51 protein-coding genes and 1 pseudogene (2 of these 52 cut by a window edge) are annotated in these 57,123 nt (G+C 60.4%); 24 read left to right on the top strand and 28 right to left on the bottom strand.

Annotation, left to right across the window (positions count from 1 at the left end; translation table 11 throughout):
* A protein-coding gene (locus AB4N53_RS26130; protein ID WP_460124780.1) for a TPM domain-containing protein crosses the window boundary here: on the bottom strand, window positions 1–602 show its 5' portion. Its footprint begins 151 nt before the window's first position; only the first 602 of its 753 coding nucleotides appear in the window; it begins with the start codon at window positions 600–602; the stop codon falls past the left edge of the window.
* A 13-nt stretch (window positions 603–615) separates the two neighbouring features.
* Window positions 616–1,224 (bottom strand): LemA family protein, encoded by a 609-nt coding sequence (locus AB4N53_RS26125; RefSeq protein WP_460124777.1) that lies wholly within the window; start codon window positions 1,222–1,224, stop codon window positions 616–618.
* A gap of 257 nt (window positions 1,225–1,481) precedes the next feature.
* On the opposite strand from AB4N53_RS26125, the gene bglX reads away from it, so the two are divergent.
* Window positions 1,482–3,773, top strand: a complete 2,292-nt coding sequence (bglX, locus tag AB4N53_RS26120; RefSeq protein WP_460124774.1) for a beta-glucosidase BglX — start codon at window positions 1,482–1,484, stop codon at window positions 3,771–3,773.
* A gap of 140 nt (window positions 3,774–3,913) precedes the next feature.
* Here the strand turns inward: bglX and AB4N53_RS26115 are convergent, their stop codons facing one another.
* The 5 genes from AB4N53_RS26115 to AB4N53_RS26095 all read right to left on the bottom strand — a co-directional run bounded on the left by AB4N53_RS26115 (window position 3,914) and on the right by AB4N53_RS26095 (window position 8,224).
* Window positions 3,914–5,071 carry a phospholipase D-like domain-containing protein gene (locus tag AB4N53_RS26115; protein ID WP_460124771.1) on the bottom strand — a complete coding sequence of 386 codons (1,158 nt, stop codon included), beginning with the start codon at window positions 5,069–5,071 and terminating at the stop codon, window positions 3,914–3,916.
* A gap of 1 nt (window position 5,072) precedes the next feature.
* Window positions 5,073–5,663 carry a YceI family protein gene (locus tag AB4N53_RS26110; RefSeq protein WP_460124768.1) on the bottom strand — a complete coding sequence of 197 codons (591 nt, stop codon included), beginning with the start codon at window positions 5,661–5,663 and terminating at the stop codon, window positions 5,073–5,075.
* A gap of 144 nt (window positions 5,664–5,807) precedes the next feature.
* Entirely contained in the window at window positions 5,808–6,104 is a 297-nt protein-coding gene (locus AB4N53_RS26105) for an amidase (protein ID WP_460124765.1), read from the bottom strand.
* Window positions 6,101–7,180 (bottom strand): serine hydrolase domain-containing protein, encoded by a 1,080-nt coding sequence (locus AB4N53_RS26100; protein WP_460124762.1) that lies wholly within the window; start codon window positions 7,178–7,180, stop codon window positions 6,101–6,103. Before AB4N53_RS26100 ends, AB4N53_RS26105 begins: the two co-directional genes overlap by 4 nt.
* A gap of 165 nt (window positions 7,181–7,345) precedes the next feature.
* Entirely contained in the window at window positions 7,346–8,224 is an 879-nt protein-coding gene (locus tag AB4N53_RS26095) for an acyl-CoA dehydrogenase family protein (RefSeq protein WP_460124759.1), read from the bottom strand.
* 153 nt (window positions 8,225–8,377) lie between these two features.
* On the opposite strand from AB4N53_RS26095, the gene olsB reads away from it, so the two are divergent.
* Window positions 8,378–9,133 (top strand): L-ornithine N(alpha)-acyltransferase, encoded by a 756-nt coding sequence (olsB, locus tag AB4N53_RS26090; protein ID WP_016771324.1) that lies wholly within the window; start codon window positions 8,378–8,380, stop codon window positions 9,131–9,133.
* Window positions 9,133–9,927: a lysophospholipid acyltransferase family protein gene (locus tag AB4N53_RS26085; RefSeq protein ID WP_460124756.1), complete on the top strand. Its 795-nt coding sequence runs from the start codon at window positions 9,133–9,135 to the stop codon at window positions 9,925–9,927. Before olsB ends, AB4N53_RS26085 begins: the two co-directional genes overlap by 1 nt.
* A gap of 107 nt (window positions 9,928–10,034) precedes the next feature.
* Here the strand turns inward: AB4N53_RS26085 and AB4N53_RS26080 are convergent, their stop codons facing one another.
* A complete protein-coding gene (locus AB4N53_RS26080) occupies window positions 10,035–10,619 on the bottom strand; it encodes an acyl carrier protein phosphodiesterase (RefSeq protein WP_460124753.1) in 585 nt (194 codons plus the stop codon).
* A 168-nt stretch (window positions 10,620–10,787) separates the two neighbouring features.
* Between AB4N53_RS26080 and AB4N53_RS26075 the strand changes: the two genes are divergently transcribed.
* From AB4N53_RS26075 to AB4N53_RS26065, 3 genes are read left to right on the top strand one after another with little or no spacing between them, the layout of a single operon-like run.
* The gene (locus AB4N53_RS26075; RefSeq protein WP_016771327.1) at window positions 10,788–11,090 is read left to right on the top strand and encodes an ArsR/SmtB family transcription factor; all 303 of its coding nucleotides are present in this window, start codon (window positions 10,788–10,790) and stop codon (window positions 11,088–11,090) included.
* A gap of 34 nt (window positions 11,091–11,124) precedes the next feature.
* Complete coding sequence (locus AB4N53_RS26070) at window positions 11,125–12,291, top strand: MFS transporter (protein WP_056783415.1); 1,167 nt, start codon at window positions 11,125–11,127, stop codon at window positions 12,289–12,291.
* 33 nt (window positions 12,292–12,324) lie between these two features.
* Window positions 12,325–13,374, top strand: a complete 1,050-nt coding sequence (locus AB4N53_RS26065; RefSeq protein ID WP_016771329.1) for an alkene reductase — start codon at window positions 12,325–12,327, stop codon at window positions 13,372–13,374.
* A gap of 211 nt (window positions 13,375–13,585) precedes the next feature.
* On the opposite strand, the gene emhR is transcribed toward AB4N53_RS26065, so the two are convergent.
* Window positions 13,586–14,218, bottom strand: a complete 633-nt coding sequence (gene emhR / locus AB4N53_RS26060; protein WP_016771330.1) for an efflux system transcriptional repressor EmhR — start codon at window positions 14,216–14,218, stop codon at window positions 13,586–13,588.
* A gap of 266 nt (window positions 14,219–14,484) precedes the next feature.
* Between emhR and emhA the strand changes: the two genes are divergently transcribed.
* Genes emhA through emhC form a run of 3 tightly spaced genes read left to right on the top strand, consistent with a single transcriptional unit; the run spans window position 14,485 to window position 20,267 of the window.
* A complete protein-coding gene (gene emhA / locus AB4N53_RS26055; RefSeq protein WP_039762673.1) occupies window positions 14,485–15,642 on the top strand; it encodes an efflux RND transporter periplasmic adaptor subunit EmhA in 1,158 nt (385 codons plus the stop codon).
* A 3-nt stretch (window positions 15,643–15,645) separates the two neighbouring features.
* Window positions 15,646–18,810, top strand: a complete 3,165-nt coding sequence (gene emhB / locus AB4N53_RS26050) for an efflux RND transporter permease subunit EmhB (RefSeq protein ID WP_039762672.1) — start codon at window positions 15,646–15,648, stop codon at window positions 18,808–18,810.
* The gene (gene emhC / locus AB4N53_RS26045) at window positions 18,807–20,267 is read left to right on the top strand and encodes an efflux RND transporter outer membrane subunit EmhC (protein ID WP_460124748.1); all 1,461 of its coding nucleotides are present in this window, start codon (window positions 18,807–18,809) and stop codon (window positions 20,265–20,267) included. The genes emhB and emhC overlap by 4 nt, the downstream gene beginning before the upstream one ends.
* On the opposite strand, the gene AB4N53_RS26040 is transcribed toward emhC, so the two are convergent.
* A complete protein-coding gene (locus tag AB4N53_RS26040; RefSeq protein ID WP_460124745.1) occupies window positions 20,173–20,757 on the bottom strand; it encodes a hypothetical protein in 585 nt (194 codons plus the stop codon). The two genes, emhC and AB4N53_RS26040, sit on opposite strands and share 95 nt — an antisense overlap.
* Window positions 20,758–21,104: 347 nt before the next feature.
* Between AB4N53_RS26040 and AB4N53_RS26035 the strand changes: the two are divergent.
* Window positions 21,105–21,269, top strand: a pseudogene (locus tag AB4N53_RS26035) (multidrug transporter); the annotation flags it as partial.
* Window positions 21,270–21,386: 117 nt separating this feature from the next.
* Here the strand turns inward: AB4N53_RS26035 and AB4N53_RS26030 are convergent.
* Complete coding sequence (locus AB4N53_RS26030; protein WP_460124742.1) at window positions 21,387–21,869, bottom strand: hypothetical protein; 483 nt, start codon at window positions 21,867–21,869, stop codon at window positions 21,387–21,389.
* Window positions 21,870–22,319: 450 nt separating this feature from the next.
* On the opposite strand from AB4N53_RS26030, the gene AB4N53_RS26025 reads away from it, so the two are divergent.
* On the top strand, window positions 22,320–23,579 hold the full coding sequence (locus tag AB4N53_RS26025; RefSeq protein ID WP_252875722.1) for an OprD family porin: 1,260 nt from the start codon (window positions 22,320–22,322) through the stop codon (window positions 23,577–23,579).
* 157 nt (window positions 23,580–23,736) lie between these two features.
* Here AB4N53_RS26025 and pcaC read toward each other — a convergent pair whose 3' ends face one another.
* The 11 genes from pcaC to pcaR form a co-directional block, all read right to left on the bottom strand.
* Window positions 23,737–24,129, bottom strand: coding sequence for a 4-carboxymuconolactone decarboxylase (gene pcaC, locus AB4N53_RS26020; RefSeq protein WP_460124739.1), 393 nt, complete (start codon window positions 24,127–24,129; stop codon window positions 23,737–23,739).
* Window positions 24,130–24,139: 10 nt separating this feature from the next.
* Window positions 24,140–24,931: a 3-oxoadipate enol-lactonase gene (pcaD, locus tag AB4N53_RS26015; protein ID WP_460124736.1), complete on the bottom strand. Its 792-nt coding sequence runs from the start codon at window positions 24,929–24,931 to the stop codon at window positions 24,140–24,142.
* 11 nt (window positions 24,932–24,942) lie between these two features.
* Window positions 24,943–26,307 carry a 3-carboxy-cis,cis-muconate cycloisomerase gene (locus AB4N53_RS26010; RefSeq protein WP_460124733.1) on the bottom strand — a complete coding sequence of 455 codons (1,365 nt, stop codon included), beginning with the start codon at window positions 26,305–26,307 and terminating at the stop codon, window positions 24,943–24,945.
* 45 nt (window positions 26,308–26,352) lie between these two features.
* Window positions 26,353–27,648, bottom strand: a complete 1,296-nt coding sequence (locus tag AB4N53_RS26005) for an MFS family transporter (RefSeq protein WP_460124730.1) — start codon at window positions 27,646–27,648, stop codon at window positions 26,353–26,355.
* A 157-nt stretch (window positions 27,649–27,805) separates the two neighbouring features.
* Complete coding sequence (pcaG, locus tag AB4N53_RS26000; RefSeq protein ID WP_460124727.1) at window positions 27,806–28,372, bottom strand: protocatechuate 3,4-dioxygenase subunit alpha; 567 nt, start codon at window positions 28,370–28,372, stop codon at window positions 27,806–27,808.
* Between the two features lies 1 nt (window position 28,373).
* Window positions 28,374–29,078: a protocatechuate 3,4-dioxygenase subunit beta gene (pcaH, locus tag AB4N53_RS25995; RefSeq protein ID WP_460124724.1), complete on the bottom strand. Its 705-nt coding sequence runs from the start codon at window positions 29,076–29,078 to the stop codon at window positions 28,374–28,376.
* A gap of 36 nt (window positions 29,079–29,114) precedes the next feature.
* A complete protein-coding gene (gene pcaF, locus AB4N53_RS25990) occupies window positions 29,115–30,320 on the bottom strand; it encodes a 3-oxoadipyl-CoA thiolase (RefSeq protein WP_460124721.1) in 1,206 nt (401 codons plus the stop codon).
* Entirely contained in the window at window positions 30,317–31,096 is a 780-nt protein-coding gene (locus AB4N53_RS25985) for a CoA-transferase subunit beta (protein ID WP_016771341.1), read from the bottom strand. The genes pcaF and AB4N53_RS25985 overlap by 4 nt, the downstream gene beginning before the upstream one ends.
* Window positions 31,096–31,953 (bottom strand): CoA transferase subunit A, encoded by an 858-nt coding sequence (locus AB4N53_RS25980; RefSeq protein WP_024011937.1) that lies wholly within the window; start codon window positions 31,951–31,953, stop codon window positions 31,096–31,098. Before AB4N53_RS25980 ends, AB4N53_RS25985 begins: the two co-directional genes overlap by 1 nt.
* A 265-nt stretch (window positions 31,954–32,218) precedes the next feature.
* Window positions 32,219–33,565, bottom strand: coding sequence for an aromatic acid/H+ symport family MFS transporter (locus tag AB4N53_RS25975; RefSeq protein ID WP_460124718.1), 1,347 nt, complete (start codon window positions 33,563–33,565; stop codon window positions 32,219–32,221).
* 292 nt (window positions 33,566–33,857) lie between these two features.
* Window positions 33,858–34,700 (bottom strand): pca regulon transcriptional regulator PcaR, encoded by an 843-nt coding sequence (pcaR, locus tag AB4N53_RS25970; RefSeq protein WP_016771343.1) that lies wholly within the window; start codon window positions 34,698–34,700, stop codon window positions 33,858–33,860.
* A 632-nt stretch (window positions 34,701–35,332) separates the two neighbouring features.
* Between pcaR and AB4N53_RS25965 the strand changes: the two genes are divergently transcribed.
* Entirely contained in the window at window positions 35,333–35,533 is a 201-nt protein-coding gene (locus tag AB4N53_RS25965) for a hypothetical protein (protein ID WP_008080067.1), read from the top strand.
* Window positions 35,534–35,904: 371 nt separating this feature from the next.
* Window positions 35,905–37,380 (top strand): inorganic phosphate transporter, encoded by a 1,476-nt coding sequence (locus AB4N53_RS25960; RefSeq protein ID WP_016771345.1) that lies wholly within the window; start codon window positions 35,905–35,907, stop codon window positions 37,378–37,380.
* A 948-nt stretch (window positions 37,381–38,328) separates the two neighbouring features.
* On the opposite strand, the gene ccoM is transcribed toward AB4N53_RS25960, so the two are convergent.
* From ccoM to AB4N53_RS25945, 3 genes are all read right to left on the bottom strand, one after another.
* Window positions 38,329–38,442, bottom strand: a complete 114-nt coding sequence (gene ccoM / locus AB4N53_RS25955) for a cytochrome c oxidase subunit CcoM (RefSeq protein WP_016771346.1) — start codon at window positions 38,440–38,442, stop codon at window positions 38,329–38,331.
* Between the two features lie 184 nt (window positions 38,443–38,626).
* The gene (locus AB4N53_RS25950) at window positions 38,627–38,788 is read right to left on the bottom strand and encodes a hypothetical protein (RefSeq protein ID WP_460124715.1); all 162 of its coding nucleotides are present in this window, start codon (window positions 38,786–38,788) and stop codon (window positions 38,627–38,629) included.
* Window positions 38,789–38,882: 94 nt separating this feature from the next.
* Window positions 38,883–39,224, bottom strand: coding sequence for an aspartate-semialdehyde dehydrogenase (locus AB4N53_RS25945; RefSeq protein ID WP_460124712.1), 342 nt, complete (start codon window positions 39,222–39,224; stop codon window positions 38,883–38,885).
* 251 nt (window positions 39,225–39,475) lie between these two features.
* On the opposite strand from AB4N53_RS25945, the gene rapA reads away from it, so the two are divergent.
* Window positions 39,476–42,322, top strand: a complete 2,847-nt coding sequence (gene rapA, locus AB4N53_RS25940; protein ID WP_460124709.1) for an RNA polymerase-associated protein RapA — start codon at window positions 39,476–39,478, stop codon at window positions 42,320–42,322.
* Window positions 42,323–42,475: 153 nt separating this feature from the next.
* Here rapA and AB4N53_RS25935 read toward each other — a convergent pair whose 3' ends face one another.
* A complete protein-coding gene (locus AB4N53_RS25935; protein WP_460124706.1) occupies window positions 42,476–43,825 on the bottom strand; it encodes a spinster family MFS transporter in 1,350 nt (449 codons plus the stop codon).
* A gap of 301 nt (window positions 43,826–44,126) precedes the next feature.
* Between AB4N53_RS25935 and AB4N53_RS25930 the strand changes: the two genes are divergently transcribed.
* Both AB4N53_RS25930 and AB4N53_RS25925 read left to right on the top strand, forming a co-directional pair.
* A complete protein-coding gene (locus AB4N53_RS25930; protein WP_024011928.1) occupies window positions 44,127–44,495 on the top strand; it encodes a YkgJ family cysteine cluster protein in 369 nt (122 codons plus the stop codon).
* A 150-nt stretch (window positions 44,496–44,645) separates the two neighbouring features.
* The gene (locus tag AB4N53_RS25925) at window positions 44,646–46,928 is read left to right on the top strand and encodes a putative bifunctional diguanylate cyclase/phosphodiesterase (protein ID WP_460124702.1); all 2,283 of its coding nucleotides are present in this window, start codon (window positions 44,646–44,648) and stop codon (window positions 46,926–46,928) included.
* Here the strand turns inward: AB4N53_RS25925 and AB4N53_RS25920 are convergent.
* Window positions 46,819–47,715 (bottom strand): NAD(P)-dependent oxidoreductase, encoded by an 897-nt coding sequence (locus AB4N53_RS25920; RefSeq protein WP_460124699.1) that lies wholly within the window; start codon window positions 47,713–47,715, stop codon window positions 46,819–46,821. The two genes, AB4N53_RS25925 and AB4N53_RS25920, sit on opposite strands and share 110 nt — an antisense overlap.
* Window positions 47,716–47,911: 196 nt before the next feature.
* Here AB4N53_RS25920 and AB4N53_RS25915 point away from each other — a divergent pair, with 196 nt between their 5' ends.
* Window positions 47,912–50,110 carry a hypothetical protein gene (locus tag AB4N53_RS25915; protein ID WP_460124696.1) on the top strand — a complete coding sequence of 733 codons (2,199 nt, stop codon included), beginning with the start codon at window positions 47,912–47,914 and terminating at the stop codon, window positions 50,108–50,110.
* Between the two features lie 283 nt (window positions 50,111–50,393).
* Here AB4N53_RS25915 and AB4N53_RS25910 read toward each other — a convergent pair whose 3' ends face one another.
* Window positions 50,394–50,699, bottom strand: coding sequence for a DUF2288 domain-containing protein (locus AB4N53_RS25910; RefSeq protein WP_415763443.1), 306 nt, complete (start codon window positions 50,697–50,699; stop codon window positions 50,394–50,396).
* A gap of 350 nt (window positions 50,700–51,049) precedes the next feature.
* Between AB4N53_RS25910 and AB4N53_RS25905 the strand changes: the two genes are divergently transcribed.
* From AB4N53_RS25905 to bufB, 7 genes are all read left to right on the top strand, one after another.
* Entirely contained in the window at window positions 51,050–52,177 is a 1,128-nt protein-coding gene (locus tag AB4N53_RS25905) for a branched-chain amino acid ABC transporter substrate-binding protein (RefSeq protein WP_016771354.1), read from the top strand.
* Between the two features lie 229 nt (window positions 52,178–52,406).
* Window positions 52,407–53,330 (top strand): high-affinity branched-chain amino acid ABC transporter permease LivH, encoded by a 924-nt coding sequence (livH, locus tag AB4N53_RS25900; RefSeq protein ID WP_016771355.1) that lies wholly within the window; start codon window positions 52,407–52,409, stop codon window positions 53,328–53,330.
* On the top strand, window positions 53,327–54,583 hold the full coding sequence (locus tag AB4N53_RS25895; protein WP_016771356.1) for a high-affinity branched-chain amino acid ABC transporter permease LivM: 1,257 nt from the start codon (window positions 53,327–53,329) through the stop codon (window positions 54,581–54,583). Before livH ends, AB4N53_RS25895 begins: the two co-directional genes overlap by 4 nt.
* The gene (livG, locus tag AB4N53_RS25890; protein WP_186534383.1) at window positions 54,580–55,347 is read left to right on the top strand and encodes a high-affinity branched-chain amino acid ABC transporter ATP-binding protein LivG; all 768 of its coding nucleotides are present in this window, start codon (window positions 54,580–54,582) and stop codon (window positions 55,345–55,347) included. Before AB4N53_RS25895 ends, livG begins: the two co-directional genes overlap by 4 nt.
* Window positions 55,348–56,049, top strand: coding sequence for an ABC transporter ATP-binding protein (locus tag AB4N53_RS25885; protein WP_003222380.1), 702 nt, complete (start codon window positions 55,348–55,350; stop codon window positions 56,047–56,049).
* 298 nt (window positions 56,050–56,347) lie between these two features.
* Window positions 56,348–56,653 (top strand): BufA1 family periplasmic bufferin-type metallophore, encoded by a 306-nt coding sequence (locus AB4N53_RS25880; RefSeq protein ID WP_460124692.1) that lies wholly within the window; start codon window positions 56,348–56,350, stop codon window positions 56,651–56,653.
* A gap of 25 nt (window positions 56,654–56,678) precedes the next feature.
* Window positions 56,679–57,123 carry the 5' portion of an MNIO family bufferin maturase gene (gene bufB, locus AB4N53_RS25875; protein WP_460124689.1) on the top strand. It continues 443 nt past the right edge of the window, so 445 of the gene's 888 nt are visible here — the first part of the coding sequence; it begins with the start codon at window positions 56,679–56,681; its stop codon lies beyond the right edge, outside the window.

The following is a 57,123-nucleotide window of genomic DNA, read 5'->3' as shown; positions in this document are numbered from 1 at the left end:
CAGACAAACACCGTCAGGATGAACAACATCACCAGAAACATGAACAGCGTCGGGTGCCGCGAGATGAAATCATCCGCCGGGTCGCCGCTGGATTCGTACACGGTGGACGGTTCGTCCAGCGGATTGCCACCGAGCACTACCAGCATCGCCGCGACGCCGTCGCTGATGCCTTTGCTGAAGTTGCCGGCCTTGAACGCCGGCGTAATGACCTGATGAATGATCACCGACGACTGCGCATCGGTCAGGCGATCTTCCAGGCCATAGCCGACTTCGATGCGCAGTTTGCGCTCGTCACGGGCGACGATCAGCAAGGCGCCGTTGTTCTTGTCCTTCTGACCGATGCCCCAGTGCCGACCGAGCTGAACGCCGAAATCCTCGATGGTGGTGCCCTGCAGATCCGGCAGCGTGACCACCACCAACTGCTCGCCGGTGGCCTGTTCATGGGCCTGCAATTGCTGGCTCAGTTGCGCGCGAATCGATGGCTCGAGCATCTGCGCCTGATCGACCACGCGCCCGCTCAGCGGCGGAAACGACAGTTCGGCCCGGGCGCTTACGGCGAACAGCCACAGCATCAGCACCAGGCCCAGTTTCAACACACGCATGGACGACCTCGAGTCAGAATTTCACTTCCGGGGCTTTTTCCGCGCCGGGCGTGGTGGCTTCGAAGGTCTCGCGCATCGGCAGATCGCTGTACATCACGCTGTGCCACAGGCGACCGGGGAAGGTACGGATCTCGGTGTTGTACTTTTGCACCGCCAGAATGAAATCGCGACGGGCCACGGCAATGCGGTTTTCCGTGCCTTCGAGTTGCGATTGCAGAGCGAGGAAGTTCTGGTTGGCCTTCAGATCCGGGTAGCGCTCGGAGACCACCATCAAACGGCTCAACGCGCCGGTCAGTTGATCCTGCGCCTGCTGGAACTGCTTGAGCTTCGCGGGATTGTCGAGGGTGCTGGCATCGACCTGAATCGAGGTCGCCTTGGCTCGCGCCTCAATCACTGCGGTCAGGGTTTCCTGTTCGTGGGCCGCGTAGCCCTTCACGGTTTCCACCAGATTGGGGATCAGGTCAGCACGGCGCTGGTACTGGTTCTGCACCTGGCCCCAGGCGGCTTTGGCCTGTTCGTCGAGGGTCGGGATATTGTTGATGCCGCACGCGGTCAACAGCGTGGCGAACACCAGCAACGTGGCGATCTGTAGCCGTGAACGGGAGGTTGAGCTGATATTCATTGCAGTGATGCTCCATGACACATTTGATTTAAAAACCGAGCGCTGGGCATTCCCGGCCAGCGGTTGGGGCATAATCGGCGCCGCCACTGGCATGCGACGGGTTAATCGGCTAAAAAGTGCCCTTCGCGTTCACGTTGCCGATGTCGGCTGCGGTTTTCCGGCTCAGGTTTTGCGCCGGCACCCGAACAACAATAGTCGCTCCCTACATTTTGGCTGGCCGGTGTTGCATCACCGTTTGGGCCCTTGAGAAAAAATTCATGAAGAAGCTGTGTTTGCTGGGTCTGCTCGTCAGCCTGGCCAGTCATCAGGTACTGGCCGCCACGACCCCGGTACCTCTGGAGAACAAGGACGCTTTCATCAGCAACCTGATGAAACAAATGACCCTCGACGAGAAGATCGGCCAGTTGCGCCTGATCAGCATCGGCCCGGAAATGCCCCGCGAGCTGATCCGCAAGGAAATCGCCGGCGGCAACATCGGCGGCACGTTCAACTCGATCACCCGCGCGGAAAACCGTCCGATGCAGGACGCTGCGATGCGCAGTCGCCTGAAGATTCCGATGTTTTTCGCGTACGACGTGATCCACGGTCACCGTACGATTTTCCCGATTCCGCTGGCCCTCGCGTCGAGCTGGGACATGGACGCCATCGGCCAGTCCGGGCGCGTTGCGGCTAAAGAAGCCGCTGCCGACAGCCTCGACATCACCTTCGCGCCAATGGTGGATATTTCCCGCGATCCACGCTGGGGCCGTAGCTCCGAAGGCTTCGGTGAAGATACCTACCTGACCTCGCGCATCGCCAAAGTCATGGTCAAGGCCTATCAGGGCGAGACTCCGAGCGCCGCCGACAGCATCATGGCCAGCGTCAAGCACTTCGCCCTGTACGGTGCGGTCGAGGGCGGTCGCGACTACAACACCGTCGACATGAGCCCGGTGAAGATGTACCAGGATTACCTGCCGCCCTACCGCGCCGCGATCGATGCCGGCGCTGGCGGTGTGATGGTGGCGTTGAACTCGATCAACGGCATTCCGGCCACGGCCAACACCTGGTTGATGAATGATCTGCTGCGCAAGGACTGGGGCTTCAAAGGCCTGGCAGTCAGCGATCACGGCGCGATTTTCGAACTGATCAAGCACGGCGTCGCCCGCGACGGTCGCGAAGCGGCGAAGCTGGCGATCAAGGCCGGCATCGACATGAGCATGAACGACACCCTCTACGGCAAAGAGCTGCCGGGGCTGCTCAAGTCCGGCGAGATCGAGCAGAAAGACATCGATAACGCCGTGCGCGAAGTGCTCGCAGCCAAGTACGACATGGGCCTGTTCAAGGACCCGTACCTGCGCATCGGCAAGGCCGAGGATGACCCGGCCGACACCTACGCCGAGAGCCGCCTGCACCGTGCCGAGGCCCGCGAAGTGGCGCGGCGCAGTCTGGTGCTGCTGAAGAACCACAACGAAACCCTGCCGCTGAACAAAGACGCGAAAATTGCGCTGGTCGGCCCGCTGGCCAAGGCGCCGATCGACATGATGGGCAGTTGGGCCGCCGCCGGGCGCCCGGCACAATCGGTCACCCTGTTCGACGGCATGAGTTCGGTAATCGGCGACAAGGCCAACCTGATCTACGCCCGTGGCGCCAACATCACGGGCGACAAGAAGGTCCTCGACTACCTGAACTTCCTTAACTTCGATGCTCCGGAAGTGGTCGATGACCCGCGCCCGGCCAGCGTGCTGATCGACGAAGCGGTGAAAGCGGCGAAGGATGCAGATGTGATCGTCGCGGCTGTCGGCGAGTCCCGTGGCATGTCCCACGAATCCTCTAGCCGCACTGACCTGAACATCCCGGAAACCCAGCGCGAATTGATCCGTGCGCTGAAAGCCACCGGCAAGCCGTTGGTGCTGGTGTTGATGAACGGCCGTCCGCTGACGATTCTCGAAGAGAACCAGTCGGCCGATGCGATCCTGGAAACCTGGTTCAGCGGCACCGAGGGCGGCAACGCCATCGCCGACGTGCTGTTCGGTGACTACAACCCGTCGGGCAAACTGCCGGTGACTTTCCCGCGTTCCGTGGGCCAGATCCCGACCTACTACAACCACCTGAGCATCGGCCGGCCGTTCACGCCGGGCAAACCGGGCAACTACACCTCGCAGTATTTCGATGACACCACCGGCCCGCTGTTTCCGTTCGGTTATGGCCTGAGCTACACCACCTTCGCCCTGAGCGATATGGCGCTGTCATCGACCACCCTGAACGCCAGCGGCAAGCTCGACGCCAGTGTCATGGTCAAGAACACCGGCAAGCGTGACGGCGAAACCGTGGTGCAGTTGTACATCCAGGACGTCACCGGTTCGATGATCCGCCCGGTGAAAGAGCTGAAGAACTTCCAGAAGATCATGCTCAAGGCCGGCGAACAGAAAGTCGTGCACTTCACCATCACCGAGGAAGACCTGAAGTTCTACAACGCCCAGCTCAAATACGCAGCCGAGCCTGGCAAATTCAACGTGCAGATCGGCCTGGATTCGCAGGCGGTGACGCAGCAGAGCTTTGAACTGCTGTAACAGCAGCAACACTGCAAAACACTGTGGGAGCGAGCCTGCTCGCGAAAGCGATCATTCAGACAAAAAATTGCTGAATGACACACCGCTTTCGCGAGCAGGCTCGCTCCCACATTGGATTCAGGGTGTATTCAAAATCGTGGTTATCCGCGTCGATCGAGAATATTCACCACCAACCGGTCCACCCAGCCCCACACCCGCTGCTTGACCCGCCGCCACAAAGGCCGGCGCTGCCATTCCTCCAGACTCACCAGTTGACTCAAGCCGAAATCCTTCACAAAACTCGCCTCCACCGCTGCCGTCAACGTCGGGTCCAGCGCTTCCAGATTCGCCTCCAGATTGAAACGCAGATTCCAGTGATCGAAGTTGCACGAACCGATGCTTACCCATTCGTCGACCAGAACCATTTTCAGGTGCAGGAAGCACGGCTGGTATTCGAAGATCTGCACGCCGGCCTTGAGCAGGCGCGGGTAGTAGCGATGCCCGGCGTAGCGCACTGACGGGTGATCGGTGCGCGGCCCGGTCAGCAGCAGCCGCACATCGACCCCGCGTGCGGCGGCTTTGCGCAGCGAGCGGCGGATTTGCCAGGTGGGCAGAAAGTACGGCGTGGCCATCCAGATGCGTTGCTGGCCGCTGCTCAAGGCGCGGAACAGTGACTGCAGAATGTCACGGTGCTGGCGGGCGTCGGCGTAAGCCACGCGGCCCATGCCCTCGCCCTTGTCTGGTACGCGGGGCAGACGCGGCAAACCGAAATGCGCGGCCGGGCGCCAGGCGCGGCGGTAACGGTTGGCGATCCACTGGCGATCAAACAGCAATTGCCAATCGATCACCAATGGGCCGGTGATCTCGACCATCACCTCGTGCCACTCGCTGACATCATGGCCCGGCGTCCAGAATTCATCGGTCACGCCGGTGCCGCCGACCACTGCCAGGCATTGGTCGACCAGCAGCAATTTACGGTGGTCGCGATAGAAGTTGCCGACCCAGCGCCGCCAGCTCAGGCGATTGTAGAAACGCAGCTCGACCCCGGCCTGCGTCAGGCGCTGGCGCAGATGCAGCGTGAACGCGAGGCTGCCGTAATCATCGAACAGGCAACGCACGCGCACGCCGCGCTCGGCTGCCGCGACCAGCGCCTGGACGATGGCTTCGGCGCAGGCGCCGGCCTCGACCAGATACAGCTCCAGTTCGATTTGCTCTTTTGCCCCGGCAATGTGCTCGAGCATGCGCGGAAAGAACTGCGGGCCGTCGATCAACAGTTCGAAACGGTTGCCGTCACGCCAGGGGAACACCGCACCGCGCATGTCAGCGCGCCGTGAAAATCAGCACCGCACCCACCGGCACCGACAGACTGATCGCCGACAGATCGGCGAGTTTGCGCAGGCTTTCCAGACCCGGCGCCAGATCGAAATCCTCGGCATTGATCACCAGCGGTTCCAGCGTGACCACTTGAAAGCGCCGATCATCCAGACGCGTGGCGAGCAACTCGGCCGGGTATTCGTGCTGCTTGCCGTGCAGGCTGACGGTCAGCGGCAGGCGCAATTCCAACTGCGCGCCGGGCGCCAGATCGTTGATCGGGCGCAAGTCGATCTGGGTGGTGATGGTCGCTGCAGGGAATTGCTCGATCTGGAACAGCTCCTTGCGCATGCGCTCATCACGCAGCGGAATGCCGCTGTTGATCGATTCGAGCTCGACTTCAACTTCGGCACGACCGTTGGGATCGACTTTGCCGTGCAGTACCAGAAAGCGCTGCACTTCCGAAACGCTGGCATTTTTGGTGCTGACAAACGACAGCCGCGACGACTCGCCGTCCAGATACCAATTGGCCTGGGCCGGCAGTGCAGCGGCGGTCAACAGCAGACTGACGAAGGTTGTATAGAGGGAGCGGTTGAACATTGAACACTCATGGGGGCGATAAACCTGCACGAACCTTAACCGCCCTTGGGTTTATTGCAACATCAAGATCAAAAGATCGCAGCCTTCGGCAGCTCCTACAGGGGAACGCATTCCAAAGTAGGAGCTGCCGAAGGCTGCGATCTTTCAAGGCTGTAAGCGACAGCCTTGGCGTTCGCTCAACCATCGCGCACTGTTACTGCGGCCCATGCCGCTGACGGTGATGGTTTTGCTCGATGGATCATCGGTAAAACCGCTGGTTGGCAGCCATTGTTTCACATAGCCACGGCAATACCCGGCGTCGTTGTTCATCACATAACGGCACGAGCAATATTCCTTGGCGGTGTAGGCGCTGATGATGTCCGGGAAAGCCCAGAGATTCTCGCGTTCATACCAACCCCAGCCGAGCAGCACGATCAGCAGCAACAATAGAAAGCGCTTCATGGCCGCACCGCCTGCAACACGCGCTTGAGCAATTCGTTGTGCTTATAGCTGCCATCGCGATCATCGGCGTAACGCACGATCACCAGTTTTTCACTGGGCATCACGTACAACGCCTGGCCCCAGTGGCCGAGGGCGGCGAAGGTGTCGGGTGGGACGTCGGGCCAGGGTGATGGTGCGCCATCGACAGGGCGATTGAGCCACCAATGTCCGCCGGGCATGGCTTCGTCCTGCTGCGCCTTGTAGCCGGCAAAGGGCTTGAGATTGAATGCCACCCAATCCTCGGGCAGCAACTGTCGATCGTTCCAGCGCCCGCCGCGCGCCATCAGCAGACCGACCCGCGCCAGATCTCGCGCAGTGAGATAGGCATAGGACGAGGCGACGAAAGTGCCGCTGGCATCGCTTTCCCACACGGCGTGGCGAATGCCCAACGGCTCGAGCAATGCTGTCCACGGATAATCGGCATAACGCTCTGCACCGACCATGGTTTTCAGGGCGGCGGCGAGCAGATTGCTGTCACCGCTGGAATAGCGGAATGCCTGACCCGCTGCGGCGTAGGCGTCGTGGTCTGCAGTGAACGCGGCCATGTCGCGATGGCCCCGCGTGTAGAGCATCGCCACCACCGAAGATTTCAGCGGCGCGTATTCGTAGTCCTCCTGCCAATCGAGACCGGAGGCCCAGTTGAGCAGATGGCCGAGGGTGATTGCCGGGTGTTTGTCCAGCGCCGGGTAGAACTTCAGCGCCGGATCGTCGAGTTTGAACCGGCCTTCGCCGTAGGCCACGCCGAGGAGCGTGGCCAGCAGACTTTTGCTGATCGACCAGGTCAGGTGCGGAGTCTGTGCAGTGGTCGGAGCGGCGTAGCGTTCGTAGACAATCTGGCCGTCGCGGATGATCAGCAAGGCGTCGGTGCGGATGCCTTCGCGGTTCGTGTCGTTGCGGGGCGCGAAGGCGTAGTTTTCCAGTGCTTCGACAGCCGGGCCGGTGATCTGCGGGGCGATGGGCCATTGCTCGCCGGGCCATTGTTCGGCGTGGGCGGTGAGGCTGATCAGCAGCAGGAACAGGGACAGGCCTTTGAACATGGTGGGGGCTCTGGGAATGAACCTGTCGAGACTAGTCGGGGTTTATGACAGATGTATGGTGATTTTGAGGCCGCCTTCGCGAGCAGGCTCGCTCCCACAGTTTGATCGCATTTCAATTGAAGAATACCGTCCCTGTGGGAGCGAGCCTGCTCGCGAAGGGGCCGCTCAGGTCACCGCCAAAGCCTTGGCCAACCGCTTGGCCCTCGCCCCTGCCGCCAACTGCATCACGCCCTTGTCCCGCTGCCACATCTGCGCCCACTCCGCCGGGCCATTGCCCAGCGCCTCATCAACTTCCCGCGCCAGCGCTTCAAACTGCGCAAACAACCCGCCCAGCAGCACATGCCCCGCCGGATTGTTCGGCGCTTGCCGGCTGGCCTCGGCACACCCGGCCAACAGCGCCAGCAAACGCAATTGCAAGGTCTGCGGCCAGTCGCTTTCCTGGCCGACGCCGTACAACCACGCGGTCATGGCGCTGAGCACGTAGACATCTTCAAGACTGCGAAACGGTTTGACATAGGCGTCCCAGCCGTCACCGGCGAGCAGTTCGCACAGGGCGCCGTCGAGGTGCAGGCGGCCGTGGCTGATGTCCGGCATCAGCGGCAACGCCGGCAGCTTTTCCACCTTCACCCCGGGCTCGCCGGGATAAACCACCGCCAGACTCAGGCGCGGTGTTGCGCCGGGCTCCTCACTGCGCGCAGCCACCAGCAGCCAATCCGCCGCGTCGCCGGCGGTGACGAAATCCTTGCGCCCGTTCAAGCGCAAATCGCTCAGCCGCGTGTGCATGTCGGCGGGGCGCAGGCTGCGCTGTTCCGTCGCGCATAAGGCGCCGAGGCTCAGCGGCGCGCTCGGCCACAACATGCGCAGCGCCGCCTGATAACCGACCAGAAACGCCAGCCCCGGCGTCGCCATCCGCCGCCCGCCGGCCACCGCCAATTCGAACGGCGTGACGTTGCCCAGCGCCTGCAACAACGTTGCAAAACCCTCGGCCAGATCAGCAGCGACGGGCAAGCGTTCACGGTGGTGCAGCAGATCTGGCCAGGGCATGGGCGCCTCCTTGTGGGCTGTCATATAAGCATCACCGAACGTTCATGGCGATGACACCGGGGCTACATAGCCTGACTTTGCCCAACACTGCTGCATAAAGAAAGTCGATCGGCTGCAACCCACGACGGGTTAAAGGCCCGTACGGAGATTCACATGACGCAAATCGCCCGCATCAGCGACACCGGCAATGAACGCCGCCTGCAAGCCGAACGCCTGATCGGCGCCGAAGCCTTGCAGCAAGCCCAGGCCCTGCGCTTCGCCGTCTTCAGCGGCGAATTCAACGCCAAACTCAAAGGCGCGGAACTGGGTCTGGACATGGATGATTATGATGTTCACTGCAGCCATATCGGCGTGCGTGATCTGAACACCGGGCGCCTGGTCGCCACCACGCGTCTGCTCGATCACACCGCTGCCAGCAGCCTCGGCAAGTTCTACAGCGAAGAAGAATTCAGCTTGCATGGTTTGGCGCATCTGCAAGGCCCGATCCTGGAAATCGGCCGCACCTGCGTCGATCCGGCGTACCGCAATGGCGGCACCATCGCCGTGCTCTGGGGCGAATTGGCCGAAGTGCTCAATCAGGGCGGCTACAGCTACCTGATGGGTTGCGCGAGCATCCCGATGCAGGACGGCGGCATTCAGGCCCACGCGATCATGCAGCGTTTGCGCGAACGTTATCTGTGCACCGAACACTTGCGCGCCGAGCCGAAAAACCCGTTGCCGACGCTGGATATCCCGTCCAACGTCATCGCCGAAATGCCACCGCTGCTCAAGGCCTACATGCGCCTCGGTGCGAAAATCTGCGGCGAGCCGTGCTGGGACGAAGACTTCCAGGTCGCCGACGTGTTCATCCTGCTCAAGCGCGACGAACTCTGCCCGCGCTACGCCAAGCACTTCAAGGCGGCCGTGTAATGAGCCGGTTGCGGGTGTACGCGCGAATCGCGCGAGTGCTGCTGGTGGTGACGCTGGGGCTGACCATGGCCAGCGTCTTCGGCGTGTTCGAACGCCTCGGTCTGGCCCACTCGATGGAGCGGCGCCAGCGCTGGTCGCGCTTCTTCATGGCGCGGCTGAGCAATGCCCTGCCCTTTCGCGTGAGCGTCCATGGCGAGCTGCCGAAACAGCCGATGCTGTGGGTCAGCAATCACGTGTCGTGGACCGATATTCCGTTGCTGGGCATGCTCACGCCGCTGTCGTTTCTGTCCAAGGCCGAAGTGCGCACCTGGCCGGTGGCCGGCTGGCTCGCAGCCAAGGCCGGCAGCCTGTTCATCCGCCGTGGGTCGGGCGATAGCCAGTTGATCCGCAAACAGATGACCCGTCATCTGCAAACCGAACATGCGCTATTGATGTTCCCCGAAGGCACCACCACCGATGGCCGTTCGCTGCGCACCTTCCATGGTCGGCTGCTGTCGGCGGCGATCGATTCCGAGGTGATGCTGCAACCGGTGGCGATCCGTTATCTGCGTGACGGCGAAATCGACACGCTCGCACCGTTCATTGGCGACGATGATTTGCTCTCGCACCTGATGCGCCTGTTCAGCCATGACTGCGGCGACGTCGAAGTGCATCTGCTCAAGCCGATCGCCTGTCAGGGCCGCGAGCGCGCGGCGCTGGCGTTCGAAGCGCAGCAGGCGGTGCAGAAGGTGTTGTTTGGCGAGGTCGCAAAACCTGCAGAACCGCGCCGCACAGGCAACCTGATAGCCGCCTGAACCAATACAGATCCCCTGTGGGAGCGAGCCTGCTCGCGAAGGCGGCATGTCATTCAGCATCTATATTGGCTGATACACCGCATTCGCGAGCAGGCTCGCTCCCACATTCAGATCTTCATGGGTTCGGAGTTTTGGGCAAAATCCTGCAATTGCGGGTAGAACAGGCTGAAGTCTTCACTCAACGGTTCATACAAACGTCGCAACTCCCGCATCGCTCCCGCCAATTCCTCAGGCCTGGTCAGCCGTCGTGAGATCCCGCGCAACACCTGCTCCAGCACCTCAAACTCGCGATACGAGCCCAGCCAGTCGTTGGCGACCATGTGCGGGGCGATCTTCGCCAGCCGTTCCGGCAATTGCCGTTCGCGGGACAGCACCTGATAGACGTCTGCGGTGAACTGCTCCAGCGGTCGGTCGGCATACAGCGTCCAGTCCCGCGCCAGGCAGTGATCGAAAAACACATCGAGGACGATTCCGGCATACCGTCGCCGCGTTTCGCTGAAGCGCCCCAAAGCAATGTCGACCAGTGGATGGCGATCGGTGAAGGCGTCGATCCGCCGATGCAGCGTAATCGCCGCCTCCACTTCCGGGTCGAACTGGCCTTGCAGCCGACCTTTGACGAAGTCGCCATACAGGCTGCCGAGTAACTGACCGGGGCGCTGGCCGCCGAGATGCAAATGCGCGAGATAGTTCATGGGCGCAGCTTAGCACTGCGGCGACTGATCCATCACGCTCATATCGTTATAACCCGATAGAGCGATTTATGCGCTCGTCAGACCGAATTCATATTGGTATATCGCGATCCAACGATTTAAAGTTCGCTCCATCGCGATATATCGCCACTGCCCCCACGAGCCCAAGCCATGAACCTCGACCTCGACGAAATAATAAAAGCCCTGGCGCACCCAGTACGGCGAGACATCCTCAACTGGCTGAAAGACCCGAAAGGCGAATTCCCCGAGCAGTTGCACAACCACGAATATGGTATTTGCGCCGGGCAGATCGATCAGCGTTGCGGCCTGTCGCAATCGACCGTGTCGGCGCACCTGGCGACGTTGCAACGGGCCGGGCTGATCAGCAGCCAGAAGGCCGGGCAGTGGCATTTTTTCAAACGTAACGAGGACGTCATCCAGGCGTTTCTCAGCACCCTCAGTAAAGAGCTCTGACCCTTAACGTCAGCCAGCCGACAAGGAAACCTGCATGCCCCTTTCGCTCCTCATTCTCGCCCTGAGCGCCTTCGCCATCGGCACCACCGAGTTCGTCATCATGGGCCTGCTGCCCGACGTGGCGGCGGATCTCGGTGTGTCGATTCCCGGCGCCGGCTGGCTGGTCACCGGGTACGCCCTGGGCGTGGCCATCGGTGCACCGTTCATGGCGCTGGCCACCGCCAGGTTGCCGCGCAAGGCAGCGCTGGTGGCGTTGATGGGCATCTTCATTGTCGGCAACCTGCTCTGCGCCATCGCCAGCGACTACAACGTGCTGATGTTTGCCCGGGTGGTCACCGCACTGTGTCACGGTGCGTTCTTCGGCATTGGTTCGGTGGTGGCGGCCAATCTGGTCGCGCCAAACAAACGTGCCTCGGCGGTCGCCTTGATGTTCACCGGTCTGACTCTGGCCAACGTTCTGGGCGTGCCGCTGGGCACCGCATTGGGTCAGGAAGCCGGCTGGCGTTCGACCTTCTGGGCGGTGACCGTAATTGGTGTGATTGCGCTGATCGGCCTGATCCGCTTCCTGCCGGCCAAGCGTGACGAAGAGAAACTCGACATGCGCGCCGAACTGGCCGCGCTCAAAGGCGCCGGCATCTGGCTGTCGCTGAGCATGACCGCGCTGTTCGCCGCCTCGGTCTTCACCCTGTTCACCTACGTCGCCCCACTGCTTGGCGAAGTCACCGGTGTGTCGCCACGTGGCGTGACCTGGACGCTGATGCTCATCGGTCTGGGTCTGACTGTCGGCAACATCATCGGCGGCAAACTCGCCGACAAAGGCATGGCCGCCACGCTGATCGGCGTGTTCATCGCCATGGCCGTGGTGTCCACGGTGTTGAGCTGGACCAGCGTTGCGCTGATCCCGACTGAAATCACCCTGTTCCTCTGGGCCACCGCGTGTTTCGCCGCTGTGCCCGCGCTGCAAGTCAACGTGGTGACCTTCGGCAAGGCTGCACCGAACCTGGTTTCGACCCTGAACATCGGCGCCTTCAACGTTGGCAACGCCCTCGGCGCCTGGGTCGGCGGCAGCGTCATCGCCCACGGCTACGGCCTGACCAGCGTGCCTCTGGCCGCCGCCGCGCTGGCTGTGCTCGCCCTGCTGGTGACCCTGATTACTTTCCGCCAGAACGGCAATGCCGAGCTGGCGCCTGCTTCCAACTGATCAACTTCCTTAATTAAAGAGAGGCTTTTAGACATGGCGACTATTTTCGACCCGATCAAACTCGGCGACATCGAGCTGAACAACCGCATCATCATGGCTCCGCTGACTCGCTGCCGCGCCGACGAAGGCCGTGTGCCGAACGCGCTGATGGCCGAGTACTACGTACAACGCGCCTCGGCCGGCCTGATCCTCAGCGAAGCCACTTCGGTAACGCCGATGGGCGTCGGCTACCCGGACACCCCGGGCATCTGGTCCAACGATCAAGTGCGTGGCTGGGCCAACGTAACCAAGGCGATTCACGGCGCTGGCGGCAAGATCTTCCTGCAACTGTGGCACGTTGGCCGCATTTCTCACCCTTCGTACCTGAACGGTGAAGCACCGGTCGCGCCAAGCGCCATCCAGCCAAAGGGCCACGTCAGCCTGGTGCGCCCACTGGCCGACTACCCAACGCCGCGCGCTCTGGAAACCGCTGAAATCGCCGACATCGTCGACGCCTACCGCACCGGTGCCGAGAACGCCAAAGCCGCCGGTTTCGACGGCGTGGAAATCCACGGCGCCAACGGTTACCTGCTCGACCAGTTCCTGCAAAGCAGCACCAACCAGCGCACTGATCAGTACGGTGGCTCGCTGGAAAACCGTGCGCGCCTGCTGCTGGAAGTGACCGATGCCGCAATCGAAGTCTGGGGCGCTGGTCGCGTCGGTGTGCACCTGGCACCGCGTGCCGATTCCCACGACATGGGCGATGACAACCTCGCCGAAACCTTCACCTACGTCGCCCGTGAGCTGGGCAAGCGTGGCATCGCGTTCATCTGCTCGCGTGAAAAAGAAGGTGCCGACAGCCTTGGCCCGCAATTGAAAGAAGCCTTCGGTGGCCCGTACATTGCCAACGAGAAATTCACCAAGGAAAGTGCCAACGAATGGCTGGCCAGCGGTAAGGCAGACGCCGTAGCGTTCGGCGTGCCGTTCATTGCCAACCCGGATCTGCCGGCACGTTTGCAGGCTGATGCGCCGTTGAACGAGCCGCATCCGGAGACGTTCTACGGCAAGGGTCCGGTGGGTTACATCGACTATCCGACCTTGTAATCACGCTGTAGCGCAGAAACAAGAAAGCCCCTGACTCGTGAGAGTCAGGGGCTTTTTGCTATTGGCGCAGGACAAGCGCAAGCAAACACCGTTTAACAACAGCGACACAATTTCCCTACAAAATCCGCGACTGGCTACGTTTAAACTCTCCGCCGCGATGATCAGCCATGAGGGCTGATTGACATCTCACCAGGCAATTGCGCATTTTGTTTCATTTGCGCAGGCTCGGGCTCAGGCGCAGCATGTCCAGCCCGGTGTCGACCCAGCGTTCAGCCTCGGCGTGCAGTTCGAAGCTGTCCGGGGCCAGCAGCCAGCCGTACAGCAGGCCGTCAATGTAGGCATGAATGCTGATCGCCGCACGGGCAGTGTCGAGATCTTCCGGCAACTGGCCGCGGTTCACTGCGTTACGCAAGGTCAGTCCGATGCGCAGGTTGCAATCTAGACTGGCCGTCCGGCGCTGCTGGCGCAGATCGCACATTTCATCGGTGAACTCGCACTTATGAAACAGAATTTCGTTGATGCGCCGGGTTTTCGGGTCCAGTGCAACTTGATGAAACAAATGAATCAGCAACTGCCGCATGCAGCCCAGCGGGTCAGGTTCGTCCTCGCTTTCGCTGGCCTTGGCCAGTTCATCCAGCGGTTCGTGCAGGCTGTCGAGCATCGCCTGGACCAGATCAGCCTTGTTGCTGAAATGCCAGTAGATGGCGCCACGCGTCACGCCGGCGAGGGTCGCGATGTCCGCCAGGGTGGTGCGGGCAACCCCCCTTTCATAGAAGGCTTTCTCGGCCGCTTCCAGGATCTGGCTGCGGGTTTCCTGAGCTTCCTCTTTGGTACGACGGACCATGGCAGTAAAACCTCAAACAGGATGTTTCAGGGATGGCTGAATATCCGCTGAATAAAGAGGGGGCGATCTCTCGTGAATCGGCTCCCCGGCCTACAATTTCAAACCTTGCGACGACTTTTGTATCAGGGTGGGTACGCGGCGCAGGTGTTTACAAACAACCATGAACGTAAGTATATTACTTAGCAAGCTACTTATCCACCCGGTGCCCGATTTTTACTCTTTCACACTTCTTGTGCGCTTCTTGCGCGCCTGACCCGAGGATCTTCATGCAATTCAAGCCAGCTGTTACCGCTCTGGTCACTGCCGTCGCCCTGGCATCGCTGCTCAGCGGATGTAAAAAGGAAGAAGCGGCCCCTGCCGCTCCGCCTCCTCAGGTCGGCGTCGTCACCCTGCAACCACAAGCCTTTACCCTCACCTCCGAGCTGCCGGGTCGCACCAGTGCGTTCCGCATCGCTGAAGTTCGCCCGCAGGTCAACGGCATCATCCTCAAGCGTCTGTTCAAGGAAGGCGCCGACGTCAAAGCCGGCCAGCAGCTGTATCAGATCGATCCGTCGGTCTACGAAGCGACCTTGAAAAGCGCCGAAGCCAACCTGCGTTCGACCAAGTCGATCTCCGACCGCTACAAGCAACTGGTTGATGAGCAAGCGGTGAGCCGTCAGGAATACGACACCGCGCTGGCCAACCGTCTGCAATCGGAAGCGTCGCTGCAGACTGCGCAGATCAACGTGCGTTACACCAAGGTCTACGCGCCGATCTCAGGCCGTATTGGCCGTTCTTCGGTCACCGAAGGCGCTCTGGTCAGCAATGGTCAGGCCGATGCGATGGCCGTGATTCAGCAGCTCGACCCGATCTACGTCGACGTCACCCAGTCGTCGGTGGAACTGCTGGAACTGCGCCGTGAACTGGAAAGCGGCCGTCTGCAGAAGGCTGGCGACAACGCCGCAGCGGTCAAGCTGACCCTGGAAGACGGCAGCCAGTACAAGCTCGACGGCAAGCTGGAATTCTCCGAAGTCTCGGTTGACCAGACCACTGGCTCGGTGACCCTGCGCGCGGTGTTCCCGAACCCCGATCACACCCTGCTGCCAGGCATGTTCGTCCACGCCCAGCTGCAGGCCGGCGTCAACAGCGCAGCAATTCTCGCACCGCAGCAAGGCGTGACCCGCGACCTCAAAGGCACCCCGACCGCACTGGTGGTCGGCGCCGACAACAAAGTCGAGCTGCGTCAGCTCAAGGCCAGCCGCACCGTCGGTAGCCAATGGCTGATCGAAGACGGCCTGAAAGCCGGCGATCGTCTGATCACCGAAGGGCTGCAGTACGTCAAACCGGGCGTCGAGGTCAAAGCGACCGAAGCGACTAACGTCGGCACCAAGAACCCGGCCCCCGCACAGGCAGCTGACAAAGCCGCCGGCGGCAAAGGGGAGTAACCCATGTCAAAATTCTTCATCGACCGTCCGATTTTCGCCTGGGTAATCGCCCTGGTGATCATGCTGGTCGGGGCACTTTCGATCCTGAAATTGCCGATCAACCAATACCCGAGCATTGCGCCACCGGCCATTGCGATCCAGGTGACCTACCCAGGTGCCTCCGCACAAACCGTGCAGGACACCGTGGTTCAGGTCATCGAGCAACAGCTCAACGGTATCGACAACCTGCGTTATGTGTCGTCGGAAAGTAACTCCGACGGCAGCATGACCATCACCGCGACCTTCGAGCAAGGCACCAACTCCGACACCGCGCAGGTCCAGGTCCAGAACAAGCTGAACCTGGCCACCCCGCTGCTGCCGCAGGAAGTGCAGCAACAGGGTATCCGCGTGACCAAGGCAGTGAAGAACTTCCTGCTGGTGATCGGCGTGGTGTCGCGTGACGGCAGCATGACCAAGGACGACCTGTCCAACTACATCGTGTCGAACATGCAGGACCCGATCTCGCGGACCGCCGGTGTCGGTGACTTCCAGGTCTTCGGTGCGCAGTACGCGATGCGTATCTGGCTTGACCCGGCCAAGTTGAACAACTTCAACCTGACCCCGGTCGACGTGAAAAACGCCATTGCTGCGCAGAACGTCCAGGTGTCGTCCGGTCAGCTCGGTGGCCTGCCTGCCGTCCAGGGCCAGCAACTGAACGCGACAATCATCGGCAAGACCCGTCTGCAGACCGCCGAGCAGTTCAAGGAAATCCTCCTCAAGGTCAACAAGGACGGTTCGCAGGTGCGCCTCAAAGACGTGGCTGAAGTCGGCCTCGGCGGTGAGAACTACGCGATCAGCGCCCAGTTCAACGGCAGCCCGGCGTCCGGTCTGGCAGTGAAACTGGCCAACGGCGCCAACGCCCTCGATACCGCCAAAGCGCTGCGCAACACCATCGACAGCCTCAAGCCGTTCTTCCCGCAAGGCATGGAAGTGGTGTTCCCGTATGACACCACCCCAGTGGTGACCGAGTCGATCAAAGGCGTGGTGCACACCCTGGTCGAAGCGATCGCGCTGGTGTTCCTGGTGATGTTCCTGTTCCTGCAGAACTTCCGCGCCACCGTCATCACCACGATGACCGTGCCGGTGGTACTGCTCGGTACGTTCGGCATCCTCGCCGCCGCCGGCTTCAGCATCAACACCCTGACCATGTTCGGCATGGTGCTGGCCATCGGTCTGCTGGTGGACGACGCCATCGTCGTGGTGGAAAACGTCGAGCGGGTGATGAGCGAAGAAGGCTTGTCACCGAAGGAAGCGACGAAGAAATCCATGGGCCAGATCCAGGGTGCACTGGTCGGTATCGCCCTCGTGCTCTCGGCGGTACTGCTGCCGATGGCGTTCTTCAGTGGCTCCACCGGTGTGATCTACAAGCAATTCTCGATCACCATCGTGTCGGCCATGGCCCTGTCGGTACTGGTTGCCCTGATCTTCACCCCGGCGCTGTGCGCGACCATGCTCAAGCCGATTCCGAAAGGCGAGCACGGTACCCCGAAGAAAGGTTTCTTCGGCTGGTTCAACCGTAACTTCGACCGTGGCGTACGCAGCTACGAGCGCGGCGTCGGCAACATGCTGACCCGCAAGGCGCCGTACCTGCTGGCGTATCTGCTGATCGTCGTGGGCATGATCTGGCTGTTCACCCGCATCCCGACCGCGTTCCTCCCGGAAGAAGACCAGGGCGTTCTGTTCGCCCAGGTGCAGACCCCGGCCGGTTCCAGTGCCCAGCGTACGCAAGTGGTCGTGGATGAAATGCGTGAGTACCTGCTGCGTCCGAACAAGGACGGCGGTGAGGCGGACGCGGTGGCTTCGGTGTTCACCGTGACCGGTTTCAACTTCGCTGGCCGTGGGCAGAGCTCGGGTATGGCGTTCATCATGCTCAAGCCGTGGGGCGAACGTAACGCCGACAACAGCGTGTTCAACCTCGCTGCGCGTGCCCAGCAACACTTCTTCAGCTTCCGCGACGCGATGGTATTCGCCTTCGCCCCGCCAGCGGTTCTGGAATTGGGTAACGCCACCGGTTTCGACGTGTTCCTGCAGGACCGTGCCGGCATCGGTCACGAAAAACTGATGGAAGCGCGTAACCAGTTCCTCGGCATGGCGGCGCAAAGCAAGGTGCTGACCCAGGTGCGTCCGAACGGCCTGAACGATGAGCCGCAGTTCCAGCTGGAAATCGATGACGAGAAGGCCAGTGCCCTCGGCATCACCATCAGCGACATCAACAACACCCTGTCGATCGCGCTGGGCAGTAGCTACGTCAACGACTTCATCGACCGTGGTCGGGTGAAGAAAGTCTACGTGCAGGGCCAGCCGGACTCGCGCATGAGCCCGGAAGACCTGAAGAAGTGGTACGTGCGTAACGCCGAAGGCACCATGGTTCCGTTCTCGGCATTTGCCAAAGGCGAGTGGGTCTACGGTTCGCCGAAACTGGCGCGCTACAACGGTGTGGAAGCGGTCGAGGTCCTCGGGGCTCCGGCGCCTGGCTACTCCACCGGTGAAGCGATGGCCGAAGTCGAAGCGATTGCCAAGAAACTGCCGTCCGGTGTCGGTATCTCCTGGACCGGTCTGTCCTACGAGGAGCGTCTTTCTGGCTCGCAAGCGCCAGCGCTGTACGCCCTGTCGCTGCTGATGGTGTTCCTGTGTCTGGCGGCGCTGTATGAAAGCTGGTCGATTCCGATCGCGGTCATGCTCGTGGTACCGCTGGGGATCATCGGTGCACTGATGGCGACCAGTCTGCGCGGTCTGTCCAACGACGTGTACTTCCAGGTAGGCCTGTTGACGACCATCGGTCTGGCGGCTAAAAACGCCATTCTGATCGTCGAATTCGCCAAGGAACTGCATGAACAGGGACGCACCCTGCGTGAAGCGGCAATCGAAGCCTGCCGCATGCGTCTGCGCCCGATCATCATGACCTCGCTGGCCTTCGTCCTCGGTGTGGTACCGCTGGCGATCTCCACCGGCGCCGGTTCAGGCAGTCAACATGCGATCGGTACCGGCGTGATTGGCGGTATGCTCACGGCCACGATCCTGGCGATCTTCTGGGTCCCACTGTTCTTCGTTACTGTGTCGTCGATCGGTCAGCGCAAAAAGACCGACGCGGATGAGACTACTGAAACTCCTAAAGAGGCTGGCCAATGAGCAAGTCGCTACTCTCCATCGCAGTCGCCGCCTTCGTGCTGAGCGGTTGCTCGTTGATACCTGACTATCAGCAGCCTGAGGCTCCGGTCGCAGGCCAGTACCCGCAGGGGCCGGCATATTCGCCGGCCCAGGCTCCGGCGCAAGCCGCTGCCGAACAGGGCTGGAAGCAGTTTTTCCATGATCCTGCCCTGCAACAGCTGATCCAGGTCGCCCTGGAAAACAACCGCGACCTGCGGGTCGCGGCGCTGAACATCGACGCTTATGCAGCGCAATACCGCATCCAGCGCGCCGATCTGTTCCCGGCGGTGTCGGCCAACGCCGCCGGCAGCCGTCAGCGGGTTCCGGCCCGTGCCTCGCAGACTGGCGAGTCGGGGATCACCAGCTCCTACTCGGCGACCGTCGGCGTCAGCGCCTACGAACTCGACCTGTTCGGTCGGGTGCGCAGCCTGAGCGAGCAAGCGTTGCAACAGTACTTCGCTACCGAAGAAGCACGCCGCAGCACACAGATCAGTCTGGTGGCCAACGTCGCCAATGCCTACCTGACCTGGCAAGCGGACAAGGAACTGCTCAAGCTAACTCAGGACACCCTCGGTGCCTTCGAAGAAAGCTACAAACTGACCAGCCGCAGCAACGAAGTCGGTGTGGCTTCGGCGCTGGACCTGGCGCAGTCGCGCACTTCCGTGGAAAACGCCCGGGCACAACTGGCGCGTTACACCCGCCAGGTCGCGCAGGACGAAAACAGTCTGACCCTGCTGCTTGGCACCGGTATTCCGGCCAATCTGCAAGCGGCCAAACCGCTGGCCGACGACCTGCTCAGCGACGTGCCCGCCGGTCTGCCTTCGGATCTGCTGCAACGTCGTCCGGACATTCTGCAGGCCGAGTACAACCTGAAGGCGGCCAACGCCAACATCGGCGCGGCCCGTGCAGCGTTTTTCCCGAGCATCAGCCTGACCGCCAACGCGGGCAGCCTGAGCCCGGATCTGTCCGGCTTGTTCAAGGGCGGTTCGGGGACGTGGCTGTTCCAGCCGCAGATCAACCTGCCGATCTTCAATGCCGGCAGCCTGCGCGCCAGCCTCGACTACGCCAAGATCCAGAAAGACATTGGCGTGGCGAACTACGAGAAGTCCATTCAAACAGCCTTCCAGGAAGTCGCCGACGGCCTCGCTGCCCGCCAGACCTACACCGAGCAGTTGCAAGCGCAGCGTGACTTCGTTCAGGCCAACCAGGATTACTACCGCCTGGCCGAACGTCGCTACCGCATCGGCGTCGACAGCAACCTGACCTTCCTCGATGCCCAGCGTCAGCTGTTCAGCGCGCAACAGGCACTGATCACCGACCGCCTCGCGCAGCTGAACAGCGCGGTCAACCTGTACAAGGCACTGGGCGGTGGATGGAATGCGCAAACTGCGCAGAACGAACCGCTGAAAGAAGAAGCGCCGAAGATGAAGTTGTTCTGATCATCGGCTGAAAGCCCACCAATTGGTGGGCTTCTTTTGGCATCAAACTACTTCTCGATGATTTTTGCGCTGAACTCTTTAACCACGACCCTGGTTTTACCAGGACTGCCGTATTCTTTGAATTCAAACCAGCAATTTCCCGACACAAAAAAAGATTTGGTTCAACACTGGTAATCTCATTCAGCGTCATCTCTCCTGTTCCTTGTTCGTGGAACCCGCCCCCTCCAATTGTTCCTTCTCCCATAGAAGCACTGGTGACAGTTTCGCTAGGGCCCGGTGCTATCTCATACTCCCCCGCCTTATGTGACTTCATAAAAGAAAGTGCAATTATCGGACCTTTAACACCCGGCTCTCCGAAATGAGCGCCGACAAACCAAAGATCACTGGACTCTTGATGGCTAATGCTTACTTCGTTGGTTTCCAAAGTGGAAACGCTTCCGCCTTTATAAACTTCCAGACTAAAAAAACCTTTTACTATTTCGCTGTTCATCTTGACTCTCCAATACGTTAAGAAAGCAGACCTGCATCACCAGACTATTACACAGCTGAAAAGCTGCATACTGTCAAACCTGACAGGTGTAATCTGCTCAAAGATAAATTATAAAGGTGATTTAATAGCGCGCAGAGATCACCAACCCTTAGTAAAAAAAAATTTCTCGCAGATTCCAATCTTGAGAACATGATTATTTATATGGATCGCATAGTTGAACATAACGAAGCTCCCGTATGAAACTTGCTGCCTGTCAGCCCGAAAAGAGACGAAAACAGTCTGACCCTGCTGCTTGGCACCGGTATTCCGGCCAATCTGCAAGCGGCCAAACCGCTGGCCGACGACCTGCTCAGCGTCAGCTGTTCAGCGCGCAACAGGCACTGATCACCGACCGCCTCGCGCAGCTGAACAGCGCGGCCAACCTGTACAAGGCACTGGGCGGTGGATGGAATGCGCAGACCGCGCAGAACGAAGCTCTGAAAGAAGAAGCGCCGAAGATGAAGTTGTTCTGATCATCGTTCGAAATGAAAAGCCCACCATTGACTACCAATTGGTGGGCTTTTTAACTGCCAGTTTTTTCGCAAAAAATATAAGCACGCGCGGCACGCACTCACCTTCAAAAAGTTTGTTCATCCAACATTTTTCGCCCAAAAAGCCACGCCTTTAACATTAACTGCAAGACCATAACGATCAATATAATGAAAATCAAATGAACCTCGGATCGACTTAGAAGTCGGCGAGTAAAAGAACTCATCTACTACAAACTCTCCCTCGCCAAACGCGTCTCCTCCAATACCATTTGGACGGCCGAAGCCATATATCGCCTTAAACTCACCCGAGGATTGAATCGGGTACTTACCGACTCCAAGTCCACGCATAGTAATAAAAACCGACGGAACGTTCTGTCCTGTGTCCTCTCCAAACAACGCCTGAATACTCCCTTTAATATATTGGTCATTCTCAGAACAACCAAAAATAACCCAGTTAGTTTTTAATCCTGAAACAAGCCCGGCTCTTGTGACTTCGAGTTCAACTTCCCCCGAACTGGTCCCGGCGACAAAATCTCTTTTCGGCAGAATATCAGCCGTAGAAAGCTCAATTTCATGCTTCATCTTAAACACCTCTTTCACTTGAGATTTATTAAACTTCCGATGAAACACTAGCCGCAAAACAAAACCTAGTACACTGTCAGGTCTGACAGTGGACAGACCTTCCTTTATTATTCAAGAATGGTAAGTTTTCATCAGCTTTTTCCAAGCAATCCTCCCCCATTAAACGGATCCGACCTGCTCGCGTACATGTTCAATCTTCATCACAAAACGCAGCTACATCTAGCGTTCGATAACCGCCCAAAACCCGCTACGACCAATTGAATCCAACCATTGCGCCCCGCACCATTCGCCTCAGAAAACCAATAACAACAAGGTTCGACACCATGCTCCAGCGCCCTGCTCCCCCCGGCTGACCGCCACCGTTCCATCTCAAACCTGCACTTCCCGCCTGCGCCGCACCCGCCGCGACAGCGCAGCCGTTCGCCTTACAAAAACAAGAGAGACCCAGTCATGACAGTTTTCCCTGTGCCCTACGCATTGCCCGGTGTGATCGCCCTGGCCGTCGCCGGTCTGGCCCTGCCAGCCAGCGCCGAAGAAGGTGGCTTCGTTGAAGGCGCCAAGGTCAACCTCAACCTGCGCAACTTTTACATCAACCGCAATTTCACCAATCCGACCAAGGCCCAGGGCAAGGCTGAAGAGTGGACGCAGAGTTTCATCCTCGACGCGAAATCCGGCTTCACCCAAGGCACCGTCGGTTTCGGCATGGACGTGCTCGGGCTGTATTCGGTCAAGCTCGATGGCGGTAAGGGCACGGGCGGTACGCAGTTGTTGCCGCTGGACCATGACGGTCGCCCGGCGGACAACTTCGGTCGCACCAACGTCGCGTTCAAGGCCAGACTTTCGCAGACCGAAGTCAAGGTCGGTGAGTGGATGCCGGTGCTGCCGATTCTGCGTTCGGACGACGGGCGTTCGCTGCCGCAGACCTTCCGTGGCGGCCAGATCACTTCGAAGGAAATCGCTGGCCTGACCCTCTATGGCGGCCAGTTCCGCGCCAACAGCCCGCGCGATGACAGCAGCATGAGCGACATGTCGATGACCGGCAAAGCCGCGTTCACCTCGGATCGTTTCAACTTCCAGGGCGGCGAATACCTGTTCAACGACAAGCGCACGCAGATCGGCCTGTGGAACGCGCAGCTCAAGGACATCTACAGCCAGCAGTACCTCAACGTGCTGCACAGCCAGCCGCTCGGCGACTGGACGCTGGGCGCCAACCTCGGTTTTTTCTATGGCAAGGAAGATGGCAGCGCGCGTGCCGGCGATCTGGACAACAAGACCTGGTACGGCATGTTTTCGGCCAAGTACGGCGGCAACACGTTCTACGTCGGCCTGCAGAAACTCACCGGCGACAGCGCCTGGATGCGCGTCAACGGCACCAGTGGCGGGACTCTGGCCAACGACAGCTACAACGCCAGTTATGACAACGCTCAGGAACGCTCGTGGCAGTTGCGCCACGACTACAACTTCGCCGCCATGGGCATCCCTGGCCTGACCCTGATGAACCGCTACATCAGCGGCGACAACGTGCACACCGGGACGATCACCGACGGCAAGGAATGGGGTCGCGAATCGGAACTCGGTTACACGGTGCAGAGCGGCACGTTGAAGGATTTGAACGTCAGATGGCGCAACTCGACCATGCGCCGGGATTTCAGCAATAACGAGTTTGATGAGAACCGCTTGATCGTCAGCTACCCGATCAGCCTCCTGTAACCACCGATTACGTGTAGGAGCTGCCGAAGGCTGCGATCTTTTGATTTTGATTTTTTAAAAACAAGATCAAAAGATCGCAGCCTTCGGCTGCTCCTACACAGGAATACATTCCAAGGTGGCAGCGAGCCTGCTCGCGAAGGCGATGGCTCAGGCAACATCAATCGCGGGATTCGATACCCAATTCATCCCACACCGATTCCGCCAGATGAAACGTCGCATTCGCCGCCGGGATGCCGCAGTAGATTGCGCTCTGCATGATCACTTCCTTGATCTCGCCACGGCTCACGCCGTTGTTGGCCGCCGCGCGCAGGTGCAGTTTCAGTTCGCCCTCGCGGTTCATGCCGATCAGCATGGCGATGGTGATCAGGCTGCGGGTGTGCCGAGGCAGACCCGGGCGGGTCCAGATGTCGCCCCAGGCGTGGCGGGTGATCATCTCTTGGAATTCCGAGTTGAACTCGGTCAGCGTGGTCAGACTGCGATCGACGTGGGCATCGCCCAGCACCGCGCGGCGCACTTGCATGCCTTCGTCGTAACGTTGTTTCTCGTCCACAAATTCTTCCTCACTGAGCCTGCAGAAACGTCAGCACCCGATCACTGAAATCGGCGCCAGCCTGCACGTTGGACAAATGCGCCGCATGGAACTCGGCGTACTCGGCGCCGCGCACATGGTCGCGAATGAAGTGCCCGCCGGACGGCGGCGTTACCGCATCTTCGCTGCCGGCAATCACCAGCAACGGCACGTTGATCGAAGCCAGTTGGTCACGGAAATCGGCATCGCGCACGGCTGCGCAGTTGGCCGCATAGCCTTGTGGATTGGTCGCGGCGAGCATGTCGGTAATCTTCTTCGCCGCGTCCGGGTGCGCCGCCGAAAAATCCGGGGTGAACCAGCGCGCGATCGAGGCATCACGCAGCGCGACCATCGCCGCCGGGCCGTCGCGCAATACGGTTTCGATGCGTGGATTCCACACCGACGGATCACCGATCTTCGCCGCTGTGTTGCAGACGATCAGTTTGTGCAGACGCTGCCCGGCATTGATCCCCAGCCACTGTCCGATCAGCCCGCCCATCGACAGTCCGCAAAAATGCGCGCGCTCGATGTGCAGCGCATCGAGCAGACCGAGCACGTCGCGACCGAGTTGTTCGATGCTGTACGGCCCTTCGGTAACCAGCGATTGCCCATGGCCGCGCGTGTCGAAACGCAGCACGCGAAAGTGCTCGGTGAACGCCGGCATCTGCGCGTCCCACATGTGCAGGTCGGTGCCCAGCGAGTTGGACAGCACCAGCACCGACGCATCGGCCGGGCCTTCTATTTCATAGTGCAGTTCGCCATCGGCGAGTTGAACGAAAGCCACAGCTCTCTCCTTCAGACAGTCAAAGCGTTGTGATCGGCCACCGCGCGCTCGACCCAGACTTGCGCCTGACCAAGGTAATGCGCGGGGTTCAGAAGATCATCGAGTTCCGCGCCACTGAGTTCGGCGGTGACTTGCGGCTCGTCAGCCAGCACCGCACGCAAATGGCGTTGCTCGGCCACCGCGCGTTTGCAGCACTGCTCGAGCAGATGATGCGCGGTGTCGCGACCGACGCGTTGGGCGAGGACGATGCTCACCGCTTCGGCCAGCACCAGGCCTTGGGTCAGTTCGAGGTTGCGGGCCATGCGCGCCGCGTCGACTTCCAGACCGTCGGCCAGCAAGCGCGCCTGTTGCAGCGAACCGGACACCAGGCAGCAGATCTCCGGCAGGGTTTCCCATTCGGCGTGCCACAAACCGAGGCTGCGCTCGTGTTCCTGGGGCATGGCGCTAAACAGTGTCGACACCAGCCCCGGCACCCGCGTTGCCGCGCCGATCAGCACCGCCGCGCCGACCGGGTTGCGTTTGTGCGGCATGGTCGACGAGCCGCCCTTGCCCGGTGCCGCAGGCTCGAAAACCTCCGCTGCTTCGGTCTGCATCAACAGGCTAATGTCGCGGCCGAATTTGCCGAGGCTGCCGGCGATCAGGCCCAACACAGCGCCGAACTCGACAATGCGATCGCGCTGGGTGTGCCACGGTTGCTCGGGCAGGCTCAGTTGCAGTTCCTCGGCCAGCGCTTGAGCAATCGGCAACGCCTGCTCGCCCAGCGCCGCGAGCGTGCCCGACGCGCCACCGAATTGCAGCACCAGCAGCCGTGGCTTGAGTTCTCGCAGACGCTGGCGGCTGCGCGTCACAGCGCCCAGCCAACCGGCGATCTTCATGCCCAGCGTCACTGGCGTCGCGTGTTGCAGCCAGGTGCGCCCGGCCAGTGGCGTGGTGGCGAAACGTTGTGCCTGAGTGGCGAGCGAGTCGGCCAGTTGTGCCAGTTGGTTTTCGATCAGCGCCAGCGCCTGGCGCAATTGCACGACCAGTCCGGAATCCATCACGTCCTGACTGGTCGCGCCCAGATGCACATAGCGCTCGGCTTCGGCGTCGGTCGAGGCGATCTGCTTGCCCAACGCCTTGACCAGTGGAATCGCCGAATTGCCGGCCGTGGCAATCGCCTCGCCCAGCGCCGCGAAGTCATACAGGCCCGCGTCGCACGCTGCGGCAATCGGTGCCACGGCCGATGAAGGAATCAGCCCGACCCGCGCTTCGGCCCGGGCCAGCGCCGCTTCGAAATCGAGCATCGCCTGCACCCGGCCCTGATCGCAGAACACTTCGCGCATATCGCGGGCGGTGAAGTAGGCATCGAACAATTGATTGCCCGGTCGCTGAGTCATAAACAGTCCTTGCCGGCGCGGGCCTCGCAGCCCGCGCACATGGGTTTACAGATCGTGGTGCAGATACTTCGCCTGCTTGGGCAAACGCAGACTGAACAGGAAGGCCACCGCCATCATCGCCGTGACGTACCAGTAGAAGGCGTTTTCCATGCCGCCGGCCTTGAGGCTCAGGGCAACAAATTCCGCCGAACCGCCGAAGATCGCGTTGGCCACCGCGTAGGCCAGGCCGACACCGAGGGCGCGGACTTCCGGCGGGAACATCTCGGCTTTCACCAGACCGCTGATCGAGGTGTAGAAGCTCACAATCGCCAGCGCCAGGGTGATCAACACGAACGCGAGGAACGGGCTGCTGATGCTTTTCAGGCTGAGCAGAATCGGCACGGTGAACAGCGTGCCGAGGGCGCCGAACCAGAGCATCGAGTTACGCCGGCCGATCTTGTCGGCGAGCATGCCGAACAACGGCTGCATGCACATATACAGGAACAGCGCGCCGGTCATGATGTAGCTGGCAGTCTTGGCGTGCATGCCGGCGGTGTTCACCAGGTATTTCTGCATGTAGGTGGTGAAGGTGTAGAAAATCAGCGAGCCGCCAGCGGTGTAGCCGAGCACGGTGATGAACGCCGCTTTGTGATCGCGGAACAGTGCGGTGATGCTACCGGCGTCTTTGTGCGCGCGGGTTTGCTCGTTGGTGGTTTCCTTCAGCGATCGACGCAGGAACAGCGAAATCAGCGCCGCCACCGCACCGACCACAAACGGAATGCGCCAGCCGTAGGCACGCAGATCTTCTTCTGTGAGGAACTGTTGCAGCACCACCACCAGCGACACCGCCAGCAGCTGTCCGCCGATCAGCGTCACGTACTGGAACGAGGCGAAGAAACCGCGCTGGCCCTTGAGCGCGACTTCGCTCATGTAGGTCGCGGTGGTGCCGTATTCGCCGCCCACCGACAGACCTTGCAGCAGACGCGCGAACAGCAACAGCAGTGGCGCCCAGACGCCGATGTCCTTGTAGGTCGGCAAACAGGCAATCAACAGCGAGCCGAAGCACATCATCAGAATCGAGATGAGCATCGAGTTCTTGCGCCCGTGCTTGTCAGCGACGCGGCCAAAGATCCAGCCACCAATCGGGCGCATCAGGAACCCGGCAGCGAACACGCCAGCGGTGTTGACCAGTTGCACAGTCGGGTTATCGGAGGGGAAAAACGCCGGGGCGAAATAGATCGCGCAGAAGGCGTAGACGTAGAAGTCGAACCATTCGACGAGGTTGCCGGACGAAGCGCCGACGATGGCGAAGATGCGCTTGCTGCGCTCTTCGCCGGTGTAGTGGGAGGTGGTGGTTGTCATTGTTTTTTCACTCGATAGGGACAGTCACAGTCTAGACATACTTTGCAACAGTCCCGTTCCACAAGGCGAAACATCAAAAGATCGCAGCCTTCGGCAGCTCCTACATTGGGATGGAGTACACCGTGTAGGAGCTGCCGGAGGCTGCGATCTTTTGATCTTAATAATCGAAGAATACCGTCTCGGCATCGGTGCCCTGCAGAACGACATTCCACTGGTACACACCCGACGCATCCGCCTTGGCCAGCAACGTCTGACGACGCTCCGCCGGCACACACTCGAGCAACGGATCAGCAACGTTCGCCGGTTCGCCTTCAAAATAAATCCGCGTCAGCAAGTGCTTGACCAGACCGCGAGCAAACACCAGCACCACCAGATGCGGCGCCTGGGTCGAGCCCTTCAAGCCTTGCACGGTCCCCGGTTTGATCGTGGTGAAACGAAACCGCCCTTCGGCATCCACCGGCACCCGGCCGAAGCCTTCGAAATTCGGGTCGAGCGGTTTGTCCTGCTGATCTTCCGGGTGGTCGTACTTGCCGGCGGCGTTGGCCTGCCAGACTTCGAGCATGGCGTCGTTGACGACATCGCCGTTGCCGTCCACCACCTGGCCGGTGATTGCCACGCGCTCGCCAAGGGTCAGCTCGTTGGCCAGGGTTTCGCGGTTCAGCCAGGTCAGGCCGATGTGGTAATACGGCCCGACGGTGTGGGACGTGGTCGCATAGAGCGTCATCTTATTTCTCCATCGGCGTGGCTTCACGGCCGCGCAGCACGATGTCCCAGCGGTAACCGAGGGCGTAGGACGGAATGGTTTTTTCCAGATCGAAAGCAGCGATCAGGCGTTCCTTGGCCGAAGTGTCCGGCACGCAGTTGTAGATCGGGTCATACGCCAGCAACGGGTCGCCGGGGAAGTACATTTGCGTGACCAGTCGGGTGAGGATGCTCGGCCCGAACAGGGAAAAGTGGATGTGCGCCGGGCGCCAGGCGTTGTGGTGGTTGCCCCACGGATAGGCGCCGGGCTTGATGGTCTGGAACTGATACCAGCCATCGGCATCGGTGACGGTGCGGCCGGTGCCGGTGAAGTTCGGGTCCAGCGGCGCGTCGTGCAGGTCGCGGGCATGGTTGTAGCGGCCGGCGGCGTTGGCCTGCCAGATCTCCACCAGAATCCCCGGTACCGGCAGACCGTCCTCGTCGAGCACACGGCCGTGAATGATGATGCGCTCGCCCAACGGCTCGCCGTCGTGCTGCGCGGTCAGGTCATTATCCTTCTCGGCAACATGCTCGGCACCGATGGTCGGCCCGGTGATTTCCGAGAGTGAATGGGGCAGGTACACCAAAGGCTTGGACGGCGAGCGCAGGTTGGTGGATTGATACGTCGGGTGCAGGTATTCAGGCTGAGTGCCTGCCTGTGGGCGACGGTAACCAGGCTTGTCAGTCATTTCGCTTTCCTCAGTTCTTGTAAGTGCCGCAGCGCGTCAGACGCGTTCGATGGCCAAGGCCAGACCCTGGCCGACACCGACGCACATGGTCGCCAGACCTTTCTTGCCAGCGGTCTTTTCCAGATGATGCAACGCGGTCAACACCAGCCGCGCACCGCTCATGCCCAACGGGTGACCGAGAGCGATCGCGCCGCCATTCGGGTTGACCTGCGGCGCGTCATCCGCCAGCCCCAGTTCACGCAGTACCGCCAGACCCTGGCTGGCAAACGCTTCGTTGAGTTCGATCACGTCGAAATCGCTGACCGCTACGCCAAGGCGCTCGGTGAGTTTGCGCACCGCTGGCACCGGGCCGATGCCCATCACCCGAGGTGCGACACCGGCGCTAGCCATGCCGAGCACTTTTGCGCGAGCGGTGAGGCCGTGTTTTTTCACCGCTTCGGCTGACGCCAGAATCAGCGCAGCAGCACCATCGTTGACCCCGGAGGCATTGCCGGCAGTAACGGTTTTGTCAGCGCCGTTGACCGGTTTCAGCTTGGCCAGTGCCTGGATCGTGGTGTCGGCGCGCGGATGTTCGTCCTGGCTGACCACGGTTTCGCCCTTTTTGTGGGCGATGCGCACTTCGACGATTTCTTCAGCGAAGTAACCGGCAGCCTGCGCGGCGGCGGTACGTTGCTGACTGCGCAGAGCAAAGGCGTCCTGATCTTCGCGCGAGACTTTGTAGTCGTCGGCAACGTTGTCAGCAGTCTGCGGCATGGCATCGACGCCGTACTGCGCCTTCATCAGCGGGTTGATGAAACGCCAGCCGATGGTGGTGTCTTCCAGTTTCATGTTGCGCGAGAACGCCGCGTCGGCCTTGCCCATCACGAACGGTGCGCGGGACATCGACTCGACGCCGCCGGCAATCGCCAGCTCCATCTCGCCGCTGGCAATCGCACGGAATGCGGTGCCGATCGCATCCATGCCCGAAGCGCAGAGGCGGTTGAGCGTGACGCCGGGCACGCTGTCCGGCAGACCGGCGAGCAGCAATGCCATGCGCGCGACGTTGCGGTTGTCTTCGCCGGCCTGGTTGGCGCAGCCGAGGAACACTTCATCGACGGCATTCCAGTCCACCGAAGGATTGCGCTCCATCAGGGCCTTGATCGGCACGGCGGCCAGGTCGTCGGCGCGCACGGCAGACAATGCGCCACCGAAGCGGCCGATGGGGGTGCGAATCGCGTCGCAGATATACACGTCACGCATCATGCTTCTCCCGGCGCCTGACCATGGGCGGCAGCGGTGCGCGCTTCAAGATCACGCAGCGCCGTCAGCTCGACTTCGGTCGGCTCAGCGGTGGTTTCAACAGAGTCGGCAAAACGAATCGCCCAACCGGTGGCGGCGACCACTTGCTCGCGGGTCACGCCCGGATGCAACGCGGTAACCACGAACTCGTGAGTGCCCTCCTCCGGTTCCATGATGCACAGGTCGGTGATGATCCCCACCGGCCCGGCGCCCGGCAGACCCAGGCGTTTACGCGAATCACCGCCCTCGCCGTGACCGACGGAGGTGATGAAATCGAGTTTGTCGACAAACGACCGCGCCGACTGTTTAAGGATGATCAACACGCTTTTCGCCGAACCGGCAATCTCCGGCGCGCCACCGGCACCCGGCAGGCGCACTTTCGGCGCGTGGTAGTCGCCGACCACGGTGGTGTTGATGTTGCCGAAACGGTCGACCTGCGCGGCGCCGAGGAAACCGACGTCGATGCGCCCGCCTTGCAGCCAGTAGCGAAAAATCTCACCGGTCGGTACCACCGTGTCGGCGGTCTCGGCCAACTCGCCGTCACCGATGGACAGTGGCAGCACGCTCGGCTTGGCGCCAATCGGGCCGGATTCGTAGATCAATACCACGTCTGGCGATGAAGTCAGGCGCGCGAGGTTGGCGGCTTTCGACGGCAGGCCGATACCGACGAAACATACCGAGCCGTTCTTCAGGCGCCGGGCCGCAGCGACGGTCATCATTTCATTGGTGGTGTAAGTCATTACTTGGCCTCCGAAGCAGCGGCCAATTTGGCCTGGAATTCGCTGAAGTCAGCGCAGCCATGGATGTATTCGTTGATCCACGCGGTAAACGTCTCACGGTCGCGAGCGATCGGGTCCCACGCCTGATAGAAACGATTATCACGCTCGGTGTAACCGTGGGCGTAGGACGGATGCGCGCCACCTGGCACATGGCAGACCGCACTCAAGGCCCAGGTCGGCAGTACGCAAGCGTTCATCGGTGCATTGAGGTCGTCGACGATTTCTTCTACGGTGACGATGCAACGCTTGGCGGCCAGCGCGGCTTCTTTCTGCACACCGAGAATGCCCCAGAGCAACACGTTGCCCTTGCGGTCGGCTTTCTGCGCGTGAATCACGGTAACGTCAGGACGCACCGATGGCACTGCCGCCAACACTTCGCCGGTGAACGGGCAGGTCACGGTTTTGATCAGCGGATTGACCTTCGGCAGGTCGGAGCCGGCGTAGGCACGCAGCACCGCGAACGGCAGGCCGGACGCGCCGGCGACGTAAGCGTTGGCGAGGTCGGCGTGGCTGTGCTCTTCGATTTCCAGCGCGTGCGGCCATTGTTTCTCGACCGCGTCACGCAAGCGGTGCAGCGAGCCCACGCCCGGGTTACCGCCCCAGGAGAAAATCAGTTTGCGCGCGCAACCGGCGCCGATCAGTTGGTCGTAGATCAGGTCAGGCGTCATCCGCACCAGCGTCAGATCTTTCTTGCCTTGACGAATGATTTCATGACCCGCTGCCGTAGGGATCAGGTGCGTGAAGCCTTCGAGGGCGACGGTGTCGCCGTCGTTGACGAATTGCTTCACCGCGTCGTGCAGCGAAAGGATCTCAGCCATGGAGCGGGCTCCTGTTCTTGTAAGGAATCGCCAGTGATAAAAAGGCGCGAGGTTCAGCGCCGGAGTCACTGAAGATTAAGCTCGGGAAATTCGCCAAACAATCCGATAATCGACTGAGTGTTCGTTTATCGAACGGATTGTTGTTCACCTAACAATCAGATCAAAAGCTTCGCGAGCAGGCTCGCTCCCACAGGGAAATGCATTCCAGAGTGGGAGCGAGCCTGCTCGCGAAGAGGCGGCATGTTCAATAAAGATTCATGCCCGGTCAGGTCGCATCCGCATGACTGACCATGCCCTTGATCAGCACCGCCGCCGTCGCCAACCCTGCCGGGATCACCAGTGCAGTCAGCACCTGCTCGAAATTCCAGCCCAGGCCAAGCAAGGTTGCGCCCATCCACGCGCCGAGAATCGCGCCAAAGCGGCCGATGCCGAGCATCCACGACACCCCGGTCGCGCGGCCTTGGGTCGGGTAGAAGCGTGCTGCCAGTGATGGCATCGCCGATTGCGCGCCGTTGACGCACATGCCCGCCACCAGTACCAGCGTTGCCAGCAAGGTGATGTTGCCCAGGCTCTGCCCTACCGCGTAGGCAAACACCCCGGCAAGCAGGTAGAAAATGCCGATGACCTTGTGCGGATTGAAGCGATCCATCGCCCAGCCCACCCCGACCGCGCTCAACACGCCGCCAAACTGGAACAACGCGCCGATGAACGCGGCCTGCTCCATGCTCGCACCGCTGTCGCGCATCAGCGTCGGCAGCCAACTGGTCAGCAGGTACACAATCACCAGGCCCATGAAATAGGTCAGCCACAGCAGCAAGGTGCCGGTGCTGTATGTGCCGGAGAAAATCACCGCAAAGACATTGCGCGCCTTGACGGTTTTCTGTTCCGGCACGCTGAAGCTCGAAGCCTGGGCGACGGTGACAGGATCGATCGGCGCGAGGGTCTTGCGTACTTTGTCGGTGCCACGATTGCGTACCACCAGGTAGCGCGCCGACTCCGGCAACCAGAACAGCAGCACTACCGCGAGGATCAGTGGCAGGATCCCACCGATCATCAGCAAGGCGTGCCAGCCGAACGCCGGAATCAGTTTTGCAGAGATGAAGCCGCCGCCGGCCATGCCAAGGTTGAAGCCACAGAACATGCTGGTCACCAGCAGCGACTTCTTGCGCTCCGGGGTGTATTCCGAGAGCAGCGTCGTGGCGTTGGGCATCCCTGCGCCGAGACCGAGGCCTGTGAGGAAGCGCAGCACCAGCAGCTGTTCGACGTTGGTGCTGTACGCCGAGGCCAGGCTGAAGCCGCCGAACAGAATCACCGCACCGACGAGGACGACTTTGCGCCCGAAGCGGTCAGCCAGAGGGCCGGAGCCGAGTGCACCGAAGACCATGCCGATCAGCGCGGCACTCATTACCGGGCCGAGGCTCGCGCGGTCGATACCCCAGTCTTGCGACAGCGCCGGGGCGATGAAGCCCATGGCGGCGGTGTCGAGGCCGTCGAGAAATACGATCAGGAAACACAGGATCACCACCCGCCATTGATAGCGCGAGATCGGTTGGGCGTTGATGAAGGTCTGCACATCAAGGCAGTTACCCACAGCGGACTGAGGCTGGTTCATTATTTTTATTCCACGCAAAAAACGCAGTCGAACGGCGGCCGGCCAAAGCACGGCACGGTCAAGAATAGAAGGTTGTAATCAGGCGTTGCGGTGAACCCGGCAACAACGGGTGAAACATGGACAGACGGGGAGCGGGCGCATGGTGAGTTGCCTCTTGTCATTATTATCGAGGTCGACAATCCGGCGGGCTCATTCACTTCAGCGCCGGATGACGCTGCCGCGACATTAATGATCCGAGGGATTTAGCGTCAATTCGATAAACGCAACACTGTGCGTTTATCGAACAGCTTCCTCAGGCGAACAACTGCGCACTGAGGTCGCGACTGGCGCTGAGCAGGCCCGGTAAAAAGCGTTGCTCCAGTTCGGCACGGCTGACCCGGCCAGCGTGAGTGCTGACATTCAGCGCCGCGACCACTTGGCCGGAGGCGTCGTACACCGGCACGGCAATCGAACGCAGCCCCTGTTCCAGTTCCTGATCGACAATGCACCAGCCCTGCTGACGCACCTGCTGCAAACATTCGAGCAAAGCGTCGGGGGTATGAATGGTGCGGCTGGTCTTGGCCACCAGTTCGGCGTGGTCGAGGTATTCGCCCAGGGATGTGTCGTCCAGCGCCGCCAACAGAATCCGCCCCATCGACGTGCAATATGCCGGCAGCCTTCCACCCACCGAAAGGTCTACCGAGATCAATCGTTGAGTGGTCGCCGAACGAGCGATGTAGAGAATGTCGTCGCCCTCCAGCGTCGCCATGTTGCAGGCTTCGTGCAGTTGCTCGCTCATCCGGTCCAGATACGGCTGGGCGGAAACCGCCAGCGGTGTCGAGGAAAGATAGGCATGGCCGAGGGTCAGCACTTTCGGCAGCAACGAATAGGTGCGGCCATCGGTGGTGGCGTAGCCGAGCTTGATCAAGGTGTGCAGGCAACGGCGCACGGCGGCGCGAGGGATTTCCGTGCGGTGGCTGATCTGCGCGATGGTCAGGTGGCGTTTGCGTTCCTGAAAAGCCTGCACCACCGCCAGGCCTCGAGCCAGCGAAGTCATGAAATCCGGATCACCGGTCAGCGCCTGAATGCGTTTGGCCGGCGATGCGACGATGGGCGGCGCCACCGACGTGAAGGAGTTGCGCATTTGATCGTTCATTTCTTGTCCTTGTCCGGCACGCATCGATGCCTAGTCAAACGGCTCGCCGCGCGATGCACAAGCACCGGGGCGCCAACATTGGGCGATTATCGAACCGCCGACCGATTATCGCAATCGAGACCATTTTTCCTCCTCTTCATCCCTGAGGCGGCTTTATCGATTCTGCTCGCAACTTAGTTATTCCACTTAATGGCGCCAAAAACACAACGCCTGTTTTATAACGCTGTCTTTACACTTAACTAGCGGCAAAAGTTGCCGGCAACAAAACCATCACACATTCAGAACCGTTTTTAACTTGGCAAAGATAGTCATTCCCGAATCGACCGCTATAATGCACCCTAGTCGCGGCGCTTTAATCAAAAGCCCGCGACTTGCTGAAACGAGGTCCTTCGTCTCAGCTCCGGCCAGCGCCCGGCGCCCATCACACATGCAACGCCAGCGCTCGCTGAAACAGGAAACTGATGCTGCGTCAGTTTTTATCTGGTGCCGTAGCCGCCTGTAACACGGAAGTCTTGATCGCCTCTCCAATGCCACCCGGCCTGATCGGGCCGTGGATGACTGGCGGGGGCGCGCAATTGACTCGTTGCAGTGTGTTTCACCGGATATTCAATTCAACTCATACAGGTAGCACCGTGACGAAAGACGAACTGCGCGCGGAACTAGAGCGCCAGGAACAACGTTACAAGGAAGTTTACGGCGGGGAAGTCACCACCTACGCCGCTCAGCCGGAACCGGAACGCAAGGCATGGCGCAAGCGCCCTACCGTTCAGGATCAGGTGTTCAAGCAGGAAATCGAAAAGATCGAAAAGGAACTCAAAGCCGAAGAGCCATGAGCCACGGCGGTTGAGCATTCGAAAGTCGGCGTCCACCTCGACCACAGCGCGGTGGCAAGACGACACCTCGCGCGCCCGCTATCCGCGGGCAGCGGCTGCATCGCTGTTCTGCGGCTTATGAACGAGCGTCCCACAGGTTTCAGAGATATTTCAGACAAACGTTTGAGCCTATGCGGCATCGGAAAAATCGCCGCAAAAATCCTGTTTCTTAAATAAAATCAAACAGTTGAAAAACCCTGCGCACCGCTTGGTTTTCACGCCCTGCAACAAATTAGATCGCAGATGTCTGTGACCAGTGAGCAGACGGGGCATCGATTTCCTGTCTTTTCTGGCATAATCGCGCCCCCTTACGACCGGGTCAGAAAACCTTCATGATCGATTTATTCAGCGGACTGGATGCTTGGGTGCTTGTGAGCCTCTTGCTCGCCCTGACGTTTGTCCTCGCCTTCGAGTTCATCAATGGATTTCATGACACCGCTAACGCGGTAGCCACTGTTATCTACACCAAAGCCATGCCGCCGCACCTGGCGGTGTTCTTTTCCGGTGTGTTCAATTTCCTCGGCGTGCTGCTGGGCGGCGTTGGCGTGGCGTATGCCATCGTCCACTTGCTGCCGGTAGAGCTGCTGATCAATGTGAACACCGGCCATGGCCTGGCGATGGTGTTCTCGTTGCTCGCCGCGGCCATCGCCTGGAATTTGGGCACCTGGTACTTCGGTATCCCGGCCTCAAGCTCGCACACCCTGATCGGCTCGATCCTCGGTGTCGGCCTGGCCAACGCGTTGATCAACGACATCCCGTTGAGAGATGGCGTGAACTGGCAGAAAGCGATCGACATCGGCGCCTCGCTGGTGTTCTCGCCGATGGCCGGCTTCCTCATCGCCGCGCTGGTGCTGATCGGCCTGAAATGGTGGCGGCCGCTGTCGAAGATGCACAAGACGCCGGAACAGCGCCGCAAGATCGACGACAAAAAGCACCCTCCATTCTGGAACCGTCTGGTTCTGGTGATCTCGGCCATGGCCGTGAGCTTCGTGCACGGCTCCAACGATGGCCAGAAAGGCATCGGCCTGATCATGCTGGTGCTGATCGGCATCGTCCCGGCGCAGTTCGTGCTCGACCTGAACAGCACCACCTACCAGATCGAACGCACCCGCGACGCGACGCTGCACCTGAGCCAGTTCTACCAGCGCAACGCCGATTCGCTGGGTGAATTCCTGGCCCTGGGCAAGAGCGTGGAAGGCGACCTGCCGGAGAAATTCCGCTGCAACCCGCAGCAGACCGAACCGACCATCACCGCCTTGCTGCATACGCTTAAAGGCGTAGCGGACTACCATTCGCTGTCGTCGGACAGCCGCATCGAAGTGCGTCGCTACCTGCTCTGCCTGGACGACACGGCAAAGAAAGTCGGCAAATTGCCTGGCCTGGAAGCCCGTGAAAAGGCTGACCTCGACAAGCTGCGCAAAGACCTGACCACCACCACCGAATACGCGCCGTTCTGGGTGATTCTGGCGGTCGCCCTGGCACTGGGCCTGGGCACCATGGTCGGCTGGAAACGCGTAGTGCTGACCATCGGCGAGAAGATCGGCAAGCAAGGCATGACCTATTCCCAAGGCATGTCGGCGCAGATCACCACAGCCAGCCTGATCGGCATGGCCAATATTTTCAGCCTGCCGGTGTCGACCACTCATGTGTTGTCTTCGGGTGTTGCCGGGACCATGGTTGCCAACAAGAGCGGCCTGCAGGGTGGCACGGTGAAGACTATTCTGCTGGCCTGGGTACTGACCTTGCCGGCGACAGTGGCGCTGTCGGCCGGGTTGTTCTGGTTGGCTTCGAAGGCTTTGGGTAGTTGATCGTTGGCTGTTGATTGGAAAAGGCGTGATTCGTGAGGATCACGCCTTTTTTGTTATTGGGGATTGGGGATTGGGGATTGGAGCATATCCGTTGCTACCGTAACGGCTGCTTATGGTTTCGCTTTTACAGCGTTTCACTCTTCAAGACGTCGACCGATCCCGATCGCAGCCCGAGCCTTCGGCAGCTCCTACAGTTGGATCGTGGGTATCTGGGAGAAATGGGTTGGTCGACAGATTGCCTTCGCGAGCAGGCTCGCTCCCACAGAACAGCAACAGCAACAGCAACAGCAACAGCAACAGCAACAGCAACAGCAACAGCAAGAGCAAGAGCAACAGCAAGAGCAAGAGCAAGAGCAAGAGCAAGAGCAAGAGCAAAAGATCGCAGCCTTCGGCAGCTCCTACAGTTGGATTGGGTACCACTTCAAGAACAGGTCGGCTGTCAGGCCGCCTTCGCGAGCAGGCTCGCTCCCACAAAAGCAAAGCAAAGCAAAGCAAAGCAGCGCAGCTGCCCCGCGGCAAAGCCGCCCCACTCAACAATGAGCGCAAGCTCGAGTGCCCTTGATCTTGATCCACCGGCGACGTCGGAAGGCTGAGTGGAGGGATTGATCCGGGCGTGGGAGCGCAGCGACCGTCTGGCGCAGCCAGACACAGCGGAAGGAGGTGCAGCGAAGCAAACCGTAGCCGCTGCGCCCGGATCAGTCCCGCAGCGAAGGAACCCGAGCCTGCGAGGGCCGAACGCAGGAGCTAGCGTTTTTTGCTTACTTTTTTTGGCGCTTGTAAAAAAGTAAGTCGCCGTCAGGCGAAACCGCCAGCAGCCGCTACCCAAGCAACGGATATTCACCCAAACCCCCAACAGCCTGGTCGGCCCAAAGGCCGCCAAGGCACAAAAAAAAAGGGGCAACCGAAGTCGCCCCAAAATGCCTTGCGTGCCCATCAATCCAGAAGAACTCACTTGCGCCGCTTATGCGCATCCTTCCAGATAAAAAATCCAAACCCTGCAAAAAACAGCACCATGAGCCCCACCGTGAGAACCCCGGCAAACACCACGTTATCGAAAAACATGACTGACCTCCCGGCCCTGCTTTGCTTTGCTTTGCTTTGCTTTGCTTTGCTTTGCTTTGCTTTGCTGCGATGGATTCAAATTAACAAACACACAGGCGCACACATTGACCGGGATCAATATCCGCAACGAAGAGAAATAAAGGAGGGCAAATAACTGACCTGCATCAACGAATGCAGGGGGAGATCAACGCTTTTTCGGTTTGTTCTTCGACTTTTTCTTGGTTTTTCCCAACGGCATCGCCTGCTCGAAAGCGTTGCGCACTTCGATCAAGCGTTTCTCGTTGAGGTCATGCACACGCTTGGCGCGTTCAGTGCTGAGGTCGATCAGTTTATCGTCTTGGCTCATGGCGTCCGGCACATCGCAAAAGAGATCACAGCTGCCGTCACCGGCAGGATTGCGCCAATCATGCCGCTTGGCGCTGGCGCTGACCAGTCACCGCTCAAATCTCGATATCAACCCACAACCCCTGACGCGGCTGATCGTCTATCAACGGCACCACCGGTACGGTGTTATCGGCGTTCAGCTCAGTGCCCGGCACGGCCAGATGCTCTTCCGGATCCTCATCCGCCTCACGGCGTCGACGGTCACGTTCCTGCTGGCGACGCTGTTCTTCGCGCGCCTGCAGGCGATCCTCTTCCGGATCACGCTTGTGCAGATCGATCGTGCTTTCGTTGGAGCTTTCCTGCACCGGCACCACCGGCGGGATGTCCGGCCGCTGGCGGATCGGATCCTGCTGGGACGTGATCGGCACGGCGCTCAAGGGGAGCATCGGTGGCAACATATAAAGGTCTCCTGTCTGCAGGCTATCGGCTGGGGTGCAGGCGCCTTGAGCCGCCTGTCGCAATTGTGTGATGCACCTCGCACCTGTAGGAGCTGCCGCAGGCTGCGATCCTTATCAGACAGCTCAAACCTGAAGGGTTCTCAAAGATCAAAAGATCGCAGCCTTCGGCAGCTCCTACGCCAGTAATCTTTGGCCCTGAAGCCGTCATTCCGTTAAGATAGCCCGCTTTTTCAAGGTGGGAGTCAGGCAGCATGGCGCAGCAGTATCAACCGGGGCAACGCTGGATCAGTGACAGCGAAGCAGAGCTTGGTTTAGGCACCGTTCTGGCACAGGACGGCCGCTTGTTGACCGTGCTTTACCCGGCCACTGGCGAGACCCGCCAGTACGCGCTACGGAATGCGCCCCTGACCCGCGTGCGGTTCTCGCCCGGCGACTCCATCACCCATTTCGAAGGCTGGAAGATGACCGTGCAGCAGGTCGACGACGTCGACGGGCTGATGGTCTATCACGGCCTCAACGGGCAGAACGAAGTCGTCACCCTGCCGGAAACCCAGCTGTCGAACTTCATTCAGTTCCGTCTGGCGAGCGACCGTCTGTTCGCCGGGCAGATCGACCCGCTGCCCTGGTTCTCCCTGCGCTACAACACCCTTGAACACACCAGCCGCCAGTTGCAGTCCTCGCTGTGGGGCCTGGGTGGCGTGCGTGCGCAACCGATCGCGCACCAGTTGCACATCGCCCGCGAAGTCGCCGACCGTATCGCCCCGCGCGTATTGCTGGCGGACGAAGTGGGTCTGGGTAAAACCATCGAAGCCGGTCTGGTGATCCACCGCCAGCTGCTTTCGGGCCGTGCCAACCGCGTGCTGATCCTGGTCCCGGAAAACCTCCAGCACCAGTGGCTGGTAGAGATGCGCCGCCGCTTCAACCTGCAGGTCGCGCTGTTCGACGAAGAACGCTTCATCGAAAGCGATGCCACCAACCCGTTCGAAGACACGCAACTGGCGCTGGTCGCGCTGGAGTGGCTGGTCGACGACGAGAAGGCGCAGGACGCCTTGTTCGCCGCTGGTTGGGACCTGATGGTGGTCGACGAAGCGCACCACCTGGTCTGGCACGAAGAAAAAGCCAGCCCGGAATATTCGCTGGTCGAACAACTGGCCGAAGTGATTCCCGGCGTGCTACTGCTCACCGCGACCCCGGAACAACTCGGTCAGGACAGCCACTTCGCCCGTCTGCGCCTGCTCGACCCGAACCGTTTTCACGACCTGGCCGCGTTCCGCGCCGAGAGCGACAACTATCGTCCGGTCGCCGAAGCCGTGCAGGAACTGCTCGACAAGGGCCGTCTCTCCGCCGAAGCGCACAAGACCATTCACGGCTTCCTCGGCAATGAAGGCGAAGCCCTGCTCACCGCCGTCAACGATGGCGACAGCGAAGCCAGCGCCCGCCTCGTGCGTGAACTGCTCGATCGCCACGGCACTGGCCGCGTGCTGTTCCGCAACACCCGCGCCGCCGTGCAGGGGTTCCCCGAGCGCAAACTGCACCCGTACCCGTTGCCGTGCCCGGCCGAATACCTCGAACTGCCGCTGGGCGAACACGCCGAGCTGTACCCGGAAGTCAGCTTCCAGGCCCAGCCGGAGGCCAGCGAAGAAGAACGCTGGTGGAAATTCGACCCGCGCGTCGAGTGGCTGATCGATCAGCTGAAAATGCTCAAGCGCACCAAAGTGCTGGTGATCTGCGCCCACGCCGAAACCGCGATGGATCTGGAAGACGCTTTGCGCGTACGCTCCGGCATCCCGGCCACGGTGTTCCACGAAGGCATGAACATCCTCGAGCGTGACCGCGCTGCCGCCTACTTCGCCGACGAAGAGTTTGGCGCGCAGGTGCTGATCTGCTCGGAGATCGGCAGTGAGGGTCGCAACTTCCAGTTCGCTCATCATCTGGTGCTGTTCGATCTGCCGTCGCACCCGGACCTGCTCGAGCAGCGTATCGGCCGTCTCGACCGGATCGGCCAGAAGCACATCATCGAATTGCACGTGCCATACCTGGAAACCAGCCCGCAAGAGCGCCTGTTCCAGTGGTACCACGAGGCGCTCAACGCCTTCCTCAACACCTGCCCGACCGGCAACGCCTTGCAGCATCAGTTCGGCCCACGCCTGCTGCCGCTGCTCGAAGAGGCTGACGATAGCGAGTGGCAAGCGCTGATCGACGAGGCACGCGCCGAGCGTGAGCGTCTCGAAGCCGAACTGCACACCGGCCGCGACCGTCTGCTGGAGCTCAATTCCGGCGGCGCAGGCGAAGGTGAAGCGCTGGTCGAGGCGATCCTCGAGCAGGACGACCAGTTCGCCCTGCCGATCTACATGGAAACCCTGTTCGACGCCTTCGGCATCGACAGCGAAGACCATTCGGAAAACGCCCTGATCCTCAAGCCGAGCGAGAAGATGCTCGACGCCAGTTTCCCGCTGGGCGACGACGAAGGCGTGACCATCACCTACGACCGCAACCAGGCGCTGTCGCGCGAAGACATGCAATTCATCACCTGGGAGCACCCGATGGTGCAGGGCGGCATGGATCTGGTGCTGTCCGGTTCGATGGGCAACACCGCCGTCGCGCTGATCAAGAACAAGGCGCTGAAACCGGGCACCGTGTTGCTGGAATTGCTTTACGTCAGCGAAGTGGTCGCACCGCGCTCGCTGCAGCTGGGTCGCTACCTGCCACCGGCGGCGCTGCGTTGCCTGCTCGATGCCAATGGCAATGACCTGTCGCCACGGGTGTCGTTCGAAACCCTCAACGATCAGCTGGAAAGCGTGCCCCGCGCCAGCGCCAACAAGTTCATCCAGGCCCAGCGCGATCAGCTGACGCCACGGATCAACGCCGGCGAAGAAAAAATCGCCCCGCGTCACGCCGAACGTGTGGCCGAAGCGCGCCGCCGTCTGGCCGCCGACACCGACGAAGAACTGGCGCGCCTGACCGCGTTGCAAGCGGTCAACCCGACCGTGCGTGACAGCGAACTGGAGGCGTTGCGTACTCAGCGTGAGCAGGGTCTGGCGATGCTCGACAAAGCGGCGTTGCGCCTGGAAGCGATTCGGGTGCTGGTGGCAGGCTGACCGCCCAGCTCCACCGCTGAAAACCAAAAGGCCCGCAGTGATGCGGGCCTCTTTTACTTCAGAAGCAAAAGCAAAAGATCGCAGCCTTCGGCAGCTCCTACACGTGAATGCGTTTCCCCTGTAGAAGCTGCCGAAGGCTGCGATCTTTTGTTCTTAAGCAGTCGCCGCTGCAACCTCTGGCTCAACCACCGCCACCAACCCGTCCTTCATCCGCTGCGCATCCCGCACAAAGCACCGCGATGCCAGAAACAGAAAGACCATGGTCAGGAACAGCGCCACCGGGATCAGGTACATCGCGTCATGCAGGCCGACGGCCTTGAACGCTTCGGTCATCTGCTCAGCCCCTGCCGCCAGCATCGCCGTGTGCGCGAAGTGATCCGACAGCCCACCCACGACCACCGGCCCCAACCCACCGCCGAGCAGATACAGACCGGCGAAGAACAACGCCATCGCCGTCGCCCGCAGACGTGGTTCGACGACGTCCTGAATCGCCGTGTACACGCAGGTATAGAAGTTGTACGCGAACAGCCAGCCAACGCTGAACACCGCGACGAACACACCGATCTCGATGCGCCCGGCATGCAGCGCCCACGCCGTGCACAGGGTCGAAATGATCAGGCTGAACGCGGCGAACAACAGCCGTCCACTGGCGAAACGCTGATGAATCTTGTCGGCGATCCAGCCGCCAAGGGTCAGCCCGACCAATCCTGTCACGCCAACGATCACCCCGGTGGCCACCGCCGCCTCCTGCAACGGCATGAGGAAATAGCGCTGCAGCATCGGCACCAGAAACGAGTTGCAGGCATAGGTGGCGAAGTTGAAGCACAACCCGGCCATCACCAGCCACAGGAAGGTCGGCACGGCGAGGACGCGGCGGATCGGCTTGTCGACTTTCTCCTGCGAGACCTGCACGGTTTCTGCCGCGCCGCGTTTTGGCTCTTTGATGAAGAACATGAAAATGGCCAGGATCAGCCCCGGCACGGCAGCGATGAAGAACGGCGCGCGCCAGCTGTCGAAGGCCTTGACCATCGCGCCGATGGTGAAGAACGCCAACAGCAGCCCCAACGGCAGGCCGAGCATGAAAATACCCATCGCCCGCGCCCGACGGTGTGCTGGAAACAGGTCGCCGATCAGCGAGTTGGCCGCGGGTGCGTAACTGGCTTCGCCGATGCCGATGCCCATGCGCACGATGAGGAAACTCCAGAAACTGCCGACCATACCGTTGACCGCAGTCAGCGCACTCCAGGTCGCCAGGCCCCAGCCCATCAGTTTGCTGCGTGAACCGGTGTCGGCCATGCGCCCCAGTGGCAGGCCGGCAATGGCGTATACGATGGTGAACGCAGTGCCGATGATGCCCAGTTGAAAGTCGCTGAGGTGCCATTCCATGCGGATTGGTTCGATGATGATCGCCGGGATGGTGCGGTCGAAGAAATTGAACAGGTTGGCGAGGAACAGCAGGAACAGAATGCGCCAGGCATTCGCCGCTTGGGTCGAGTTCTGCATGGGTCCGTCTCTTTATTGTTATGAGGGCTTCACTGCCAGCGCGTCGAGCCCGGAACCTGCAATCTAGTCAGCCGCGCGGGGGCTGTCTGTCATCATTCGTCAGCCTGATATCGACCCATCGCACTGTAACGAAACGTAAGCCCTTGATAAGTCAGGAATCCCCAGCCATACGGGGCTTTCGCGGCAAAATCCGGCGACAAAAAAATAGTTTCGTGCCCCCCTTCCCAACGCCATGGCAAAGCCTAGAATGGCCGCCGGATCCGTCCGGATCTTCCGATCAATCCCTTTGATACCTCCGCCCATGTCCGAAGCCAGTCCGTGTCTGAATTGCGGTGCCTGCTGTTCCCACTTTCGCGTGTCTTTTTTCTGGGGTGAGTGCTCATCCTCTGGCGGGACGGTACCCGATGAACTTGTCGCGCAGATCACCCCGAGCCGGGTCGCAATGATCGGCACCGATCGCAAACCGGCGCGTTGCATGTCCCTGGCGGGAGAGGTCGGCAGTGCCGTGGCCTGCACGATCTATGACAAACGTTCGAGCACCTGCCGCGAGTTCGAGGCATCGTGGGAGAACGGCGAGCACAATCCCGACTGCGACAAGGCCCGCGCCGCTCACGGTCTGCCACCCTTGCCGCCACACTGGAACGACCTGCCGCTGGAGCGCATCGCCTGAGCCTTAGCGCGAATCGCTATGAGGCTAATGGCAAAATCATTACCACCAATGTGCCACTACGGCTTGCAGCCGGAAAACCGCCTCTATACTCCTTTCATTCGCCTGCGTTGATTGACGCACGGGCCAGATGAATCCGAGACGGGGCACGCTATGGAGTGGCTTGGTTTGCAGTTTGTTGCCGAGCTGCCGGCGAGCGGGCAGATTATCCTCGATTGCAGTCACAACCCTCTGTTGGTGATGGTGGCCTATCTGGTCGCCTGCGCGGCGAGCTTCGCCACCCTGGACATGGCAGAGCGCCTGGTGCATGCCGAAGACCCGGGGTCGCGGCGCATCTGGCGCTGGATCGGCGCGACCTGCCTGGCCGGCGGCATCTGGGCCATGCACTTCATCGGCATGCTGGCTTTCCAGACACCCATCGATATTCAGTACGACCTCGGCATCACCCTCTTGTCGTTGCTGATCGCCCTGCTCGCCTCGTGGCTGGCCATGCACACCCTGAGCGAGGTGCAGCCGAGCGCGTTGCATTGCCTGAAGACCGCGTTTGTCATCGGCTTGGGCATCGCTGGCATGCATTACGTCGGCATGGCCGCGATGAAGTCGAGTGCCACCGCCTACTATCAGCCGGGGCTGTTCGCGCTGTCGGTGCTGATTGCCATCGGCGCCAGCTTCACCGCGCTGTGGGTGGCGCGCTACTTGAGCGAGGGCAGCGGCGTCGCCCATCAATTGCTCAAGTACAGCGCGGCGCTGATTCTCGGCGCCGGCATCATAAGCATGCACTTCACCGGCATGGCTGCGCTGGATCTGGTGCTTCCCGAAGGCGTCCTCGCAGCGAGCGGCAGTGAAACCGGGCATCTGCAACTGGGCCTGACCGTGGCGCTGATCATCCTGTTGATCCTCGGCAGTGCGATCAGCGCCGCCCTCGCCGACAAAAAGCTGCAGAACAAGGAAAACGACCTGCGCCGGGTCAACGCCCTGCTCAGCCAACTCGATCAGGCGCGCATGTCCCTGCAGCAAGCGGCCAATTACGACGCGCTGACCAATCTGATCAACCGCCGTGGTTTCAACCAGATGTTCGCCGAAAAACTCAGCCAGAAAACCAGCGAGGGCGGCATGCTCGCGGTGATGTTTCTCGACATCGACCACTTCAAGCGCATCAACGACAGCCTCGGCCATGACGCCGGTGACGCGCTGCTCAAAGTCATCGCCCAACACATCAGGAGCTCGGTGCGCAGCCACGAAGACGTGGTCGCGCGGTTCGGCGGCGATGAGTTCTGCATCCTTATCAGCCTGCGCGACCGCGAAGAGGCGCGTGGTATGGCGCAGCGCATCATGCACAAGATGAAAGAGCCGATTGAACTGGCTGGCCGGCGCATGGTGATGACCACCAGCATCGGCATCAGCCTGTTTCCTGAAGACGGCACCACCTGCGAAGAGCTGCTCAAACACGCCGACCTGGCCCTCTACCAATCCAAGGGCGCCGGGCGCAACGGCCTGCACTTCTTCAACTCCAGCCTGAAAACCCGCGCCAGCTTCGAGCTGCAACTGGAAGAAGAACTGCGTAGTGCGCTGCGGGAAGACAACGCGCTGATGCTCTACTACCAGCCGATCTTCGAACTGAAAACCGGACGCGTGACCAAGCTCGAAGCGCTGATTCGCTGGCAGCATCCGGTTCACGGTTTGCTCACGCCGGATCGCTTCATCGGTATCGCCGAGAACAACGGTTTGATCGCCGAACTGGACAACTGGGTGCTGCGCCGCGCCTGCAAGGATCTTGGCGAGCTGTCGCGGCACGGGTGTGCGGAATTGAAAATCGCCTGGAACTGCTCGCCGCTGAATCTGGCGCGCGAAGAGCTGGCCGAGGAGATCGAACACGCCTTGCACACTGCGGGCGTTGCCCCGGATCGCCTGGAACTGGAGGTCACCGAAAACGCCTTGATGGGCAACATTGCCAACACTCTGGTGTTGTTGCGGCAGATCCGCGCCCTCGGTGTGTCGCTGTCGATCGATGATTTCGGCACCGGCTATTCGTCGCTGGCCTACCTCAAGCGCCTGCCGCTGAACACCCTGAAGATCGACCGCTCGTTCATCCTCGACATCCCCACCGCCACGGCGGACATGGAGATCGTCCAGGCGATCATCGTCATGGCTCACACTCTGCATCTGCAGGTGGTCACCGAGGGCGTCGAGAGCCTGGAGCAATACGAGTTTCTCGAGCGTTCGGGCTGCGACTTCATTCAGGGTTATCTGCTCAGCCGCCCGGTGCCGCTGGACGAATTGCGCGCGGTGCTCGATGAAATCAACCAGCGCAAGCCCGTGCTCGGGGTCAATCCGTTGAGTCTGGCGCGCGATACATTTGCACCAGCGTCGCTGGATCCTTCGCTAAAAAGCCTTGCGCCCCATGCAGGCGCATCAACTGTGCGGCCAATCCGCTGATTGGCGTCGCCGAGCCCTGCTCGCGGGAAAATTTCACCGCCGTGTCGAGATCCTTGAGCAGCGTGCGCACGTGCCACTTGACCGGTTCGAAACGGCTTTCGGCCATTTGCGGGGCAAGGATCTGCAACGGCTTCGAATCGGCAAAGCCACCGGCCAGCGCCTCGGCGATCAGGCTGGCATCGACCCCGGCCTGCTCGGCCAACGCCACCACTTCGGCAATCACCAGCGCATTGCAGGCAACGATCATTTGATTGCAGGCCTTGGTCACCTGGCCGGCACCGACGCCGCCCATATGCGTGACGCGCTGACCGAGGCTGAGCAGCACCGGGCGCACGCGCTCAAGATCTGCCGCTGCACCACCGACCATGATCGCCAGACTGCCGGCCTCGGCGCCGACCACGCCGCCGGACACCGGGGAGTCAAGCCAGCCCATGCCGCTTTTCTCAGCCAGCTCTGCGGCCATCTCGCGAGTCGCGGTCGGTTCAAGACTGGAGAAATCCACCAATAGCTGGCCGTTTTTCGCACCTTCGGCGATACCGCCAGTGCCGAACACCACTTCACGCACCACGGCGGTATCGGCCAGACACAGCATGACGATGTCGGCGTGTGCGCACAGTTCGGCGGGGCTCGATACCTGGCGGGCGCCGGCCGCAACCAGCGGTGCGCACTTGTCCGGGTTGCGGTTCCACACCGTCAGCGGGTAACCCGCCGCCAGCAGACGCTGGCACATCGGCAGGCCCATCAGGCCGATTCCGGCAAACCCCAACGAAGGTAGCGTTGACATCATTTCGCCTCTTTTCGATTAAAGATCACCGAATCATGGCCGATTCATCAACGATCAGGAAAGGATTCCGCCCGGCGATCAGACCAGCCAGCACTACGACGCCCGGGCCGTATTCGCGCACACAAGACGCGAGATCTTCTTCCGTGAGGTTCGCCGGCACTGTTCGGCGGGCCAACCCAGTCCAGGTAAATGGCGCACCATGACCTCTAAAAACAACCCCGCCAGTGCAACAGCCGATCTGACCCTGAGCCCCGCCGCGAACAGCGCGTCATTATCCAGACCGACGCAGCCTTCGCGCCCGCTGTCGACCCAGCAATACCTGTACTTCACCGAGACCAACACCGACCGCATCCTCGATAACCTCGACGGCCTGCGTGATTCGGTATTCCCGCGCCCGGCGCATCAGGAAGGTGACAACGAGCAGCACAACGACCAGGAATTCCCCTCGGTGTGTCTGATCGGCCTCGGCCGCTGCGGCTCCAACATCGCCCTCGACGTGGCGGAGCTGGTGTACAACGCGCGCAAGTTCTACCTCAACGAATTCAACAACGAAGATCGCCCGACCGACCGGCGTCTGGCCGACAAGGGCTACAGCCCGGCGCAGTGGATCAAGAACAATCTGCGCATCGGTACCAGCAAATCGACCAAACCGGTGTTTCTGGTCGAACCGCTGGTGATGCTCGGCGACCTCGACAAGGACATTGCCGGGCGCATCCGTTTCTCGCGCAAGGGCGAGAAAAGCGGCTTCCTGCGCGACTACAGCAAAATGAAGATCATGGACTTGTCCGAAGTCCACGCCGGTGGCGCCGGTAACGCGCCGATCCTCGGTCAATATCTGGCGAAGATCATCCTCAACAAGGACACCCAGCGCTTCTCCAGCCCCGACTGGAAAATGATCCACTCGTACCTGATCGACAGCTGCGGGATCAAGGCCAACCAGTCGCGCCTGTATTTCTCGATCTTCAGTGCCGGCGGCGGTACCGGTTCGGGCATGGCCTCGGAGTTCGGCCTGGCGCAGCAGCACTCGTACATGAACAAGACCTTCGACACCAAGCCGATGGACGAGCATGACGGCAAGAGCGGTCATTCGTTTGTCTTCGAGCCGATCTTCACCAGCGGTATCTGCGTGCTGCCGAACATTTCCGACCACCGCAGCGAAATGTCCGAAGCGCTGCACATCAACGCCGGGCGCCTGCTGTGCAAATACCTTTCGGAAGAATGGGATTTCTCTTACAACTTCGCCAACGAAGACAGCAGCGAAGCCAGCGTGATGGGGCGTATCCGCCCGTGGAACGCGATGATGCTGATCTCCAACGACATCATGCGTTACGCCGAAGAAAGCGATGACGGCAATATCCAGAACATTGATGTCAATGCCATGGAGAAGCACGCCAACCAGTACATCTCGCAACAGATCTTCAACATTCTGACGGCGCAGGCAGTCACCACTGACTACGACCAGAACTACTTCCGCCGCGCCGGCATCGACATCGGCGAAACCATCCGCCTGGATGCCAACGACCTGTTCATGAGTCTGGCCGGCCCGGTGGCGATTGCCTACGCCGAATCGGTGGTGCCGGAAACCCCACCGCCGAGCAGCGACAAGTTCAAGGTCTTCGATAAAGAGCCGCAGCGCCTGAACATCGACGACCTGTTCTTCCGTTCGATCGACCTGCCGCACTTCAACAAGGTCACTCAGGCGATCGAAGGCATCAGCCTGTTGCCGATCGAATCCAAGCGTTATCGCGCTTCGCTTGAGCAGTACAAGAATTCCGGCTACGACGCCGCCGCGCTGCACGACCTGCACTTTTTCAAGAATTGCTCGTCGGTGGTCTCGATCGTCTCGCTGCCAAAAGACTACAAACTGTCCTACATGGACCTGAACCGGTTGAAGACCCATCTCAACAGCCTGTTCCCCAACACCACGCTCAAGCGCTATGCGCTGGTGATCGGCGCTTCGGCCAACCTGTCGCTGACCACCCTGATCGCCAAGAGCCCGTGCCTGTCGGACGATTTCCTCACGTTGATCGTGGCGTTCATCAAGCGCTGCTTTGCGAAGAATCCGTACCGTTTCGACGAGACGCTGGATAACTCGATTCTCGACTTCATCATTCAGGAAGACTTCGACGAGGAGCGGATCGACGACCTGCTCAACGAATTCGAAAACCCGGCGAAGATCCTCGATACCAACTGGTACGCGATCAAACCGATGTACGAAAAGAAATACCGTGAGTTGATCAACGACAAGGACAAGTTCGTCTCGATCAATGACATTCGCCTGTCACGCGACTGCGTGAAGAAGTCGATCAAGTACCTGCGCGAGATCTACCGCCACCGGATTGGCAAGACCAAGGTGATCTCGCTGAATAACCATACCGGGAAGACGTTCTCGGTCTGATCCAGCAGCGAGTCGCTCCATTCGCGAGCAGGCTCGCTCCCACAGGAAAGTGCATTGCAGTGTGGGAGCGAGCCTGCTCGCGAAGGCCCCCTCGAATTCACCGACGAATTCAGCTTTACGAACATCCAGAAACAATTAAGCGACCTTCAGGCCGCTCCATAAACTGTTCCCGTTACGTTTACGTCACCGTGAGGCGTGGTGTTTCTCCACGGCAAGGTGCCATCACGCTACTCCGCTACACACTTGCGGTGCGCCAATCGAGGCACCAAAAAGGTGCAGGCAATTAAACAGCCGCCCTTTCCTGGATCAGAATCCACGGCGAAACCACTACGGCCCAGAGCTGCGGATCACGTTCGAAAATATCCAGTGCCCGCGTTTCAGACAGCTTGGCGACCTTGTCGTCGGCCAGCCAGGCCGCGACTTTCTCGCCTTCATCCGATGCCACGGCCTCGGCGGCGGCGATCAAATCGAGCGCTGGGTCGACCCACAATAGGGCACCCTTGGCAAAGAACGGCTCAAGCTCTTTCCAGGTAATAGATGCCGTTTCACCAAGCAGCTTGGCATAGAGGGTGCTAGGTTCTTGATTCATGGGAGCTGTCCGGAAAAGAAATCGACGCGAATGATAACGTCGGTGGTCCGTCAGAAAAACCCGGTTGCAAATCGCTGCACCGAACGAAAAGAGCAGGAGCGCCAGGGAATGCTGCCTTTTGGGATATATGCCCCCGATTGCCCGCCGCAATTCTGTCTCTTTCATTCAAAAATGCGACACCCCCAAGTTTTGCCCCGTGGCGCCCGCTTCCCAGTTGATCAAGCGGCGCTCTACACTGTACCGGTACAGTTGCCGGGGCATTTTCCGGAGGGTATCGCAAAGATATCTGACCCGGTTCTGCTGCTACGGCGCCAGAACTCTAAAAAATACAACAGTAAGAGTGGAGCACTATGACTAAGGCTACTAAGCAGATTTCCAAACTGTTTGCCGCTATGGTTCTGGCCGGGGTTGCCAGCCATTCGTTCGCAGCTGACACCATCAAAATCGGTATCGCCGGCCCTAAAACCGGTCCAGTAGCCCAGTACGGCGACATGCAGTTCAGTGGCGCGAAAATGGCCATCGAGCAGATCAACGCCAAGGGCGGCGTCGACGGCAAGAAACTCGAAGCCGTTGAATACGACGATGCCTGCGATCCGAAACAAGCGGTAGCGGTAGCGAACAAGGTCGTCAACGACGGCGTCAAGTTCGTGGTCGGTCACCTGTGCTCCAGCTCTACCCAGCCAGCTTCGGACATCTACGAAGACGAAGGCGTGATCATGATCACCCCGGCTGCCACCAGCCCGGACATCACCGCCCGTGGCTACAAAATGATCTTCCGCACCATCGGTCTCGACAGCGCCCAGGGCCCTGCCGCCGGCAACTACATCGCCGATCACGTGAAACCGAAAGTGGTTGGCGTGCTGCACGACAAACAGCAGTACGGTGAAGGCATCGCCACCGCCGTGAAATCGACCCTCGAGAAGAAAGGCACCAAGGTTGCCGTCTTCGAAGGCGTCAACGCCGGCGACAAAGACTTCTCCGCAATCATCGCCAAGCTCAAGCAAGCCGGCGTCGACTTCGTCTACTACGGCGGCTACCACCCGGAGCTGGGTCTGATCCTGCGTCAGGCTCAGGAAAAAGGCCTGAAAGCCCGCTTCATGGGTCCGGAAGGCGTGGGTAACGACTCGATCACCCAGATCGCCAAGGACGCGTCCGAAGGCCTGCTGGTGACCCTGCCAAAATCCTTCGACCAGGATCCGGCCAACGTTGCCCTGGCTGACGCGTTCAAAGCCAAGAAGGAAGATCCGAGCGGTCCGTTCGTGTTCCCGTCCTACTCGGCAGTGACCGTGATTGCCGAAGGCATCAAGGCGGCCAAGTCCGAAGACGCGACCAAAGTGGCTGAAGCCATCCACGCCGGTTCGTTCAAGACCCCGACCGGCGACCTGAGCTTCGACGACAAGGGCGACCTGAAGGACTTCAAATTTGTCGTGTACGAGTGGCACAACGGCAAACCTAAAACCGAAGTTTCGCCTCAGTAAGGCCTTGCCCGACTGACTGCCAATAAAGCCCACGGCGTGCCGTGGGCTTTGTTTTGCGAATGTAAGGGCCGCGCTGGCGTGATCCGCCAGTCGGCCCACCTGAAAATCTCAAAACCGTCATCAGCGGTTCGCTGGCAAAACCCGGATTCGAAGTGGATAGAGATCCACGGGGCCGGGCGGGAAAATGACTCCACCAGTGAAATGCGTACAGGTTTTTAGGAGCGCTGTAATGCCTGACCTCTATCACTTCTTCCAACAGCTGGTTAACGGCCTCAACGTTGGCAGCATGTATGCCCTGATCGCCATCGGCTACACGATGGTTTACGGCATCATTGGAATGATCAACTTCGCCCACGGCGAGGTGTACATGATCGGTTCCTACGTGGCGTTCATCGCCATCGCCGGGCTGACCATGATGGGACTCGACAGTGTCCCGCTGTTGATGACCGCGGCGTTCATCGCCAGCATCGTCGTCACCAGTTCCTACGGTTACAGCATCGAACGGATCGCCTACCGCCCCCTGCGCGGCAGCAACCGTCTGATCCCGCTGATTTCCGCCATCGGTATGTCGATATTCCTGCAGAACACCGTTCTGCTGGCGCAAGACTCCAAGGACAAAGCTATCCCCAACCTGATCCCGGGCAACTTCGCCTTCGGTCCGGGTGGCGCACAAGAAGTGCTGATTTCCTACATGCAGATCGTGGTGTTCGTGGTGACCCTGATCGCCATGCTCGGCCTGACCCTGTTCATCTCCCGTTCCCGCCTGGGCCGCGCCTGCCGCGCCTGTGCCGAGGACATCAAGATGGCCAACCTGCTCGGCATCAACACCAACAACATCATTGCCCTGACCTTCGTCATCGGTGCTGCGCTGGCGGCAGTCGCTGCCGTGCTGCTGAGCATGCAATACGGCGTGATCAACCCCAACGCCGGTTTCCTCGTCGGCCTCAAGGCCTTTACCGCTGCGGTACTGGGCGGCATCGGCAGTATCCCCGGGGCCATGCTCGGCGGGTTGGTGCTCGGTGTAGCGGAAGCGTTCGGTGCCGATATCTTCGGCGACCAGTACAAGGACGTCGTTGCGTTCGGCCTGCTGGTTCTGGTGCTGTTGTTCCGTCCGACCGGCATTCTGGGCCGTCCGGAGGTTGAGAAAGTATGACTAGGAATCTTAAACAGGCACTGTTCAGTGCCTTGCTGGTGTGGGCGGTGGCCTACCCGGTACTGGGTCTGAAACTGACCATCGTCGGCATCAATCTGGAAGTGCACAACACCAGCCCTGCGGTACTTGCGACCATCGCGATCTGCTCGGTGCTGATGTTCTTGCGGGTGCTGTTCAACCAGCAGATCAGCAAGGCCTGGCGCTCCTCGCCGGGCATGCCGCTGATCCCGGCCAAGGCCAGCAACTTTCTGACCCTGCCGACCACCCAGCGCTACTTCATCATCGCGCTGATTCTGATCGCCCTGGTCTGGCCGTTCTTCGGCTCCCGTGGCGCGGTGGATATCGCAACGCTGATCCTGATCTACGTGATGCTTGGCCTGGGCCTGAACATCGTCGTCGGTCTGGCCGGTCTGCTCGACCTGGGTTACGTCGGCTTCTACGCCGTCGGCGCCTACAGCTACGCGCTGCTGTCGCATTACTACGGCCTGAGCTTCTGGATCTGCCTGCCGATTGCCGGCCTGATGGCGGCGACGTTCGGCTTCCTGCTGGGCTTCCCGGTGTTGCGTCTGCGTGGCGACTATCTGGCGATCGTGACCTTGGGTTTCGGCGAAATCATCCGTCTGTTCCTGCGTAACCTGACCGACATCACCGGTGGCCCGAACGGCATCAGCAACATCGAGAAACCGACGTTCTTCGGCCTGACCTTCGAGCGCAAAGCCGCCGAAGGCCTGCAGACGTTCCACGAGTATTTCGGCCTGCAATACAACTCGATCAACAAGGTGATCTTCCTTTACCTGGTGGCGCTGTTGCTCGCACTGGCTGCGCTGTTCGTGATCAACCGTCTGCTGCGCATGCCGATCGGCCGTGCGTGGGAAGCGCTGCGTGAAGACGAAATCGCTTGCCGCGCGCTGGGCCTGAACCCGACCGTGATCAAGCTCTCCGCGTTCACCCTGGGTGCTGCGTTCGCCGGTTTCGCCGGCAGCTTCTTTGCTGCACGTCAGGGGCTGGTGACGCCCGAGTCGTTCACCTTCATCGAGTCGGCGATCATCCTCGCCATCGTCGTACTGGGTGGCATGGGCTCGCAACTGGGTGTGATCCTGGCGGCGATCGTGATGATCCTGTTGCCGGAAATGATGCGTGAGTTCAGCGAGTACCGCATGTTGATGTTCGGTGCGCTGATGGTGCTGATGATGATCTGGCGTCCACAAGGTCTGCTGCCGATGCAACGCCCACACATGGAGTTGCGCAAATGAGCCGCGAGATCCTTAAAGTCGAAAATCTGAGCATGCGCTTTGGCGGCTTGCTGGCGGTCAACGGCGTGGCGCTGACCGTCAAGGAAAAACAGGTGGTTGCCCTGATCGGCCCGAACGGCGCCGGCAAGACCACCGTGTTCAACTGCCTGACCGGCTTCTATCAACCTACCGGCGGCAGCATCCTGCTCGACGGCGAGCCGATCCAGGGCCTGCCGGGCCACAAGATCGCCCTCAAAGGCGTGGTGCGTACCTTCCAGAACGTGCGTTTGTTCAAGGACATGACCGCGGTCGAGAACCTGTTGATCGCCCAGCACCGTCACTTGAACACCAACTTCCTGTCCGGTCTGTTCAAGACCCCGGCGTTCCGCAAAAGCGAGCGCGAGGCCATGGAATTTGCCGAGTACTGGCTGGAAAAGGTCAACCTCAAAGAGTTCGCCAACCGCACCGCCGGCACCCTCGCCTACGGCCAGCAACGGCGTCTGGAAATCGCCCGCTGCATGATGACCCGTCCGCGGATCCTCATGCTCGACGAACCGGCCGCCGGCCTGAACCCGAAGGAAACCGAAGACCTCAAGGCGCTGATCGGTGTGTTGCGCGAAGAGCACAACGTCACCGTGCTGCTGATCGAACACGACATGAAACTGGTCATGAGCATTTCCGACCACATCGTCGTGATCAACCAGGGCACACCGCTGGCCGACGGCACGCCGGACCAGATCCGCGACAATCCTGAAGTGATCAAAGCCTACCTGGGGGAAGCGTAAATGCTGCAGTTCGAAAACGTTTCCACCTTCTACGGCAAGATCCAGGCCCTGCACAGCGTCAACGTCGAAGTCCGTCAGGGCGAGATCGTGACGCTGATCGGCGCCAACGGTGCAGGCAAATCCACGCTGCTGATGACGCTGTGCGGTTCGCCGCAGGCGCACAGCGGCAGCATCCGCTACATGGGTGAGGAACTGGTCGGCCAGGACTCCTCGCAGATCATGCGCAAGAGCATCGCCGTGGTGCCGGAGGGTCGTCGGGTGTTTGCCCGTCTGACCGTGGAAGAAAACCTGTCCATGGGCGGATTCTTCACCGACAAGGGCGACTATCAGGAACAGATGGACAAGGTTCTCGGACTTTTCCCACGCCTGAAAGAACGTTTCAACCAGCGCGGCGGCACCATGTCCGGCGGTGAACAGCAAATGCTCGCCATCGGCCGTGCGCTGATGAGCAAGCCCAAGCTGCTGCTGCTCGACGAGCCATCGCTGGGTCTGGCACCGATCATCATCCAGCAGATCTTCGACATCATCGAGCAGCTGCGCAAGGACGGTGTGACGGTGTTCCTGGTCGAGCAGAACGCCAACCAGGCACTGAAAATCGCCGACCGCGCCTACGTTCTGGAGAACGGCCGCGTGGTCATGCAAGGCACTGGTGAAGCGCTGCTGACCGATCCGAAAGTACGCGAGGCGTACCTCGGCGGTTGAGTGTTATCGCTGCACAAAAAAACGGCCTTCGGGCCGTTTTTTTATGCCCCCGAAACTGCGGATTTACTCCCCCCTGTGGGAGCGGGCTTGCTCGCGAAAGCAGTGTGTCAGTTTACGAAGATGTCGACTGATTCACCGCTTTCGCGAGCAAGCCCGCTCCCACAAGGGATAGCCGTGTCAGGAAAATCTCTGGAAAAGTTTTGCGGCCCGCTGTAACGCATCGCGGTGAGCGTTCTCTAGAGGGACAAGCAAGCGCAAACCGCTTGCAGTAACCCTGATAAAAAACTGGAGAAACATCATGACTGCGACTACCCGTACCCTGTCCGCTACCGCCCTGGTTCTGGCCCTCGGTTCCGCTCTGAGCATCGCCACTGTCTCCACCGCCCAGGCCGCTGATGCGGACATGGAAAAATGCTTCGGCGTGGCCCTCAAAGGCAAGAACGATTGCGCCGCAGGTGCCGGCACTACCTGCGCCGGCACGGCGAAAATGGACTATCAGACCAACGCCTGGAAACTTGTTCCAAAAGGCACCTGCGCTACCACCGAAAGCAAAACCTCGCCGACCGGTTTCGGTCAGCTCGAAGCCTTCAAAGCCAAGTCCTGATCCACGGCCTGCCTGAGTGACGCCCATGTTCAATCAACACGAACCGTCCCTGCCGCGCACTCAGGCAGCTCGCTCCGAGCTTCCTGCCCGCGCCGGGCTGGGGCTCAAGACCGGGCACTTCCTCGAAGTGCTCGGCTCCATTCCCGACCTTGGTTTCTTCGAGGTCCACGCCGAAAACTACATGGTGGCCGGCGGCCCGTTTCATCATTTTCTCGGTTTGATCCGCGAGCAGTACCCGCTGTCATTGCACGGCGTGGGCCTGTCGATCGGTGGCGAAGGCCCGCTGGACAGCCAGCACCTCAAACGCCTTGCCGAGCTGATCGAGCGCTATCAACCGCAAGCCTTTTCCGAACATCTGGCCTGGTCGAGCCACGGCCCGGTGTTCCTCAATGATCTGCTGCCACTGGCCTATGACACGCCGACGCTGAACCGCGTCTGTGCGCACATCGACCAGGTGCAGAACACTCTGA

The organism is Pseudomonas sp. H3_E04, assembly GCF_054668915.1.
This window is presented reverse-complemented; position numbering and strand designations above follow the sequence as displayed.

Bases quoted from the DNA above. Each gene is read 5' to 3' on its own strand.
- AB4N53_RS26125 (WP_460124777.1), bottom strand. From the start codon at position 1,224: ATGAATATCAGCTCAACCTCCCGTTCACGGCTACAGATCGCCACGTTG.
- bglX (WP_460124774.1), top strand. From the start codon at position 1,482: ATGAAGAAGCTGTGTTTGCTGGGTCTGCTCGTCAGCCTGGCCAGTCAT.
- AB4N53_RS26115 (WP_460124771.1), bottom strand. From the start codon at position 5,071: ATGCGCGGTGCGGTGTTCCCCTGGCGTGACGGCAACCGTTTCGAACTG.
- AB4N53_RS26110 (WP_460124768.1), bottom strand. From the start codon at position 5,663: ATGTTCAACCGCTCCCTCTATACAACCTTCGTCAGTCTGCTGTTGACC.
- AB4N53_RS26105 (WP_460124765.1), bottom strand. From the start codon at position 6,104: ATGAAGCGCTTTCTATTGTTGCTGCTGATCGTGCTGCTCGGCTGGGGT.
- AB4N53_RS26100 (WP_460124762.1), bottom strand. From the start codon at position 7,180: ATGTTCAAAGGCCTGTCCCTGTTCCTGCTGCTGATCAGCCTCACCGCC.
- AB4N53_RS26095 (WP_460124759.1), bottom strand. From the start codon at position 8,224: ATGCCCTGGCCAGATCTGCTGCACCACCGTGAACGCTTGCCCGTCGCT.
- olsB (WP_016771324.1), top strand. From the start codon at position 8,378: ATGACGCAAATCGCCCGCATCAGCGACACCGGCAATGAACGCCGCCTG.
- AB4N53_RS26085 (WP_460124756.1), top strand. From the start codon at position 9,133: ATGAGCCGGTTGCGGGTGTACGCGCGAATCGCGCGAGTGCTGCTGGTG.
- AB4N53_RS26080 (WP_460124753.1), bottom strand. From the start codon at position 10,619: ATGAACTATCTCGCGCATTTGCATCTCGGCGGCCAGCGCCCCGGTCAG.
- AB4N53_RS26075 (WP_016771327.1), top strand. From the start codon at position 10,788: ATGAACCTCGACCTCGACGAAATAATAAAAGCCCTGGCGCACCCAGTA.
- AB4N53_RS26070 (WP_056783415.1), top strand. From the start codon at position 11,125: ATGCCCCTTTCGCTCCTCATTCTCGCCCTGAGCGCCTTCGCCATCGGC.
- AB4N53_RS26065 (WP_016771329.1), top strand. From the start codon at position 12,325: ATGGCGACTATTTTCGACCCGATCAAACTCGGCGACATCGAGCTGAAC.
- emhR (WP_016771330.1), bottom strand. From the start codon at position 14,218: ATGGTCCGTCGTACCAAAGAGGAAGCTCAGGAAACCCGCAGCCAGATC.
- emhA (WP_039762673.1), top strand. From the start codon at position 14,485: ATGCAATTCAAGCCAGCTGTTACCGCTCTGGTCACTGCCGTCGCCCTG.
- emhB (WP_039762672.1), top strand. From the start codon at position 15,646: ATGTCAAAATTCTTCATCGACCGTCCGATTTTCGCCTGGGTAATCGCC.
- emhC (WP_460124748.1), top strand. From the start codon at position 18,807: ATGAGCAAGTCGCTACTCTCCATCGCAGTCGCCGCCTTCGTGCTGAGC.
- AB4N53_RS26040 (WP_460124745.1), bottom strand. From the start codon at position 20,757: ATGAACAGCGAAATAGTAAAAGGTTTTTTTAGTCTGGAAGTTTATAAA.
- AB4N53_RS26030 (WP_460124742.1), bottom strand. From the start codon at position 21,869: ATGAAGCATGAAATTGAGCTTTCTACGGCTGATATTCTGCCGAAAAGA.
- AB4N53_RS26025 (WP_252875722.1), top strand. From the start codon at position 22,320: ATGACAGTTTTCCCTGTGCCCTACGCATTGCCCGGTGTGATCGCCCTG.
- AB4N53_RS26010 (WP_460124733.1), bottom strand. From the start codon at position 26,307: ATGACTCAGCGACCGGGCAATCAATTGTTCGATGCCTACTTCACCGCC.
- AB4N53_RS26005 (WP_460124730.1), bottom strand. From the start codon at position 27,648: ATGACAACCACCACCTCCCACTACACCGGCGAAGAGCGCAGCAAGCGC.
- pcaG (WP_460124727.1), bottom strand. From the start codon at position 28,372: ATGACGCTCTATGCGACCACGTCCCACACCGTCGGGCCGTATTACCAC.
- pcaH (WP_460124724.1), bottom strand. From the start codon at position 29,078: ATGACTGACAAGCCTGGTTACCGTCGCCCACAGGCAGGCACTCAGCCT.
- pcaF (WP_460124721.1), bottom strand. From the start codon at position 30,320: ATGATGCGTGACGTGTATATCTGCGACGCGATTCGCACCCCCATCGGC.
- AB4N53_RS25985 (WP_016771341.1), bottom strand. From the start codon at position 31,096: ATGACTTACACCACCAATGAAATGATGACCGTCGCTGCGGCCCGGCGC.
- AB4N53_RS25980 (WP_024011937.1), bottom strand. From the start codon at position 31,953: ATGGCTGAGATCCTTTCGCTGCACGACGCGGTGAAGCAATTCGTCAAC.
- AB4N53_RS25975 (WP_460124718.1), bottom strand. From the start codon at position 33,565: ATGAACCAGCCTCAGTCCGCTGTGGGTAACTGCCTTGATGTGCAGACC.
- pcaR (WP_016771343.1), bottom strand. From the start codon at position 34,700: ATGAACGATCAAATGCGCAACTCCTTCACGTCGGTGGCGCCGCCCATC.
- AB4N53_RS25960 (WP_016771345.1), top strand. From the start codon at position 35,905: ATGATCGATTTATTCAGCGGACTGGATGCTTGGGTGCTTGTGAGCCTC.
- ccoM (WP_016771346.1), bottom strand. From the start codon at position 38,442: ATGTTTTTCGATAACGTGGTGTTTGCCGGGGTTCTCACGGTGGGGCTC.
- AB4N53_RS25950 (WP_460124715.1), bottom strand. From the start codon at position 38,788: ATGAGCCAAGACGATAAACTGATCGACCTCAGCACTGAACGCGCCAAG.
- AB4N53_RS25945 (WP_460124712.1), bottom strand. From the start codon at position 39,224: ATGTTGCCACCGATGCTCCCCTTGAGCGCCGTGCCGATCACGTCCCAG.
- rapA (WP_460124709.1), top strand. From the start codon at position 39,476: ATGGCGCAGCAGTATCAACCGGGGCAACGCTGGATCAGTGACAGCGAA.
- AB4N53_RS25935 (WP_460124706.1), bottom strand. From the start codon at position 43,825: ATGCAGAACTCGACCCAAGCGGCGAATGCCTGGCGCATTCTGTTCCTG.
- AB4N53_RS25930 (WP_024011928.1), top strand. From the start codon at position 44,127: ATGTCCGAAGCCAGTCCGTGTCTGAATTGCGGTGCCTGCTGTTCCCAC.
- AB4N53_RS25925 (WP_460124702.1), top strand. From the start codon at position 44,646: ATGGAGTGGCTTGGTTTGCAGTTTGTTGCCGAGCTGCCGGCGAGCGGG.
- AB4N53_RS25920 (WP_460124699.1), bottom strand. From the start codon at position 47,715: ATGATGTCAACGCTACCTTCGTTGGGGTTTGCCGGAATCGGCCTGATG.
- AB4N53_RS25915 (WP_460124696.1), top strand. From the start codon at position 47,912: ATGACCTCTAAAAACAACCCCGCCAGTGCAACAGCCGATCTGACCCTG.
- AB4N53_RS25910 (WP_415763443.1), bottom strand. From the start codon at position 50,699: ATGAATCAAGAACCTAGCACCCTCTATGCCAAGCTGCTTGGTGAAACG.
- AB4N53_RS25905 (WP_016771354.1), top strand. From the start codon at position 51,050: ATGACTAAGGCTACTAAGCAGATTTCCAAACTGTTTGCCGCTATGGTT.
- livH (WP_016771355.1), top strand. From the start codon at position 52,407: ATGCCTGACCTCTATCACTTCTTCCAACAGCTGGTTAACGGCCTCAAC.
- AB4N53_RS25895 (WP_016771356.1), top strand. From the start codon at position 53,327: ATGACTAGGAATCTTAAACAGGCACTGTTCAGTGCCTTGCTGGTGTGG.
- livG (WP_186534383.1), top strand. From the start codon at position 54,580: ATGAGCCGCGAGATCCTTAAAGTCGAAAATCTGAGCATGCGCTTTGGC.
- AB4N53_RS25885 (WP_003222380.1), top strand. From the start codon at position 55,348: ATGCTGCAGTTCGAAAACGTTTCCACCTTCTACGGCAAGATCCAGGCC.
- AB4N53_RS25880 (WP_460124692.1), top strand. From the start codon at position 56,348: ATGACTGCGACTACCCGTACCCTGTCCGCTACCGCCCTGGTTCTGGCC.